45 protein-coding genes (2 of these 45 only partly in view) are annotated in these 57,671 nt (G+C 72.1%); 15 read left to right on the top strand and 30 right to left on the bottom strand.

Annotated features, from left to right (window positions below):
- From ACWFR4_RS05385 to ACWFR4_RS05370, 4 genes are all read left to right on the top strand, one after another.
- A protein-coding gene (locus ACWFR4_RS05385; protein ID WP_453650949.1) for a Zn-ribbon domain-containing OB-fold protein crosses the window boundary here: on the top strand, nucleotides 1–5 show its 3' end. 397 nt of this gene lie to the left of the window's left edge; the window shows 5 of its 402 coding nt (coding positions 398–402); its start codon lies off the left edge, out of view; it ends in the stop codon at nucleotides 3–5.
- A complete protein-coding gene (locus ACWFR4_RS05380) occupies nucleotides 2–1,159 on the top strand; it encodes a thiolase (protein WP_453462546.1) in 1,158 nt (385 codons plus the stop codon). Before ACWFR4_RS05385 ends, ACWFR4_RS05380 begins: the two co-directional genes overlap by 4 nt.
- 25 nt (nucleotides 1,160–1,184) lie before the next feature.
- Complete coding sequence (gene fabG, locus ACWFR4_RS05375; RefSeq protein WP_453650947.1) at nucleotides 1,185–1,922, top strand: 3-oxoacyl-ACP reductase FabG; 738 nt, start codon at nucleotides 1,185–1,187, stop codon at nucleotides 1,920–1,922.
- A gap of 65 nt (nucleotides 1,923–1,987) precedes the next feature.
- Nucleotides 1,988–2,251, top strand: a complete 264-nt coding sequence (locus tag ACWFR4_RS05370; RefSeq protein ID WP_453650945.1) for a hypothetical protein — start codon at nucleotides 1,988–1,990, stop codon at nucleotides 2,249–2,251.
- 62 nt (nucleotides 2,252–2,313) lie between these two features.
- On the opposite strand, the gene ACWFR4_RS05365 is transcribed toward ACWFR4_RS05370, so the two are convergent.
- The 8 genes from ACWFR4_RS05365 to ACWFR4_RS05330 form a co-directional block, all read right to left on the bottom strand.
- Nucleotides 2,314–4,245, bottom strand: a complete 1,932-nt coding sequence (locus ACWFR4_RS05365; RefSeq protein WP_453650943.1) for a hypothetical protein — start codon at nucleotides 4,243–4,245, stop codon at nucleotides 2,314–2,316.
- An 11-nt stretch (nucleotides 4,246–4,256) separates the two neighbouring features.
- Complete coding sequence (locus ACWFR4_RS05360; RefSeq protein WP_453650941.1) at nucleotides 4,257–5,597, bottom strand: EsaB/YukD family protein; 1,341 nt, start codon at nucleotides 5,595–5,597, stop codon at nucleotides 4,257–4,259.
- 13 nt (nucleotides 5,598–5,610) lie between these two features.
- Entirely contained in the window at nucleotides 5,611–6,336 is a 726-nt protein-coding gene (locus tag ACWFR4_RS05355) for a pentapeptide repeat-containing protein (RefSeq protein ID WP_453650939.1), read from the bottom strand.
- Nucleotides 6,337–6,612: 276 nt separating this feature from the next.
- Nucleotides 6,613–9,237 (bottom strand): TIM-barrel domain-containing protein, encoded by a 2,625-nt coding sequence (locus ACWFR4_RS05350; protein ID WP_453651407.1) that lies wholly within the window; start codon nucleotides 9,235–9,237, stop codon nucleotides 6,613–6,615.
- 266 nt (nucleotides 9,238–9,503) lie between these two features.
- A complete protein-coding gene (locus ACWFR4_RS05345; RefSeq protein WP_453650937.1) occupies nucleotides 9,504–12,389 on the bottom strand; it encodes an NHLP bacteriocin export ABC transporter permease/ATPase subunit in 2,886 nt (961 codons plus the stop codon).
- Nucleotides 12,364–14,619: an NHLP family bacteriocin export ABC transporter peptidase/permease/ATPase subunit gene (locus ACWFR4_RS05340; protein ID WP_266675435.1), complete on the bottom strand. Its 2,256-nt coding sequence runs from the start codon at nucleotides 14,617–14,619 to the stop codon at nucleotides 12,364–12,366. The genes ACWFR4_RS05345 and ACWFR4_RS05340 overlap by 26 nt, the downstream gene beginning before the upstream one ends.
- Nucleotides 14,604–15,407, bottom strand: a complete 804-nt coding sequence (locus ACWFR4_RS05335; protein ID WP_453650935.1) for an HlyD family efflux transporter periplasmic adaptor subunit — start codon at nucleotides 15,405–15,407, stop codon at nucleotides 14,604–14,606. Before ACWFR4_RS05335 ends, ACWFR4_RS05340 begins: the two co-directional genes overlap by 16 nt.
- 101 nt (nucleotides 15,408–15,508) lie before the next feature.
- Nucleotides 15,509–15,736, bottom strand: a complete 228-nt coding sequence (locus tag ACWFR4_RS05330) for a type A2 lantipeptide (protein WP_453465100.1) — start codon at nucleotides 15,734–15,736, stop codon at nucleotides 15,509–15,511.
- Nucleotides 15,737–16,133: 397 nt separating this feature from the next.
- Between ACWFR4_RS05330 and ACWFR4_RS05325 the strand changes: the two genes are divergently transcribed.
- Nucleotides 16,134–16,748, top strand: a complete 615-nt coding sequence (locus ACWFR4_RS05325; protein WP_453650933.1) for a hypothetical protein — start codon at nucleotides 16,134–16,136, stop codon at nucleotides 16,746–16,748.
- Here the strand turns inward: ACWFR4_RS05325 and ACWFR4_RS05320 are convergent.
- From ACWFR4_RS05320 to ACWFR4_RS05305, 4 genes are all read right to left on the bottom strand, one after another.
- Nucleotides 16,738–16,875 carry a hypothetical protein gene (locus tag ACWFR4_RS05320; RefSeq protein WP_453465094.1) on the bottom strand — a complete coding sequence of 46 codons (138 nt, stop codon included), beginning with the start codon at nucleotides 16,873–16,875 and terminating at the stop codon, nucleotides 16,738–16,740. The two genes, ACWFR4_RS05325 and ACWFR4_RS05320, sit on opposite strands and share 11 nt — an antisense overlap.
- Before the next feature lie 248 nt (nucleotides 16,876–17,123).
- Nucleotides 17,124–18,263, bottom strand: coding sequence for a lactonase family protein (locus tag ACWFR4_RS05315; RefSeq protein WP_453465091.1), 1,140 nt, complete (start codon nucleotides 18,261–18,263; stop codon nucleotides 17,124–17,126).
- A 101-nt stretch (nucleotides 18,264–18,364) separates the two neighbouring features.
- Nucleotides 18,365–19,708, bottom strand: a complete 1,344-nt coding sequence (locus ACWFR4_RS05310) for an MFS transporter (RefSeq protein WP_453650931.1) — start codon at nucleotides 19,706–19,708, stop codon at nucleotides 18,365–18,367.
- A gap of 98 nt (nucleotides 19,709–19,806) precedes the next feature.
- Entirely contained in the window at nucleotides 19,807–20,646 is an 840-nt protein-coding gene (locus tag ACWFR4_RS05305) for a hypothetical protein (protein ID WP_453650929.1), read from the bottom strand.
- 56 nt (nucleotides 20,647–20,702) lie between these two features.
- Between ACWFR4_RS05305 and ACWFR4_RS05300 the strand changes: the two genes are divergently transcribed.
- The 4 genes from ACWFR4_RS05300 (at nucleotide 20,703) to ACWFR4_RS05285 (ending at nucleotide 28,578) form a co-directional block, all read left to right on the top strand.
- Complete coding sequence (locus ACWFR4_RS05300) at nucleotides 20,703–22,031, top strand: 6-phospho-beta-glucosidase (RefSeq protein ID WP_405476835.1); 1,329 nt, start codon at nucleotides 20,703–20,705, stop codon at nucleotides 22,029–22,031.
- Nucleotides 22,032–22,134: 103 nt separating this feature from the next.
- Complete coding sequence (locus ACWFR4_RS05295) at nucleotides 22,135–25,224, top strand: alpha-mannosidase (protein WP_453650927.1); 3,090 nt, start codon at nucleotides 22,135–22,137, stop codon at nucleotides 25,222–25,224.
- A 191-nt stretch (nucleotides 25,225–25,415) separates the two neighbouring features.
- Nucleotides 25,416–27,473: a phosphocholine-specific phospholipase C gene (locus ACWFR4_RS05290; protein WP_453650925.1), complete on the top strand. Its 2,058-nt coding sequence runs from the start codon at nucleotides 25,416–25,418 to the stop codon at nucleotides 27,471–27,473.
- A gap of 133 nt (nucleotides 27,474–27,606) precedes the next feature.
- Entirely contained in the window at nucleotides 27,607–28,578 is a 972-nt protein-coding gene (locus ACWFR4_RS05285; RefSeq protein ID WP_453650923.1) for a phospholipid scramblase-related protein, read from the top strand.
- Nucleotides 28,579–28,605: 27 nt separating this feature from the next.
- Here the strand turns inward: ACWFR4_RS05285 and ACWFR4_RS05280 are convergent, their stop codons facing one another.
- Nucleotides 28,606–30,075, bottom strand: coding sequence for an MFS transporter (locus ACWFR4_RS05280; RefSeq protein WP_453650921.1), 1,470 nt, complete (start codon nucleotides 30,073–30,075; stop codon nucleotides 28,606–28,608).
- A gap of 333 nt (nucleotides 30,076–30,408) precedes the next feature.
- Between ACWFR4_RS05280 and ACWFR4_RS05275 the strand changes: the two genes are divergently transcribed.
- The gene (locus ACWFR4_RS05275) at nucleotides 30,409–30,999 is read left to right on the top strand and encodes a TetR/AcrR family transcriptional regulator (protein ID WP_453650919.1); all 591 of its coding nucleotides are present in this window, start codon (nucleotides 30,409–30,411) and stop codon (nucleotides 30,997–30,999) included.
- 52 nt (nucleotides 31,000–31,051) lie between these two features.
- Here the strand turns inward: ACWFR4_RS05275 and ACWFR4_RS05270 are convergent, their stop codons facing one another.
- Complete coding sequence (locus ACWFR4_RS05270; protein WP_453465067.1) at nucleotides 31,052–32,092, bottom strand: hypothetical protein; 1,041 nt, start codon at nucleotides 32,090–32,092, stop codon at nucleotides 31,052–31,054.
- Nucleotides 32,089–33,141, bottom strand: a complete 1,053-nt coding sequence (locus tag ACWFR4_RS05265) for a phosphatase PAP2 family protein (protein WP_453650917.1) — start codon at nucleotides 33,139–33,141, stop codon at nucleotides 32,089–32,091. Before ACWFR4_RS05265 ends, ACWFR4_RS05270 begins: the two co-directional genes overlap by 4 nt.
- Before the next feature lie 149 nt (nucleotides 33,142–33,290).
- On the opposite strand from ACWFR4_RS05265, the gene ACWFR4_RS05260 reads away from it, so the two are divergent.
- The gene (locus tag ACWFR4_RS05260; RefSeq protein ID WP_453465061.1) at nucleotides 33,291–33,911 is read left to right on the top strand and encodes a TetR/AcrR family transcriptional regulator; all 621 of its coding nucleotides are present in this window, start codon (nucleotides 33,291–33,293) and stop codon (nucleotides 33,909–33,911) included.
- 171 nt (nucleotides 33,912–34,082) lie between these two features.
- Here ACWFR4_RS05260 and ACWFR4_RS05255 read toward each other — a convergent pair whose 3' ends face one another.
- The gene (locus ACWFR4_RS05255; protein WP_453468766.1) at nucleotides 34,083–35,150 is read right to left on the bottom strand and encodes a DUF2510 domain-containing protein; all 1,068 of its coding nucleotides are present in this window, start codon (nucleotides 35,148–35,150) and stop codon (nucleotides 34,083–34,085) included.
- 174 nt (nucleotides 35,151–35,324) lie between these two features.
- On the opposite strand from ACWFR4_RS05255, the gene ACWFR4_RS05250 reads away from it, so the two are divergent.
- A complete protein-coding gene (locus ACWFR4_RS05250) occupies nucleotides 35,325–37,997 on the top strand; it encodes an ATP-binding protein (RefSeq protein WP_453650916.1) in 2,673 nt (890 codons plus the stop codon).
- A 19-nt stretch (nucleotides 37,998–38,016) separates the two neighbouring features.
- On the opposite strand, the gene pcaDC is transcribed toward ACWFR4_RS05250, so the two are convergent.
- From pcaDC to ACWFR4_RS05215, 7 genes are read right to left on the bottom strand one after another with little or no spacing between them, the layout of a single operon-like run.
- On the bottom strand, nucleotides 38,017–39,180 hold the full coding sequence (gene pcaDC / locus ACWFR4_RS05245; protein ID WP_453650914.1) for a bifunctional 3-oxoadipate enol-lactonase/4-carboxymuconolactone decarboxylase PcaDC: 1,164 nt from the start codon (nucleotides 39,178–39,180) through the stop codon (nucleotides 38,017–38,019).
- Nucleotides 39,177–40,523, bottom strand: coding sequence for a 3-carboxy-cis,cis-muconate cycloisomerase (gene pcaB, locus ACWFR4_RS05240; RefSeq protein WP_453650912.1), 1,347 nt, complete (start codon nucleotides 40,521–40,523; stop codon nucleotides 39,177–39,179). Before pcaB ends, pcaDC begins: the two co-directional genes overlap by 4 nt.
- Complete coding sequence (pcaG, locus tag ACWFR4_RS05235; RefSeq protein WP_453467121.1) at nucleotides 40,520–41,098, bottom strand: protocatechuate 3,4-dioxygenase subunit alpha; 579 nt, start codon at nucleotides 41,096–41,098, stop codon at nucleotides 40,520–40,522. The genes pcaB and pcaG overlap by 4 nt, the downstream gene beginning before the upstream one ends.
- Nucleotides 41,095–41,865: a protocatechuate 3,4-dioxygenase subunit beta gene (pcaH, locus tag ACWFR4_RS05230; protein WP_453467119.1), complete on the bottom strand. Its 771-nt coding sequence runs from the start codon at nucleotides 41,863–41,865 to the stop codon at nucleotides 41,095–41,097. The genes pcaG and pcaH overlap by 4 nt, the downstream gene beginning before the upstream one ends.
- Nucleotides 41,866–41,883: 18 nt before the next feature.
- Nucleotides 41,884–43,086 (bottom strand): thiolase family protein, encoded by a 1,203-nt coding sequence (locus ACWFR4_RS05225; RefSeq protein WP_453467117.1) that lies wholly within the window; start codon nucleotides 43,084–43,086, stop codon nucleotides 41,884–41,886.
- Complete coding sequence (locus ACWFR4_RS05220; RefSeq protein ID WP_453467115.1) at nucleotides 43,083–43,727, bottom strand: CoA transferase subunit B; 645 nt, start codon at nucleotides 43,725–43,727, stop codon at nucleotides 43,083–43,085. Before ACWFR4_RS05220 ends, ACWFR4_RS05225 begins: the two co-directional genes overlap by 4 nt.
- Nucleotides 43,727–44,509 carry a CoA transferase subunit A gene (locus ACWFR4_RS05215; protein ID WP_453467113.1) on the bottom strand — a complete coding sequence of 261 codons (783 nt, stop codon included), beginning with the start codon at nucleotides 44,507–44,509 and terminating at the stop codon, nucleotides 43,727–43,729. The genes ACWFR4_RS05220 and ACWFR4_RS05215 overlap by 1 nt, the downstream gene beginning before the upstream one ends.
- Nucleotides 44,510–44,790: 281 nt before the next feature.
- Here ACWFR4_RS05215 and ACWFR4_RS05210 point away from each other — a divergent pair, with 281 nt between their 5' ends.
- Nucleotides 44,791–45,252 carry a MarR family winged helix-turn-helix transcriptional regulator gene (locus ACWFR4_RS05210; protein WP_453467111.1) on the top strand — a complete coding sequence of 154 codons (462 nt, stop codon included), beginning with the start codon at nucleotides 44,791–44,793 and terminating at the stop codon, nucleotides 45,250–45,252.
- A gap of 29 nt (nucleotides 45,253–45,281) precedes the next feature.
- Here the strand turns inward: ACWFR4_RS05210 and ACWFR4_RS05205 are convergent, their stop codons facing one another.
- The 6 genes from ACWFR4_RS05205 to ACWFR4_RS05180 all read right to left on the bottom strand — a co-directional run bounded on the left by ACWFR4_RS05205 (nucleotide 45,282) and on the right by ACWFR4_RS05180 (nucleotide 53,685).
- Nucleotides 45,282–46,238, bottom strand: a complete 957-nt coding sequence (locus ACWFR4_RS05205; RefSeq protein ID WP_453651406.1) for a DUF3048 domain-containing protein — start codon at nucleotides 46,236–46,238, stop codon at nucleotides 45,282–45,284.
- A 70-nt stretch (nucleotides 46,239–46,308) separates the two neighbouring features.
- Nucleotides 46,309–46,995, bottom strand: coding sequence for a GntR family transcriptional regulator (locus ACWFR4_RS05200; RefSeq protein WP_453467109.1), 687 nt, complete (start codon nucleotides 46,993–46,995; stop codon nucleotides 46,309–46,311).
- Between the two features lie 129 nt (nucleotides 46,996–47,124).
- Nucleotides 47,125–49,074 carry an ATP-binding protein gene (locus tag ACWFR4_RS05195; RefSeq protein WP_453650910.1) on the bottom strand — a complete coding sequence of 650 codons (1,950 nt, stop codon included), beginning with the start codon at nucleotides 49,072–49,074 and terminating at the stop codon, nucleotides 47,125–47,127.
- Nucleotides 49,075–49,126: 52 nt separating this feature from the next.
- On the bottom strand, nucleotides 49,127–50,737 hold the full coding sequence (locus tag ACWFR4_RS05190; RefSeq protein ID WP_453467106.1) for an acyl-CoA carboxylase subunit beta: 1,611 nt from the start codon (nucleotides 50,735–50,737) through the stop codon (nucleotides 49,127–49,129).
- Nucleotides 50,734–51,879 (bottom strand): acyl-CoA dehydrogenase family protein, encoded by a 1,146-nt coding sequence (locus ACWFR4_RS05185; RefSeq protein ID WP_453650908.1) that lies wholly within the window; start codon nucleotides 51,877–51,879, stop codon nucleotides 50,734–50,736. The genes ACWFR4_RS05190 and ACWFR4_RS05185 overlap by 4 nt, the downstream gene beginning before the upstream one ends.
- A 24-nt stretch (nucleotides 51,880–51,903) precedes the next feature.
- Nucleotides 51,904–53,685 (bottom strand): acyclic terpene utilization AtuA family protein, encoded by a 1,782-nt coding sequence (locus ACWFR4_RS05180; protein ID WP_453650906.1) that lies wholly within the window; start codon nucleotides 53,683–53,685, stop codon nucleotides 51,904–51,906.
- 158 nt (nucleotides 53,686–53,843) lie between these two features.
- Between ACWFR4_RS05180 and ACWFR4_RS05175 the strand changes: the two genes are divergently transcribed.
- Together ACWFR4_RS05175 and ACWFR4_RS05170 are read left to right on the top strand one after the other, a co-directional pair.
- Complete coding sequence (locus ACWFR4_RS05175; protein WP_453650904.1) at nucleotides 53,844–54,638, top strand: enoyl-CoA hydratase-related protein; 795 nt, start codon at nucleotides 53,844–53,846, stop codon at nucleotides 54,636–54,638.
- Between the two features lie 2 nt (nucleotides 54,639–54,640).
- Nucleotides 54,641–56,713 (top strand): acetate--CoA ligase family protein, encoded by a 2,073-nt coding sequence (locus ACWFR4_RS05170; protein WP_453650902.1) that lies wholly within the window; start codon nucleotides 54,641–54,643, stop codon nucleotides 56,711–56,713.
- A 30-nt stretch (nucleotides 56,714–56,743) separates the two neighbouring features.
- On the opposite strand, the gene ACWFR4_RS05165 is transcribed toward ACWFR4_RS05170, so the two are convergent.
- Nucleotides 56,744–57,671 carry the 3' portion of an ATP-dependent DNA ligase gene (locus ACWFR4_RS05165; protein ID WP_453463060.1) on the bottom strand. 134 nt of this gene lie beyond the right edge of the window, so the window shows 928 of its 1,062 coding nt (coding positions 135–1,062); the start codon falls outside the window, past its right edge; it ends in the stop codon at nucleotides 56,744–56,746.

Here is a 57,671-nt window from a genome sequence, read left to right as displayed (position 1 = left end):
GATGACACCGTCGCTGCGCGGCAGGGCCGCCGTCGTCGGCGTGGCCGAGTCCGACCTCGGCGAGGTCGCTCCCGGCCTCACCCACCTCGACCTCGTCGGCCAGGCCACCGCCCGCGCCCTCGAGGACGCCGGCATCGCCAAGTCGGAGGTCGACGGCCTGTTCACCGCCTCGTCGTACCTGCCGATGGCCGCCATGGACACCGCCGAGTACCTCGGCATCCGCCCCCGCCACCTCGACGGCACCAACATCGGCGGCAGCTCCTTCGTCTCCCACCTCCTGCACGCGGCCGCCGCGATCGAGCAGGGCCTGTGCACCACCGCGCTGATCGTGTACGGCAGCACGCAGCGCTCCGACGGCGGCCGCCTCGTCTCCCCGACCAGGCCGGACCCGTACGAGGAGCCGTACGGCCCCCGCTACCCGCTGAGCATGTACGCGCTCGCGACCTCGCGGCACATGTACGAGTACGGGACCACGCGGGAACAGCTGGCCGATGTGGCGGTCGCGGCGCGGGCGTGGGCGCAGCTCAACCCGGCCGCATTCGAACGCAAGCCGCTCACCCGCGAGGACGTCCTCGGCTCCCGCATGATCAGCGACCCGCTGACCGTGCGGGACTGCTGCCTCGTCACCGACGGCGGCGGCGCCCTCGTCGTCACCTCGGCCGAGCGGGCCCGCGACCTGGCCGCCGCGCCCGCCTATCTGCTCGGCGGGGGCGAGGCCACCTGGCACCGCAACATCTCGCGGATGCCCGACCTCACCGTGACGGCGGCGACCGAGTCCGGACGCCGCGCCTTCGACATGGCGGGGCTCACCCCGGGCGACGTGGACGTCGTCGAGCTGTACGACGCGTTCACCATCAACCCCGTCCTGTTCCTGGAGGACCTCGGGTTCTGCGCCAAGGGAGAGGGCGGTCCCTTCGTCGCCGACGGCGGCATCGCGCCCGGCGGCAGGCTCCCCGTCAACACCAACGGCGGCGGCCTCTCGTACGGCCACCCCGGCATGTACGGCATCTTCACCGTCATCGAGGCTGTACGCCAACTGCGCGGCGACTGCGACGAACGCCAGGTCGACGGGGCCCGCGTCGCCCTCGCCCACGGCAATGGAGGCGTGCTCTCCAGCCAGGTCACCGCGCTGCTCGGCACCGCCGAAACCCTCAACTGACGTATCCGACAAGGAGATTCGACCCATGCTGCACGGCAGGAGCGCCCTGGTCACCGGGGCGGCCAAGGGGATCGGCCTCGCCATCGCCACGGCCTTCCACAAGAACGGCGCGCGCGTCGTCATCGCCGACATCGACGGGCCCGCGGCCGAGGCGAGCGCCCGCGCCCTCGACTCCACCGGCACCCAGGTGGCCGCCGTCACCTGTGACGTCACCGACGCCGACGCGGTGAAGGCCGCCGTACGCGGCTGTGTCGAGCAGTTCGGTTCCCTCGATGTGATGGTCAACAACGCGGGCATCACACGGGATGCCACCCTGCGCAAGATGTCCGAGGCCGACTTCGACGCGGTGGTCGACGTCCACCTCAAGGGGGCCTGGCTGGGCACCCGAGCGGCCGCCGAGGTCATGCGCGAGCAGGGGAGCGGCTCGATCGTCAACATCTCGTCGATCTCCGGCAAGGTCGGCATGGTCGGCCAGACCAACTACAGCGCGGCCAAGGCCGGTCTCGTCGGCCTCACCAAGGCCGCCGCGAAGGAACTCGCCCACCGGGGCGTACGCGTCAACGCCGTCCAGCCCGGCCTGATCCGCACCGAGATGACGGAGTCGCTGCGCGAGGACATCTGGAACGCCAAGCTCGCCGAGGTACCGATGCGCCGCGCCGGCGAACCCGAGGAGGTCGCGCGCACGGTCCTGTTCCTCGCCTCCGACCTGTCGTCGTACACGACGGGCTGCGTCCTGGAGGTGGCGGGCGGCCGGTTCATCTGACGGCCGCCGGGCGTGCGGTCAGTCCGTGGCGCTCTCCGGCGAGACGGACCGCGCCACGGGTTCGGGTGATTTCCGAAAGCGCGGGCGGTGACGTCTGCGGCGAGTGCGATGTGATGGACTGCGGCATCGGCCGGGCAGTACGGGACGCCCGATCGAAGGGACACATCATGGGCCTCGGCATCATCGTCGTGCCGCTGTTCCTCTATCTCGCCCTGGTGACGCCGCTGTGTGTCAAGGTCGGCGAAAAGACGTCGGAGAGGACGGGCTGGTTGATGGCCGCAGGCCTCGTCGTCCCTCCGGTCGCCCTGTTCATCGCCCTGCTCACCTAGCGCCTCTCGTTCGAGGTGTGCCGGGCTCGCGAGGTCCGGCACACCCAACTGCCGCGCCGCCGCTACCTCGCCGCCCGCTGCACCGCCTCGGCCGCCAGACCCGTGGCCGCGCGGCGCGTCGCCTCCGACAGGAGTGCCGTCCGGATGGGGCCTCCCGCCGCCAGATGACGGTCGTACGGCAGGTGCACCACCGCGACCCCCGTCTCGCGCAGATGGGCGGTCGCCGCCTTCAGGTCCAGCGTCATGTCGGGCGCGCTCGACGTGAGCGCGACGACGGTACCGGCCAGAGCCGCCTTCGGCAGCTGCGCCAGCCAGTCGAGCACCACGCGCGTGCCGCCCACACCCTCCACCGTCATCGGGGCGACGACCACCCGCGCGTGCGCCGTGTCCATCGCCGTACGCGCCACCTCGCCCGGCAGCGTCTCGCAGTCCACGACCGTCATGGCGAAGTAGCGCCGCAGCGCGAGCGACACGGTCCGGTACGTGCGCACGTCCAGCGGGGCGCCGACGCGGCCCTGGCTCGCCGGCAGCAGCCAGCCGCCGTCGGTGACCGGCACGAGATAGCCGGTGACGTCGGTGAGTTGCATCGACGGTTTGAGGATCTGCGCGAGGTCCGGGCACGACCAGCGCACCGACTCGGCACCGAGCCGCACCGGCAGCGTGCCGAGAGCGGCGTCCGCCTCCAGCGCGAGCACCGGGTCGTGGCGGTAGTGGTTGAGGGTGCGGGCGAGGAGGGCGGACACGGTGGTCTTGCCCACCCCACCGCGGATGGACGTCACGGCGACCACCCGGCCGTTGGACACCGGCTGCTGCAACTCCCGTGCGAGACGCGTCTCTTCGGACACCTCCTGCGCGGCGGACGAGGCGAGCCTGCGCAGTGAACGTCCGGTACGCCGGGCCACGGTGTCCCCGTGCTGAGGCCGCCCGAGCGAGCCCGCGAGCCGCGGGTCGACGGTGGGGACGGATTCGGGGGTGATGCCGGGGAGACGGGAGTTCCGCGAGCGGGAGTGGGGGGCGACGGCGGGCGGGTGCGGCTGGGGGGTCGGCGCGGGCGCGGGTGTGTAGGGGGCGGGGAGTCCTGAGGGGGCCGGAGCGGGCGGGAGCGGTGAGGCCGGGGTGTACGGGGGCGGGGTGGGCGCCGGGGTGTGGGCGGCGTTGGAGGTGGGCGGGGCGTCCACGATGTCGGCTCGGGGTGTGGGGGTGGGTGCGTATGGGGCCGGGGTGTGGGTGGCTGCCACCGGGACGGGCGGCGGGGCGTTCGTGATGTCGGCCCGGGGTGTGGGGGTGGGCGCATCCGGGGCCGGGGTGTGGGTGGCTGCCACCGGGTCGGGCGGCGGGGCGTCCGTGATCTCGGCCGGGGGTACGGGTGTTGGTGTGGCCTTCGTCTGGATCTCGATGGACACGTTCGGTATCGGAGAGGAGCCCGTGCTGATGTGTCGGGGCTCTGGCGCCGAGGGCTCTGCGGCCGCCGGTGCGTCGGCGGGGGCGTCGGTCGATGCCTCCGGGACCGGTGCCGCGTCCGTGACGTCGGCTTTGAGCAGAGACGTCGGCGCGCCCGGCGCCGGGGCATGCGAGGGTGCGGGCACATCAGAGGTGGCGTCCGCGTCCGTCGGCGGCGTCGGCCGTTCCGCTCGGCCCGCCGCCAGGCGCGCCGCCAGTGACGCCGTCCGGCGCGCGGCCGGGGCAGCGGCACGGGGTTCCGGCACAGCCGCAGCGTCTTCGTCCGGGTCGAGCGGAGGTGAGGGCGAAGGGCCGGGGCCCGCGTCCGGTGACGGGGCCGTGTTGGGGCGCCGGCGCGGAAGCGGCGCACGACCGCGCGAGGGCGGTGGCACCACGGAGCTCTCCGCTTCCCCGTCCGGGAGCGTGCCCTGCCCCGCCACCCCGGAACCGGACACGTCAGGCGCCGCCATCTCGCCGCCCTCCCCGCCCAGTTGTGCCTGGGTCTGCCTGAGCAGGTCCCTCAGTACGTTGTTCTGCCAGTCGCTCTGCGTCATTCCCCGAGCCCTTACGCGAAGGTGCCGAGCAGACGCCCGTACACACCGAACACGCCGATCACCAACGGGAGCAGCGCGATCACACCGACCGATTCGAGTACGTCGCCGACGCGGCGCAGCCGGACCCGCACAGGTTCCGCGGGCCGCACGGCGAGCACCCCGAGCGACATCAGCGCGAGTACGACCAGCGCGGCGGGCGGCCCCGCCGCGCCCGAGCCGTCGTGCCACACCCACGCGAGCCGTACGGCCACCACCGCGCCGGCGGCGAACAGCGCGACCACTTCCCCGGTCAGGGGGAAGGCCCGCGCGCGCAACGCCAGTACGAGCGTGACCACCACCGCGAGCAGCACCGTCCACACCGTGGGCGCCCGCAGCGCGCACACCGCGGCGACGGCGGCCGAGACCGCCAGGACGGCAGAGGCGAGCGCGAGTTCGCGATGGGTGGCGGCCAGCGCCGTGGACACCTGGTAGCGGCTGACCGACGCCCCGCCGGAGCGGCGGTCGTCGAGACCCGACAGGCCGGAGGTCCTGAGTGCGAGACGCGGAAGCAGTCCGAGGGCGACCACGGAGAGGACCGCGACGAGCGCACCCGCGCGTGCGGATTCCGGTGCCGTGCCGCCGCCCGACTGGAGTGCGAGAGCGGCCTCCCAGCAGATCCCGCACCCGGCGACGGCCGCCGCGCCCACGACACCGCTCCGGCCCACCGGCGAGAACAGCCCGAGCAACAGCAGTGCCCCGGCCAACACCCCGCCGGCGCACGCCAGGCGTGCCGCACCCGGCCAGTCGTGTGCGTCGGCGAGCGTCCAGGCGCCGAGCACACCGACCGCACCGGCCGTCGTGATCAGCGTCGCCGCGAGGCCCTTGCGCCCGGCCCGCCCGAGGAGCGCCCCGGCGAGCGCCGCGAGGGCCGCCGCGGCGAGGAGCGTGCCGCCGACGGCGGACAGCCCGTCCGCCTGGTCCTGGCGTGCTAGGAGTCCGGCGAGAACGGCCCAGACGACGGTGGCCGCACCGGCCACCACCCTGCGGGCGGCGGGCCGCCAGCGCCAGGTGCGCAGGTCGATACAGATGCCGTCCGCTGACGTGGACGCCGATCCTTCGCTGCGTGCGAGGCGCAGCACCGCACCGTCGGACACACCCGCGGACTCCAGCGTGCTGTCGGGTTCGAGAGCCGACCCGTCGGCGGCGATGAGGCGGTCGTGCGGGGCGCTGCCGTCGTCGAGGAGTCGCAGGACTTCCGGCAGGAGCACGCCGAGCGGCTCGCGGGACGGCAGGACGAGTTCGACGCGTCTGCGCGCACCCACCAAGGTGACTCGGCTCAGCGCCGTACGGCTCAGTGGCCCCGTCGATATCACGCGTTTGAACCTATCATCGGGCCGAAGACGTGCTGGTCGGCGTGGTGGACGGGGTCCCGGCGGGAGGAAATGGCCGGTTGCGTGCGTTCCCCGCGGTCCCGCTGGTCCGGGAATTGAGGACCTGGACGGTCGCGCCGCGGCTGTTCAGCCACTCTTCGAGTGCGAGGCCGGACAGTGCGCGCGGCGGACCGTTTCCTTCGAGGCGTGCGGGACCGAAGACGGTGCCGGTGAGGCCCTCGACGCGGGTGCGGTCGTCGAGAACCGCCTTGAGGGACGTCTCGCGCACCGAGGCGCCGGCGAGGTCGGCGCCCTCCAGGCGCGCGTCGAGGAACGAGGCACCGTTGAGCCGCGCGCCGCGGAACGAGGCCGCCCGCGCGTCGACGCCGTAGAGCTCCGCGCTGCCGAGGTTCGCCCCCGAGAGATCGGTGCCCCGCAGGTCGGCCTCGTCGAGGATCGCCTTCGTCAGGCAGGCGTGGGAGAGATCGGCACCTTCCAGGACCGCCCCTTCCATGTGCGCGCGATACAGGTCCGTGCCGACGAGCCGGGCGCCGCGCAGCACGGTCCCGGTGAGCAGCCCCACGGCCAGGTCAAGGCCGGAGAGGTCGGCGTGGGACAGGTCGAGTTCCGCCACGTCGAGCAGGGAATCCCCTTGCTCCGCCCATGACGTGAGAACGGCGGCGGCCTCGGGGTTGGCGGGCGCAACGCGGACACGACGCCGCGAATCGGCCGTAGCGGACACCCTCACCCCTCCCTCCGTGCTCTCGCGCGGACGCACTTGCGGACATCGTACGAGCAGTCCGCGTCGCACAAGCAAACCGCCTGGTGCGGTGTGGGGGTGGGGTCGGTGCCGGGAAGCCGGCGCGTCCTCCTGGCCGGCGGGGGCAGGCGCTCCGGTGGGGAGAGTGTTCACCTTGGGGTCGTCGTCGAGTCGGCGGTCCCGGCCCGCGCATGCAGGCAATGGCCGAGGGCGGGCCCGCAGCAGCGGACCCGCCCTCGCCTCACTCCGTACCGCGGATCAGCGCCGCAGCGTCACCGTGAAGTCGCGGTCGAGGGACTGGCGCGCGGTCTTCACCGTCGTCACTCCCGTGTCCGCGTCGTAGTACCAGCCGGACCCGGCCGCGGCGAGCGCGTCCGCCGAGCCGACGCGGGGCAGCGCGCGCCCCTCCGCCGACACCCGGTGCGGCGCGCTCTCGCCGTGGACGGCGAACCGGTAGGCGCGGGCGTCGGGCTTGTTCTTGTAACTTCCCTTGCTCGCCCCGACGTTGATCTCGGTCGCGTGCTTGCCCTGGTCGACGGTGACGCGCTGCGTCGCCGACTTGCCCTGGGCGAAGTCGCGGGTCACCCCGTCGTCCTCGTACAGCGTGTAGGAGGAGCGGCCCTGCGGGTACACGTCCCAGTCCAGCTCGTGGACGTCACGGGACTTGTACGACGTCGTCCCCTTCGGCCACATCGGCACGACCGCACCGGACTTGACGAAGAGGGGGAGCGTGTCGATGGGCGCGTGGTAGCCGTCGATCGTGGTCGGACCGTGGTAGGTCTTGCCCGTCCAGTAGTCCGTCCACGTGCCCTTGGGCAGGTAGATGCCGTCGCGGGTGTCCGAGTCCTTGTAGACCGGGGCGACGAGGAAGTCGTCGCCCGCCAGGTACTCGTACTTGGCGTTCGCGCCCAGCGTGGCGGGGTCGTCCGGGTACTCCAGGTAGAGCGGGCGCACCCCGCCGACACCGGTCTTCGCCGCCTCGGCGGACAGCGTGTACAGGTACGGCAGCAGGCGCTCGCGCAGCTGGAGGTACTTGCGGTTGATGGACGTATAAGGCTCGCCGTCCACCCACGGCTGCTGGTTGATCTTCTTGCCGGTGGTCATGTCCCTGGCCCAGCCGTCCATCGTCATGATGGCCGGCAGGAACGTCTTCGCCTGGAGGTCCCGCGCGTACATCTTGGCGTCGTGGCTGTAAATGCTGCCCACGTCACCGGAGTTGTAGGCGATGCCCGACATCGTGGCGCCCGCGTACGTCGGGATCTGCCAGCGCACGAAGTCCCACGACAGCTTCTGGTCGCCGCTCCACAGCACGCCGCAGCGCTGCGCGCCCGCCCACGAGACGGGCATCCAGACGAAGCCGCGGGCGTCGCTGTTGTCCTCGATGCCGGCCTTCGCCTTGTCACAGGCGTCCAGGGACATGCCGTAGCCGTTGCCGATCCAGGCGACGTCGAGCTTGGCGACGCGCTGCCCGGCCTTCACCTGGTCGGCGAGCTTGTCGATGCCGTCCTGGGTCCACAGGCCCATCTCGGCGCCCCGCTCCTGGAGGCCCTTCGCGGTCTCGGCGAGGTTCTCGTAGCCGCAGCCGTAGCCGTCGTTGACCAGCATCCAGCCGAGCGGCATCTGGTTCTCGACGTACCCGTCGGCGACCTTCAGCGAGTCGAGGGTGTGGCGCTCGCCCTGATTGGCGTTGTGCAGATAGCAGTCGGCGTCACCGGGTTCGAGGCCGTACACCGGCGGCATGAACGGCTTGCCGACCAGCGACGTGTAGCCGCCGATCACCTTCTTCGCGTCACCGAGGAAGTAGTACGCGTCGAGGCGGCGCTCCTGCTGGCCCGTGTGGACGGAGGGGCCGAAGTCGTAGACGCCCGGGGCGAAGGTGTTGCGGTAGACCCCGTACCCCGCCGAAGAGAGGTAGAACGGCTGCGAGTTGTTGTAGCCGCCCTCGTTCCAGTTGGTGTTGTTCGCGACGTAGACCGTCTTGTCGCGGTGCGAGAACGAGCCGTTCTGCTCGCCGCCGCCGAAGAACTGCTCGTCCTTGCCGCGCTCCAGGCTCTGCCGCATGCCGCCGGTGGACCAGCGCAGGGGCTTGTCCTCCTGCCAGATCCGCGTCCTGTTGTCGGCCTTGTAGAGGCCGAAGCGCAGCGGCTTCTTGTAGACGCGCAGGACGGCGCCGGCGGAGCGGATGCCGTAGTACGCGCCCGCGTCGAAGGACGACGTGTGCTTGTCGAGGGCGGGCTGCTTGCGCACGATCTGCGAGCCGGCCGGATCGCTGAACGTGCCGGACGGGTCGGCCTGGAGTCGCAGTCGACCGCCCGTCAGGAAGTCGGCCCGCGCCGTCAGGTCGCCGGCCGCGATGGTGTAGCTGCCGTCCTTGCCCGTGAAGGAGGTCAGGTCGCCCGCGTCGGTCGTCTCGGGCAGATAGGCCTTGCCGACGAAGGAGTTGTCGTGCACGTCGTAGGGGACGACCACGACGTGGTACGTGCCGTTGGCCTTCGGGATCACCGTGGCCTCGGGGTCGGCCGTGCCCGCGCTGGCGGCGACCTGCTTGCCCGCGTCGTCGAACACGTACATGTCGAAGTCGTCGGTGGGCTGCTTCGCCCACTCGATCGAGATGGGCACGCCGCCCTCGGGGTTGTCGTCCCAATAGCCGTCAGGGACCGACACCTTGAGGTCGAAGCGGTCGCACACCTTGTTGTCGGGGTCGTTCGCGGCGGCCGGGCACTTGCCGGGATCGCCCACGGTCCCCGCGGCGTACACCGGGCTCTGCCACGTCACGCTCTTGTGGCCGTCGTCCAGGACGCCGCTGCCGGGGGTCGCCGCCTTCGCCTGCTGGGCGGGGGCCCCGAGCAGGGTCGCGCCGAGGAGTGCGGCCGTGCCGATCACCGCCAAGGTGCCCCCACGAGACGGTCGTTGCCGTCTCAGCCGCCGTTGCCGCAGTCTTCGCAATCCGTGCAAGGTGCATCTCCGCTCAACCCGAGTGACCCGTGGAGCCCGGCCGGTCGATGTTTGCCAGTGCTTGAACTATTGCTGTTTCGAGCAACTTCGAGCACGAAGGTTCACAGGGTTCAGGGGTTCTGTCAATGTCCTTGCGCGGGCTGCGTCCATGCGGCGGGCTGCGGCCCTTGCGCGAGCCGCGTTCCCTGCGCGGGCTACGCCATCTGACGCCGCACCAGCTCGTGCAGCCGTCCGTTCGTGTCCGCGAGCAGCTGGGCCGGCGGTCCCTGCTGGACGACGCGGCCGTCCGCCATGACGATCACGCGGTCCGCGTCCATCACCGTGGACAGGCGGTGCGCGATGACGATGCGCGTGGCGTTCAGGGCGCGGGTGCTGTCGATGACGGTGCGCTGTGTCTCGTTGTCGAGCGCGCTCGTGGCCTCGTCGAAGAACAGGATGCGCGGCCGGCGGATCAGCGCCTGCGCGATCATCAGGCGCTGGCGCTGGCCGCCGGAGATGGCACCGCCGCCGGCGATCATCGTGTGCAGGCCCATCGGCATCCGCTTGATGTCCTCGGCGAGCCCCGCCATCGCCGCCGCCTCCCACGCCTCCTCCTGCGTGAACACCTCGGCGCCGCAGATGCAGTCCAGGATCGACCCGGTCAGCGGCTGAGCGTTCTGGAGCACGACGCCGCACTGCCGGCGCACGGCGGCCTGGTCGAGCGCGCCGAGGTCCTGACCGTCGTACAGGACACCGCCGGAGACCGGCTTGTCGAAGCCGATGAGGAGGCGCAGGAGCGTGGACTTGCCGCAGCCGCTCGGCCCGACGACCGCGACGAACTCGCCCGGCCTGATGGACAGGTTCACGTCGTCGAGGACGAGCGGCCCGTCGTCCGTGTACCGGAAGGACACGCCGCGCGCCTCGATCTCGCCGGTCAGCTCGCCCGGCTGGGTGCTGGCGGCCCGCACCTCGGGCGCCTCGTCGAGGACGGGTTTGATCTGCTCGAACATCGGCAGGACGGCGGCCGCGGAGATGAGGGCGCCCGTGAGCTGCGTGACGGATGAGAGCAGCATCGTCACCGCGGTGCTGAACGTGAGGAAGTCGCCCGCGGAGAGGGTGCCCCGCGCGGGACCCGCGAGCAGCATGAACATCACGAGCGAACACAGCGGCAGATAGACGGCGTTGAGGACCGTCGTCAGGTTCTTGATGCGGCCCGCGCGCCGCTGGAGCTCGCGGCTGCGCGCGAACTCCCCGGCCCAGGAGGCGTACGCGAAGCTCTCCGCCCCCGCGACCCGAAGCTTCGGCAGGCCGCGCAGCGTCTGGAACGCCTGGTTGTTGAGCTTGTTGCCGAGGACGACGAGACGGCGCTGCCAGCGCAGCTCCCACAGCCCGAGCGTGAGGAACACGCCCGCGATCACCGCGAGCATGGCGAGCGCGGTCAGCGCCAGCGGGACGCTGTAGAGCAGGAGCAGGACGAGGTTCATCGCGCCGACCGTGCCGGACTGCACCACCACCGGGCCCACGCCGGACATGAGCCGGCGGATCGAGCTGATGCCCATGGCGGCGCTCGCCAGCTCACCCGTCGAACGCGACGCGAAGAACCGCGTCGGCAGCCTCAACAGGCGGTCCCACACGGCGGGTTGGAGCGCGCTCTCGATCCGGCCCTCCATGCGCAGGATCGTCAGGTTCTGCAGCAGCATGAACGCGGCCGACACGATGCTCGTCACCATGACCGCGAGGGATACCTGCACGATGAGGTCCGTCTGGGCGTTCGGCACGTACACGCCGAGGACCCGCCCGGTGGCGACCGGCACCAAGGCCCCGATCGCGACCGTCACGAGACCGGCGAGCAGCAGGTTGCGCACGTCGGCCCGGGTGCCGCGCGCGCTGAACCGCAGCAGCCGCAACGGACTCAGCGCCCGGTCGGGCAGCGGCCGGTACAGCATGACGGCCCGCGTTTCGAACTCCTCCGCGTTGTCCTCGTCCACCCGGGTCCGCCGCCCGCTCGACGGATGCACGGCCTCGTACCCGCCGCGCCGCCACAGCAGTGCGACCGGGGCGCCGGACGCCGCGCGGTGCCCCACCAGGGGACCCGCGTTCTCGCGCCACCAGCGCCCGTCGAGGCGGACCGCACGGCTGCGGATCCGTGAGGCGACGGCGACCTGTTCGACCGGGTCGACGCGGTCGCTGACGGCGCCGCTCCGCTCGGGCGCCGTCAGCGTGATCCCGGCCGCGCCCGCGACCAGCTTGCACGCGGCGTACGTCGCGTCGTCCCCGTTCCCGGAGGAGGAGCCGCGCCGCGAACCCCCCTTGCCCTGGCGGCCGATGGACGCGAGCAGCGTCCGGTCGGCCTCCTCGCGGACGGTCTCGCCCGCCTTGATCCCGGCCGCGGTCCGGGTCTCGTGCGCGCTCTCCAGGCGTTCGATCCACCGGTCGAGCGCCGACAGGAGACGGAACTGCTGGTTGACCATGCGCTGCCACATCGAGCCGTCGACGAGCAGCTCGCCCACGGTGTCCGCGCTGTACGACGCCCCGTACTGCACGCTGCCCGGCAGGATCGGCAGCCACAGGATGTCGTCGTCGCCCACGGAGTCGTCGCCGGCCGTCCGGCCGTCGAGCGGCGCCTCGAACAGGACGCGCTGGCTGCGCCCCACACCCAGGGCGAAGGCGTGCTCGAGGAGGCTGAGGGCCGCGTCCTGGGTGTCGTACTGGCTGAGGTACTGCTGGTCGTACGACCACGAGGCGTCGCCGTAGTCGGGGCGCTGGAGCTCGCGCAGGCCGATACGGCGCAGCAGGCAGCCCTGCAACGGGCGGCCCACCAACGTGTGCTGGGGTCCCTCGACCGGGCCGAGCAGCAGGGTGCCCGCCTCCAGGCGTCCCAGGAAGTGCCAGTGCCCCTGGGCGGCCGCGTCGACCGCGAACAGGTCGAGCGCACCCTGGACGACCAGCCACAAGACCTGCGGTCCTTCGAGGTTCAGGCTGCGCATGCCGGCGCAGTCCACCGGCATGCCCAGGGAGCCGAACGAGGCGGTCACCTGGTCGCCGGCGGCGTGCTCCTGGTGTGTGTACGTCACGTCAGTGCTCCTTGACCAGCTCGGCATACGGACCGCCGGCGGCGACGAGCGCCTCGTGCCGGCCCCGCTCGACGATCTGGCCGTGGTCGAGGACGACGATCTCGTCGCTGTCGCGCACGGTGCTGAGGCGGTGCGCGATCACGACGCAGGCGCAGCCGCGGCGCCGCAGATTGTCGATGATGAGCTGCTCCGTCTCGGCGTCGAGCGCGCTGGTCACCTCGTCGAGTACGAGGATGCTCGGCCGGCGAACCAGGGCCCGCGCGATCTCCAGGCGCTGGCGCTGACCGCCGGAGAAGTTCCGCCCGTCCTGCTCGACCCGGCCCTGGATCCCGCCGGGCCTGCGCGCGATGACGTCGTACAGTGCCGCGTCCTTGAGGGCGTCGACGACGGCCTCGTCCGGGATCGACGGATCCCACAGGGCGACGTTGTCACGGACCGTGCCCTCGAAGAGGAACACGTCCTGGTCGACGAAGGACACCGACGCCGACAGGGCGCCCCGCGGGATGTCCTCCAGGCGCTGCCCGTCGATCCGGATCGTGCCCTCCCACGGGCTGTAGAGCCCGGAGATCAGCCGGGACACCGTCGACTTGCCGCTGCCCGAGCCGCCGACGAGCGCCACCTGCTGACCGGGGCCGACCGCCAGCGAGAAGCCCGTGAGGAGCGGCTTGTCCAGCGGGCTGTAGCCGAACGTGATGTCGTCGAGCGTGACGTGCCCCTTCAGGCGGCGCGTGCTCGCCGCCGCGTCGGGCCGCGTGTACAGGGCGTCCGCCGGGAAGCTCTCCACGTCCTTGAGGCGCGCCACGTCGGCGGCGAAGTCCTGGATGCGTCCCGCGACACCGTTGAGGCGGGTGATCGGCGCGGTGAACCGCGTGACGAGCGCCTGGAAGGCCACGAGCAGACCCACCGACAGATGCCCCTCGACCGCGCGCAGGCCGCCGATCCACAGGATCAGGGCGCTGTTGAGCGTCGCCAGGGTCGGCGCCACGATGCCGAGCCACGCGCTCGGCACACCGAGCCGCTGCTGCTCCTCCAGCGTGGTCGCGTGCTGCCCCGCCCAGCGCCGGAAGTACCCGTTCTCGCCACCCGTCGCCTTCATCGTCTCGATGAGCTGAAGGCCGGTGTACGAGGTGTTGGTGAGCCGCGCCGTGTCCGCGCGCAGCTTCTGCGTACGGGTGGCTCGCAGCCGGATCACGATCCGCATCGCGACGACGTTCCCGAGCGCGATGCCCACGCCCACCAGTGTGAGCTGAGGGTCGTACGTCCACAGCAGCGCCGCGTACAGGAGCACCACGACACCGTCGACGCCCGCCGCGGTCAGGTCACGCGCGAGCGTCTCGGAGACCGCGTCGTTCGACTGGAGGCGCTGCACCAGATCGGCCGGACTGCGCTGCGCGAAGAACGTCACCGGCAGCCGCAGCAGATGACCGAAGAACCGGGCGCTGCTCAGCGTCGACGCGATGACGCGCCCGCGCAGCAGATTGGCCTGCTGGAGCCAGGTGAGCACGGCCGTGAGCGCCACCATCGCGCCCATCGACGCGAACAGCGCGCCGAGGAGCGAGGTCTGGTCGCCGATGAGGAACATGTCGATGTACGTGCGGCTCAGCGCGGGCAGCGCCGCGCCGACCGCGACGAGCAGGAGGCTGGCGAGGAGCGCCGCGAGCATCGTGCCCGTCGTGCCGCGAAGCCGTGCGGGCAGCGCCCGCAGGACGCCGGGCCTGCGCCCGCCCGGGCGGAAGCCGTCGCCGGGTTCGAGGACGAGGACGACGCCCGTGAAGCTGGTGTCGAAGTCCTCGGAGGGCACGAACCTGCGGCCCTTGTCGGGGTCGTTGATGTGCACGCCGCGCCGCCCGAAGCGGCGGCCCATGCCGTCGTAGACGACGTAGTGGTTGAACTCCCAGAAGAGGATGGCGGGCGCCTCGACCTCCGCGAGCGCGGCCGGCTCCATCTGCATGCCGCGCGCGGTCATCCCGTAACTGCGGGCCGCCTTGAGGAGGTTGCTGGCGCGCGACCCGTCGCGCGAGACGCCGCACGCGATGCGCAGCTCCTCCAGCGGGACATGGCGGCCGTGGTGCGCCAGGACCATCGCGAGGGACGCGGCGCCGCACTCGACGGCCTCCATCTGGAGGACGGTGGGCGTGCGGACGGTGCGGTGACGGCGCCGCGGCGGCTTCGGAGCCGGGCGCGCCCGGCGACGGCCGTGTCCGGCCGGGGGCAGCTGCTGCTGGACTGCGGGGGAGGGGCTCACGGGAGCAGCCAATCGATCGGGCGCTGCTCGGCGAGGTGCACGGCGCCGGAGGCGGGGGTCATCGAGTCGAGCGCGTACGGCGGTCCGCCCTTGGACGACCACGCGTAACCCGACTTGGTGGAGGGAGAGGCGATGAGCTTCACGAGGACCGCGATCGTGGGGCCGCCCTTCGTGAACTGCGTGGCCAGTTCCTTGTCGCCGAGGAACGCCTCGACCCGCTGACCGCTCTGCGCGCCGCGCCCGACCGCCTGCACGCGGCCGCGCAGCATGCCGTACTGCTGGGACGGTGCCGACTGGACGGTGAGGTCCACGTCCGCTCCGACGGGCACGGTGCCCGCGCGGTCCGCGGGGACGTACAGCATCGCGAGGAGGGGGTCCTTGGCGCCGGTCTTCTCGACGGTCGCCACGTCGGAACCGGTGGTGACGACCGCGCCGATCCGGGCGACGAGTGTGGTGACGCGTCCCGCGTCGACGGTCCGCACATACCGGTCGCCCTGCGGTGTACTGACCTTGAGGAGCGGGGAGTTCGCGGCGAGGCGCTGCCCCTCCTTGGCGAGCACGCCCGTGACCTGACCGGTGACGGGGCTCTGGAGGACGTAACTGCCCTGCGCGTGAGTGAGGACGCCGGGGACCCGCAGCGTCGAGGAGAGCGACCCGGTCACCGCCCACACGGACGCGGCCGCCATCACGACGAGGGTCACGGCCAGCGCGAGTACGCCCTGGGGCCTGGCGAGCCGCACGGGAAGGTCGAGTTCCTCGGGCGACTGCAGTTTGGACAGGGCCTGTTGGCGGAACTGCACGACGTACTTCCCTTACGTGTCTTCCGGTCCGGCGAGGTGCCGGGAGTGCCCAAGGGCCCCGGAACCGGGGGGAGGTTCCGGGGCCCTGGCAGAGCCGTGGCTCAGAGACCAGCGGTCAGGCCGGTGGCCAGGCCGGTGACGGCGGCGGTGTTGACGCCGGTCAGGCCCTCGACGGTGCCGGTCAGGCCGCCGACGACGCCGGAGATGGGGGCGATGGAGTCGGCCGTGCCGGTCAGGTTGGCGGCGAGACCGCCGACGAGGCCGCCCGACACGTTGTCGAGGTCGGCGTCGGAGATCTCGAGGGTCTCAACCTGGGGGGTGGAGTTCATGATGTGAGCTGCCCTTCTCATTGGTAATTCCAGAATGCGTGAATCACTTGCGTAACTCATGCAGTGCGGAGGATCAAAGCACGCCGACGCCTCGCACATCCAATCGGAAGGTCCCCGGTCAGAGGCTGTGTGGGCACGTAATTACCGCCGCGTGCAGGAGTGTTCACGTCCTGGGAGCAGACCCTTCACAGGATCCACAGGTCCGAATTCCCGAGCGGGCTCCATGAATTTCTGCAAAATGGACACTCCCGTATTTTTGGCCGGGGTCACATTTGAGGGTTGTGCGCATTCACAGCACAGCGTGATCGGACTGCGCATTCGGTGTGCAGGTTTGCTGGAGAGGTGCGCGGGGCCGCAGGGGGGTTGTCTCCCGGGCCCTGCCGTGAACAATGGGGCGATGTTGGAGTTGTCGCAGGACACAGGCGTGACGCTGCCCGGCGGTGCGGGGACGGTGCGGTTCGGGATGACGCCCGACGAGGTTCTCTCCCGCCTGGCCGAGGGCGCGATCACACGCAGGCGGCAGTGCATGACACTGACGCGCGAGCAGTACCCGGAGCTCCGGCACGCGCACGACGCCTGGCTCAACGGGCTTCTCCATGAACCGGACTGGGCCTTCGAGGCGGAGTTCGACGGGGTCACGCTCGGCTTCGGCGGCGGTGGCCCCGGCGCGGCGGACCGGCTGTCCCGGCTCGACGTCTTCACCACGGTCCCCGCCCCCGCGACGCCGGTCGCCTGGGACGACATAGACCTCTTCGGCTACCCCGCGGCCGAGGTCGCCGAAGCGCTGCCCGGGGTCACGCGGCTGCCGGACGGCCCGGCGGCGGGAGCAGGCCGCACCGCCACCGGCCTGGTCGTCGAGACCGCGGGACTGCGCCTGTCCCTGCTGACGCCCGCGGCGGCCGGCCAGCGCGTCGTGCTGCTCGGCCCCGACGCCCGGTCCTGGCAGGCGTGTTGCGACGGCGCGTGGGAGTGCGTGAAGGAAGGGGACGCGCTCACCGGGATCATGCGGTGATCTGACGGCCGGTCCACGGCCCCGGAATCCGCCCGCCCTCGAGATATGTCACCCGCTCGACGTCCAGGGCCTTTTGCACCGGGACCGCGCCGTCGTCGAGTTCGACGAAGCAGCCGTGGCGCGTCATCGTGCCGGCCGACCCCGCCCGGCGAGTGGAGCGTCCGCGCCCTGTGGCTCGGGCGGCCGGCACGAAGTCGGGCGGCCCCACGTGGGGCCTGCCACCCGGCCTCCCGGTCCTCGTCAGGGGAGCCGCCGTCGCGGGGCTCCTGGGGCTGGTGAGCCTCGTCGGCTGACCGCCGCGGAACGCCGAGCCCGAGCGCGGCCGGCCGCGAACGGGCCCCTCTCACGGCGTCCGTGCGACTACCGGACCGCGCGCTACAGCGGCAGTACGCAGACGGCGATCGGCGCGGCGAACGCGGGACCTTCCGCCGGGGTGAGCCCGCCGCCGCAGTGGTCGACGTGGAAGAGGGTCACGGACCCCGACTTCTGGTTTGCGGCGAACAGGAGTTGCTCGTCAGGCGAGAAGGCGATGTGGCGGGGGAAGTCGCCGCCGACGGGGACCGTGTCGAGCAGGCGCAGCCGCGCGCCGTCCGCCTCGATCGCGTACCGGGTCAGGCTGTTGTGCCCGCGGTTGGCGAGATAGGCGAAGCCGCCCTCGGCGGTGACCAGGATCTGCGCCGGATAGCTGGTGCCGGACCCGGTGCCGGTGGGCTGCGGTTCGCCGGGCGTGAGGCGTCCCGTCGGCGGGTCGTACGCGCAGACGACCACCGTGTTGTCCACCTCGTTGGCGAGGTACGCGAAGCGGCCGCCCGGGTGGAACGTGAGGTGGCGGGGGCCCGCGCCGGGACGCAGCGACGCGTACGACACCTGCGTGAGCGTCCCGGTCGCGGTGTCTAGGCGGTACGTGTAGACGGTGTCGTTGCCCAGGTCGACGGCGAGCACGTGCCGCCCGTCCGGGGACGTGATGATCTGGTGCGCGTGCGGGCCCTCCTGGCCGGGGCCGGGCGCGGGCTTCGAGTGGGTGACGAGCGCCGTGCGTTCACCGAGCGCGCCTGACTCGGCGATGGGATGTACGGCGACGCTGCCCGAGAGGTAGTTGGCGCTCAGCAGCCACCGGCCGCTCGGGTGCACCGACAGATGGCAGGGGCCCGCGCCTCCGGTGCTCTGCCGGCCGAGCACGCGCCGGTCCGCGAGCCGGACCGCCGTCACACCGCCGTCCTGCCCCTCGTCGACCGCGTACAGGGTGTGGCCGCGAGGGTGCACCGCCAGATACGAGGGGTCGGCCACCCCGTCGATCGTGCCGGTACCCGTGATCCGGCCCGTGCGCGCGTCGTACGTGGCGAGCCCGATGCCGCCGCCACCGCCGTCCTGCGAGGTGTACGTGCCGAGGAACAGGGGGCGTCCCGCGCGCAGCGCCCTGGCCTGCGCGGGACCTGCCGCCGCCGTGACGACACCGCCGGCCGCGACGGCCGCGATCCCGCCGAGGAAGCGGCGGCGGCCGGTGCTGCTGCTCATTCCTGGTACCTCCGGTGTCAGAGTGACGTGGCTCCTACCCTGGTGTGTGCCCAGTCAACTGGCAAGAGACGCAACCGTGGTTGCATCCCGTGCAACACGCCTCAGTGGTCGAGCTCCTTGTGCGCGCTCTCCGGCAGCCGCAGGTACACCACGGACGACACCAGGCAGAGCACGGCGACGTACCAGGGGAAGAGCCCGGCGTGCCCGGTCTCCTTGAACAGCGTGCCGACATAGGGGGCCGTCCCGCCGAAGACGGCGACGGTCAGCGAGTACGGGAAGCCGATGCCCGCCGCGCGCACCCGCGCGGGGAACACCTCGGCGTTGACCGCTGCCGAGATCGACGTGAATCCGGTGAGCAGCACCATCCCCGCGCACTGCACCAGGAGCAGCGAGGCGAACGAGCTGCCGAGCGAGCGCAGCAGCGGCACGCTGAGCAGCGCGAACCCCAGGCCGAAGAAGAGGAGCAGCGGCTTGCGCCCGAACCGGTCCGAGAGCATTCCGCCGACCGGCTGGAGCAGGGCGAAGAAGGCGAGTGCGACGGTGCCGGCGACCAGGGCGTCGGCCTTGTCGATGCCCGCGTTCAGCTCCGCGTACGTGGGCAGATAGGACGTCCACGTGTAGTAGGCGAGCGTGCCGCCCGCGGTGATGCCGCAGATCAGGAGCGACTCGCGCGGGTGATGGCGCAGCGCGTCGAAGAGTCCGGGCCGCTCGGCCGCGCGCTGCTCGGCGCTGCGCGTCTCGTACGCGCCGCGCCGGATCCAGAAGCCGACCAGGCTGAGGAGCGCGCCGAGCACGAACGGCACGCGCCAGCCCCAGCCGTCCATCTGCCCGTCGCCGAGCGTGCTCACCAGCGCCGCCGCGACTCCGGACGCTGCGAGCTGCCCGGCGGACGTCGACACGTACTGGAAGGACGAGAACAGGCCGCGCCGTCCCGGGCCCGCCGACTCCACGAGGAAGGTGGTCGAGGCCGCGAACTCGCCGCCGACGGAGAGGCCTTGGAGCAGTCGCGCGAGGACGAGCACGACGGGCGCGAGGACGCCCACGGCCGCGTATGTCGGGGTGAGCCCGACCAGCAGGCTGCTGCCGCCCATCAAGAGGATGGTCACGGTCAGCGCGGCCCGGCGGCCGTGCCGGTCGGCGACCGCTCCCATGAGGAGTCCGCCGACCGGCCGCATGAAGAACCCCACGGCGAACACCGCGAACGTGGAGAGCAGCGGCACGAGGGAGTTGCCCGAGCTCTTGGGGAAGACCTGGCCCGCGATGTACGTGGCCAGAAAGGTGTACGCGTACCAGTCATACCACTCTGCGGCGTTGCCGACCGAGGCGGCGAGGAGCTGGCGCAGCGGGCGGCGTGGGGGAGCGGTGGTCAGGGCCCCGGCCGCCGGTTCCGACGGGTCCGAGGGGCCGGACGGGGCCGACGGGGAGGGGGACGTGCGATCTGTCATGATCGCGACCATCCCCCGAACCCCGCCGTCCCACACCTCAGCCCTTGCCGTCCGAGGCCACTGTCGGTTCAGCCTTGCGGTACGGGATCACTGGCGGCTCAGCCCTTGTGGTACGAGATCACCGTCGTCGTCACCAGACACGGCGAGGGCGGCACCATCTCCACGCGCAGCGTGCCGCGTGCCGTGTCGTAGTCGACGCCCTCGGCCTCGAACGTGCCCGAGCAGATGCTGCGTTGCGGGATCGCGAACGCGCTCGTGACGTGCCCGGCGACCGGCGAGCCGTCCAGCGGGCGGTCGAGGGTGACCTCCAGGACCTCCTTCGTCGAGCCGTCGGACGAGCACACCAGATGCGTGGCGTCGGTGAAGTCGCAGCCCTGGATGTTGTCGACCGGCTTGTCGAGGCTGATCTGCCCGGCTTGCGGGAGGTTCGCGCCGGGCGCGGGCGCGGACGGGTTGAGCACGGGCGCCGGGAACACCTGCAGCCGGTTCATGGTGCCCCACTCGCCCGCCACCAGCCACTGCCCGTCGGGCGACACGGACGCGAACGAGTTGTTGAGCAACTCGCCCTGATCCAGGGCATGTTCGTACGTGGTGCGCTGCCCGCCCGGGGCCGTCACCGCGAACATCTTCTTCGACGCGCCGTCGCCACCCTGGTACGCGTCGAACGTGTAGCCCTGCGCCACGTCCGGGTCGCCTATGTGCGACCAGCCCGCCGTGCGCAGATCGAGCGGTACGGAAGCGAGGCCCCGGTACACCAGCGAGCCGTCGGCGTGGCTCGCCAGGCCCTGGCTGCCGGTGAGTGAACTCACCCGCGCGGTGCCGGTCTCGGTCCAGGTGGGCGCGGCCGTCGCCGTGCCCGCGCCGAGCGACAGGGCGCCCAGGGTCGCGGCCAGAGTGAGGAGTTGGCGTCTCGTCCGTCGTTGCGTGGGGGGTTTCATGCGGCCTCCGCCGGTCGAAGATCGGGTCGCGGACCAGGCTGCCCTACGATCGGCACATGAGGCTGACGATTCTCGGCGGTGGCGGATTTCGAGTGCCCTTGGTGTACGGAGCGCTGCTCGGCGACCACGCCGAAGGCCGGGTCACCGAGGTCACGCTGCACGACACCGACCCGGACCGGCTGCGGGCCGTCACCGGCGTACTGGCGGAACAAGCCACCGGCGTCCCCGACGCGCCCGCCGTGCACGCCACCACCGACCTCGACGAGGCGCTGCGCGGCGCGGACTTCGTCTTCTCCGCGATCCGCGTCGGCGGCCTCGCGGGCCGCGCGGCGGACGAGCGGGTCGCCCTCGCCGAAGGGGTGCTCGGCCAGGAGACGGTCGGCGCCGGCGGCATCGCGTACGGCCTGCGGACCGTGCCCGTCGCCGTCGACATCGCGCGCCGCGTCAGGCAACTCGCCCCCGACGCCTGGGTCATCAACTTCACCAACCCGGCAGGCCTGGTCACCGAGGCCATGTCGCGGCACCTCGGCGACCGCGTCATCGGCATCTGCGACTCGCCCGTCGGACTCGGCCGCCGCGTGGCGCGCGTCCTCGGCGCCGACCCGGGCGAGGCCTGGATCGACTATGTCGGCCTCAACCATCTCGGCTGGCTGCGCGGACTCAGGGTGAACGGCCGCGACGAGCTGCCCCGCCTGCTCGCCGACGAGAAGCTGCTCGGCTCCTTCGAGGAGGGCCGCCTCTTCGGCACGGACTGGCTCCGCTCGCTCGGCGCGATCCCCAACGAGTACCTGCACTACTACTACTTCAACCGCGAGACGGTGCACGCCTACCAGGAGGCCGAACGCACGCGCGGCGCGTTCCTGCTCGACCAGCAGGCCGCTTTCTACTCCGATCCGTCGTACGCCAGTTGGGACCGCACCCGGGCGGAGCGCGAGGCCACGTACATGGCGCACAACCGTGAGGCATCCGGCGCGGGCGAGCGGGACGCCGCCGACCTGGAGGAGTCGGGCGGCTACGAGAAGGTGGCGCTCGCCCTGATGCGCGCCATCGCCCGCGACGAGCGAGCGACGCTGATCCTCAACGTGCGCGGGCGCGGCGCCCTGCCGTCCCTCGACGACGACGCCGTCGTCGAGATCCCCTGCCTCGTCGACGCCAACGGCGCGCACCCCGTGAGCGTGGCGCCGCTGCCCGGCCATGCCACGGGCCTCGTCTCCTCCGTCAAGGCCGTCGAGCGCGAGGTTCTCGAAGCGGCCGAGGGCGGCTCGCGCGCCACCGCCGTCAAGGCGTTCGCCCTGCATCCCCTCGTCGACTCCGTGACCGTGGCCCGCCGCCTCCTGGAGGGATACACGGCGGCCCACCCCGGCCTCGCCTACCTGACCCGCTAGGGAGTGTCCGGCGGGTCAGGGTCGGGTAGGTCGCGGCGAGGTGCCGTGCCAGGCGTCGCGACCCCGGCCGTGATCCGCCGGTCCCCCTAGTAGAGGAGCAGGTATGCACGACGAACTCCGCCGCATCGAGCAGCGCGTCGCCCGCGTCCACGACCAGCGCGTCAAGCCCGCCGTCCACAGCGCCAGGGTCCCGCTCGCCCTCCAGGCCTGGCACGCGCCCGGCGAGCCAGTCCCCTTCGCCGAGGCGAAAGCGGCCGCGTACAAGCCGTTCGGCGTCGGCACCCCGTGGGGGCCGCCCTGGGGCACCACCTGGTTCACGGCGCACGGCACCGTCCCCGCCGAGTGGGCGGGCCGCCGCGTCGAGGCCGTCTTCGACCTCGGCTTCGTCAACGAATGGCCCGGCAACCAGGCGGAGGCCCTCGTCCACCTCCCCGACGGCCGCCCCCTCAAGGCCGTCAACCCGCAGAACCAGTACGTGCCCGTGGCCCGCCCCGCCCAGGGCGGCGAAGAGGTCGAGTACCTCATCGAGGCCGCCTCCAACCCGGACATCCTCGCCGACCGCTTCGCCCACCCGACCCCGCTCGGCGACCCGCGCACGGCGGGCGACGAGCCGCTCTACACCTTCAGGAGCGCCGACCTCGCGATCCTCGACGAGGACGTCTTCCACCTGTCGCTCGACCTGCAGGTCCTGCGCGAGCTGATGCTGGAACTGAGCGAACACGAGCCACGCCGCCACGAGATCGCGCACACTCTCGAAGAGGCGCTCGACACCCTTGACCTCGACGACGTCTCCGGCACGGCCGCCGCCGCCCGCGCCGTCCTCGCCCGCGCTCTCGCGAAGCCCGCGCATGCCGGCGCCCACACCCTGTCCGCCGTCGGCCACGCGCACATCGACTCGGCCTGGCTGTGGCCGATCCGCGAGACCAAACGCAAGACCTCCCGCACCTTCTCGAACGTGACGGCGCTCGCCGAGGAGTACGACGAGTTCGTCTTCGCCTGCTCGCAGGCCCAGCAGTACGAGTGGGTCAAGGACAACTACCCGCACGTGTGGGACCGCATCAAGGAGGCCGTCGCCAAGGGTCAGTGGGCGCCCGTCGGCGGGATGTGGGTCGAGTCCGACGGCAACCTGCCCGGAGGCGAGGCCATCGCCCGCCAGCTCGTCCACGGCAAGCGTTTCTTCATCGAGCACTTCGGAGTCGAGACCAAGGGCGTGTGGTTGCCGGACTCGTTCGGCTACAACGCGGCATACCCGCAGCTCGCCAGGCTCGCCGGAAACGAGTGGTTCCTCACGCAGAAGCTGTCCTGGAACCAGACCAACAAGCTGCCCCACCACTCCTTCTGGTGGGAGGGCATCGACGGCACACGGATCTTCACCCACTTCCCGCCGGTCGACACCTACAACGTCGAGTTCTCCGGCAAGGAGATGGCGCACGCCGTCCGCAACTACCAGGACAAGGGACGCGGCACCCGCTCGCTCGCGCCCTTCGGACACGGCGACGGCGGGGGCGGCCCCACCCGCGAGATGCTGGAGCGCGCCCGCCGGCTCGGGGACCTGGAGGGTTCCGCGAAGGTCAGGGTCGAGCACCCGGACGCCTTCTTCGCGCAGGCGAGCAAGGAGATCCCCGAGGACCAGGTCTGGTCGGGGGAGCTCTATCTGGAACTTCACCGCGCGACGTACACCTCGCAGGCCCGCACCAAGCAGGGCAACCGCCGCAGCGAACACCGCCTGCGCGAGGCCGAGTTGTGGGCGACGGCCGCGGCTCTGGGCGCGCCGGGGTACGCGTACCCGTACGAAGAGCTCGACCGGCTGTGGAAGACGGTGCTCCTGCACCAGTTCCACGACATCCTGCCCGGGTCGTCCATCGCCTGGGTGCACCGTGAGGCCGAGGCGGAGTACGCGCGCGTGGCGGGCGAACTCGAAGCGATCACCGCGGAAGCGGTCGCCGCGCTGGGCGAGGGCGCGCTCGGGGAGGGCGTGCCGCACGTCTTCAACACCAGCCCGTACGCCCGTACCGAAGTGATCCGCACCCCGGCCGGTGAGCTGGCCCGCACCCACGTGCCCGCAGGCGGGTCGGCGCCCCTCGCCCCCGCCGCCCCCGACCACCCCGTCACCGTCACGGACGGCCGCACCCTCGACAACGGGCTCGTGCGCGTCGTCATCGGCCCCGACGGGACGCTCGCCTCCGTGTACGACCTGACCGCGGAACGCGAGGTCCTCGCCGGCCCCGGCAACCTGCTCCGCCTCCACAGCGACCTGCCCAACTACTGGGACGCCTGGGACATCGACAAGCACTACAAGAACCACTACCGAGACCTCCTCGACACCGAGTCCGTGACGGTGACCGACGAGGGGCCGCTGCGCGTCGCCGTCCGGGTGGAGCGGGCCTTCGGCAAGGGCTCCCGCATCACACAGACCGTGACCTTGCGCGCGGGCAGCAAGCGCGTCGACGTCGAGACCGAGATCGACTGGCACGAGACCGAGAAGATCCTCAAGGCCGCGTTCCCCGTCGACGTCCGCGCCGATCACTCCAGCGCCGAGATCCAGTTCGGCCACGTCAAGCGCCCCACGCACACCAACACCAGCTGGGAGGCGGCCCGCTTCGAGGTGTACGGCCACCGCTGGGTCCACATCGGTGAACCCGGCTACGGCGTCGCGGTCCTCAACGACTCCACGTACGGCCACGACGTCTCGCGCACGACCCGCGACGACGGCGGCACGACCACCACGGTCCGCCTCTCCCTGGTGCGCGCCCCGCGCGTCCCCGACCCGGAGGCCGACCAGGGCACGCACCGTTTCACCTACTCCCTGCTGCCCGGCGCGACCATCGCCGACGCCGTGGCCGAGGGCTACGCGCTCAACCTGCCGCTGCGCGTGGCCGGTTCGGGTGGTGCGCCCGACCCGGTGGTGTCGGTGGACGGCGACGGTCTGACGGTGGAGGCGGTGAAGATGGCCGACGACGGCTCGGGCGATGTCGTCGTGCGGCTCTACGAGTCGCTCGGCGGCCGGGCGGCGGGCACTCTGCGCACGGGCTTCCCGCTCGCCGGCGTCCAGGTCACCGACCTCTTGGAGCGGCCGCTCACCGAACAGCCGGACCAGGTGCGGCGGCCGGCGGACGGCGGTGACGCGGTGCGGGTGGCGTTGCGGCCGTTCCAGATCGTGACGCTGCGGCTCGCGGTGGGTGACCGGGGCTGAAGTCGTCGGCGGGGAGGGCCGGTTGGAATCCGGCCGGTCCTCCCCGTCGATCGAGGCTCAGCGCATGGGTGATTGTTTCTGACGCATACGGCGAGTTTTCATGCAAGTGTCATCACCCCTTCCCCTCTGACCGGTCCTCTTGGAACACTCTGCTCGCTTCTGTCCCCACACACCCAAGAGGCCCTTCACTCATGCCTGAACTCAACCGGCGGCGTTTCCTGCAGATAGCGGGCGCGACCGCGGGCTTCACCGCCCTGTCGAACAGCATCGACCGCGCCGCGGCCATCCCGGCCGCCCGCGTCAAGGGAACCGTCCAGGACATCGAGCACATCGTCGTCCTGATGCAGGAGAACCGGTCCTTCGACCACTACTTCGGCACGATGAAGGGCGTCCGCGGCTTCGGCGACCCGCGACCGGTGACGCTCCCCAGCGGCAAGCCCGTGTGGAACCAGGCGAGCGGCGGCAAGGAGGTCCTGCCCTACCACCCCGACGCGGCGGACCTCGGCATGCAGTTCATCGCGGGCCTCGACCACGACTGGGCCGGCGGCCACAGTGCGTTCAACAACGGCAAGTACGACAACTGGATCGCCGCCAAGGGCACCGGCACGATGGCGTATCTGACGCGCCAGGACATCCCGTTCCACTACGCGCTCGCCGACAAGTTCACGGTGTGTGACGACTACCACTGCTCGTTCATGGGGGCCACCGACCCGAACCGCTACTACATGCTGTCGGGCCACGTCGGCAACGACGGCACCGGCGGCGGGCCCGTCCTCGGCAACCAGGAGGCCGGTTACGGCTGGACCACGTACGCCGAGCGCCTGGAGAAGGCCGGGGTCTCCTGGAAGGTCTACCAGGACATCGGCGACGGCCTCGACGCCGCCGGGAGCTGGGGCTGGATCGAAGACGCCTACCGTGGCAACTACGGCGACAACTCGCTTCTCTACTTCAACAACTACCGCAACGCCAAGCCGGGCGACCCCCTCTACGACAAGGCCCGCACCGGCACGAACGCCAAGGCGGGCGACGGCTACTTCGACGTCCTGAAGGCCGACGTCAAGGCGGGGAAGCTCCCGAAGATCTCCTGGATCGCCGCACCCGAGGCGTTCTCCGAGCACCCCAACTGGCCGGCGAACTACGGGGCTTGGTACATCTCGCAGGTTCTCGACGCGCTCACGTCCAACCCGGATGTGTGGAGCAGGACGGCTCTGTTCATCACGTACGACGAGAACGACGGCTACTTCGACCACGTCGTGCCGCCCTACGCCCCCGCCTCCGCGAACCAGGGCCTGTCCACCGCCGACACCACGCTCGACTACTTCAAGGGCAACGTGAGCTATGCGGCGGGCCCCTACGGCCTCGGCCAGCGCGTCCCCATGATGGTCGTCTCACCGTGGTCCACCGGCGGCTACGTCTGCTCCGAGACGCTCGACCACACCTCGATCCTGCGGTTCATGGAGAAGCGCTTCGGCGTCAAGGAGACCAGCATCTCGCCGTGGCGCCGCGCCATCTGCGGCGACCTCTCCTCCGCGTTCGACTTCTCCCTCACGAACACGGCCCCGGCGCAACTGCCCAGCACCGCCGGGTATGTGCCGCCGGACCACGACCGGCACTCCAGCTACGTGCCGAAGCCGCCGGCCACGCCCGTGCTGCCCAAGCAGGAGCCGGGCTCCCGGCCCGCGCGCCCGCTGCCGTACGCGCCGTACGTCGACGGGGTCTCCACGCCGTCGACCGGCAAGTTCCAGCTCACGTTCAGCGGCGGCCCCTCCGCGGGCGCGGCCTTCCAGGTCAGGTCGCTCAACCGGACCGACGGCCCCTGGACTTACTCCACCGAGGCCGGAAAGTCGATCTCGGACGCCTGGAACTCCACTTACTCCGCGGGGAAGTACGACCTCACGGTGCACGGCCCGAACGGATTCCTGCGCGCCTTCAAGGGCACCAACACCGTCGCCGAGCCCGGACTCAAGGCCCGCCACGACGCGAGCACGGGCAACCTCACGCTCACGCTGACGAACCCCACCGGCGCCGACGTCCACCTCACCGTCACCAACGCCTACGGCGGACAGCCGCAGACGTACACCGTGCGGGCCGGTGCCACCGTCACACAGACCGTCGACCTGCGCGCGACCAAGCGCTGGTACGACCTGAAGGTGACAGCCGACAGCGACAGCACGTACCTGCGTCGCCTCGCGGGCCATGTCGAGAACGGACAGGCCGGCGTGAGCGACCCCGGGATCCTCACGGTCTGACCCCCGTAGCGCTTCGATCCCGAAGGCGCTCGAAAATCGCGCCGCCGCCCGTTCCGTACTGGTTCGGGCGGCGGCGTACGTCACATCTGTCCGGACTGGATGCCGCCACAGGACGGCGCGATAGTGTGCCCGGGTGACGACGCAATCGAACACCCCTGCAGGCTGGTACCCGGACCCCCAGGGCGCGCCCCAGACCCTGCGGTGGTGGGACGGCGCGCAGTGGACCGAGCACACCAGCCCCGTGCAGCAGCCCGCCGGCCAGCAGGTCCCGCACCAGGCGCAGCAGCCTCAGCAGCAGCCCGTGCAGCAGGCGGCCCAGGGCCAGTTCGCCCAGCAGCAGCAGCAGCCGCCGCACCAGCAGCCTGTGCAGCACCAGCAGCCCCAGCAGCACGCCGCCGGTCCGTACGGGCAGCAGGCCCCGCAGCAGCAGAGTTACGTCGACCCCGCCAAGGTGCAGCGCCAGGTGCAGCATCAGGCCGGTGTCGCGCCCACCGCGCAGGGTGGCGGCAGCCTCTTCACCGAGCCGGTCCTGGTGGTGAACCAGAAGGCCAAGCTGATCGAGCTGACGAACGAGTACACCGTCATGGATCAGAACGGCGCCCAGATCGGCTCCGTCGTCCAGGTCGGCCAGAGCACGCTCAAGAAGGTCGCGCGCTTCGTCTCCAGCCTCGACCAGTTCATGACCCACAAGCTGGAGATCCGCGACGCGTACGGGCAGCCGCAGCTCGTCATGACGCGGCCCGCGAAGTTCATGAAGTCGCGTGTCGTCGTGGAGCGTCCGGACGGCTCGCCGGTCGGCGAGATCGTCCAGCAGAACATGATCGGCAAGATCAACTTCGGGATCAACGTGAACGGCCAGCAGATCGGCGCCATCAAGGCCGAGAACTGGCGGGCCTGGAACTTCTCGATCGTCGACCACGCCGACAACGAGGTCGCCCGCATCACGAAGACGTGGGAGGGACTCGCCAAGACGATGTTCACGACCGCGGACAACTACGTCCTCCAGATCCACTACCAGCTGCCCGAGCCGCTCCTGAGCCTCGTCGTGGCGACCGCCCTCACAGTGGACACCGCCCTCAAGCAGGACGCGCGCGGCTTCGGCTGACCGGGCCGGCGCCCGGCGGGTGCCGGTTCACCGCGACGTCGGCTGCTCCAGGCCCACCTGCTCGTCAGCCCCTGCCGTCGTCCCGTGCGCGGCCGGGACGCGCGGTCCGCCCGCGCGGCGCGCGGCCGGGACCAGCAGCGCCGCGAGCGCGGCGGCGAGACACAGCGCCGCGAGCAGCGTGAAGCCGTGGGTGTACCCGGACGCGTAGGGGAGTCCCGACGCCTGGAGGTGCCCCGTGACCAGGCTGCTCATCACGGCGGCGCCGATCGAGCCACCGATGGTGCGGATGTTGGCGTTCATGCCGGTGGCCGCGCCGGTCTGCGCCGCCGGGACGTTCTGCACGATCAGGTTCGCCATGGACGCGAACGCGAGCCCGATGCCGAGCCCGAACACGCCTGCAGCGAGGGCGACTTGCCACTGCTCGGTGTGCCAGGCGGCGAGCATCGCGCAGGAGACCGCGCCGAGCGTGGCGCCGGTGGTGAGCAGCGCCTTCGCCCCTACGACCGGTTCGAGCCGGCCGCTGAGCACTCCGGCGAGGAACATCGCCACGAGCATCGGCAGCATCAGGAGCCCCGCACCCGTCACGCTCGCCCCGAAGCCGTATCCGGCCGCCGAGGGTGTCTGGGCGAAGCCGGGCAGGAACGACCACACCGCGTACATCCCCGCGCCGAAGAGCAGCGCGGCCGTGTTCGTGGTCCACACGGCGGGCAGCCGCATGACACGCAGGTCGATCAGCGGGCTCGCGGAGCGGGCCTCGGACAGCACCCACGCGGCGAACAGGACCACGGCGGCGGCCAGCAGGCCGACGACCTCGACCGATGCCCAGCCCCAGGACGTGGCCTGACTGATGGGCAGCAGCAGGGCGACGAGCCAGCCGGAGAGCAGCACGGAACCGAGCCAGTTCACGCGTCCCGTGCCGCGCGTCGGTGACTCGGGCACGTAGCGGTAGGCGATCAGCGCCGTCACCGCGACGACGGCCGCGGGCAGCCAGAACAGCCAGCGGTAGTCGAGCGCGCCCACGATCGGCCCGGCCGCGACCATGCCCACGCCGCCGCCCGCCGCGATGACGGCGGACAGGTTGCTGATGCTGGGGCTGACCCGGTGGCCGGGGAACTCGTCGCGGATGATGCCGAACGACAGCGGGAAGAGCGCGCCGCCGATGCCCTGGACGACACGGGCGACGATGAGCACGGTGATGCTCGGGGCGAGGGCCGCGAGCAGACAGCCCACGGTCAGCGCGACGAGCGCGGCGACCATGGTGCGCTTCTTGCCGACGAGGTCGCCGACCCGGCCGAGTATGGGCGTGAAGATCGAGGCGGACAGCAGATAGGCGGTCATCACCCAGGTCGAGGTGGCCTGGGTGGTGTGCAGCGCGTGCTGGACGGTGGGCAGGGCCGGGGCGACGAGCGACTGCATCATCGAGAACACGCCGGCACCGGTTGCGAGGACCGTGAAGGTGAGGCGGTTGGAGCTTCTGGGCGCCGGGCTCGGCGTCATGGGGATCCCGGACGTGGGATTCCCGGGGAGAGGGTTCCTGGTCGTGCGACGAGAGGGCGTGCGATTCCGGTTCAAGGCGGTGTCTCTCTGAACGGAAGGTGGCCGGGCACACCGGCGTGACCTGCGGCAAGGGCCGTGGTCTGCGGGCGCGCACGAGCTGGGAGGATGTGGGATCGGCCGTTTCGGCCGGTCTGCCCGCAGCGCTGTGCGGCGGGGTGCGGGGTGCGTCGACTGTTAAAGTGGAGGCATCCCTCGACTTCGATAACGATAGCGGAGGGAAGCCTCCGGTACAACCTCGGCAGCCCGCGCTGCCTCACCCCGGGAGTGGCACGCATGACGGACAGGGAACTCGTCGGCGGGATCGTCGTGGCCCAGCGCCCGCGCCGCGCGGACGCCCGGCGCAACTTCGACGCGCTCCTCGCCGCGGCCCGCGACGCGTTCGCCGAGAAGGGCGCGGAAGCGTCGCTGGAGGACATCGCCCGCCAGGCCGGGGTCGGCATCGGCACCCTGTACCGCAACTTCCCCACGCGCAGGGTCCTCTTCGAGACCGTCTACGCGGACGAGGTCGACGCCCTGTGCCGGCTCGCCGACGAACTCGCGGACGCCCCGCCGTGGGACGGGCTCGCCACCTGGCTGCGCCGCTTCGTGGACTACACCGTCACGAAGCGCGCCATCAGGGACGCGCTCAGCGGGGAGTCCGACATCTTCATCGCCTGCCGCCGCGCCATGCTCGACGCCGGCGAACCCCTGCTGCTGCGCGCGCAGGCCGCCGGCGAGGTCCGCTCGGACATGTCGTTCGACGACCTGCTCCGCCTGATCTCGGGCGTCACCGGCGCGGCCTATGTGGACACCGAGCAGCGTGACCGGGTCTTCGGGATCACGCTCGACGGGATGAGGAAGCGTCCCGCGCCTGGCAAGCCGTGACGCGGAACCCGTAAGGCGGAACGCGTCATGCGGAACCCGTAAGGGATCGCGCTCAGGATGCCTGGAGCGCGCCCGGTGCCGATTCCGGCTGCGTCGGGATCGACGGCAGGACGACCACCATGCCGGGCAGTACGGGCATCGGGGGAAGGCCCTGAAGGTCCGGCAGGGTCGCGATCGGCCCCTTCTCCGTCACCCGGGACGGCAGCTCGGGCCGGCGTTCCGCCGCGATGAGCGACGGTTCCGGTCGGGTCTGCGGAGTCTCCTGCGTCTCCGGCGACGTACGCGTGAGGAGCAGGACACCCCGGGCCGCGAGCGTCGCCCCCGCCGCCGCGAGCAGGATCCCCGTGACCCCGCCCTGGAGCCGCTCGCCGAGCAGCGTGACGCCGATGATCGCCGCGGCCACCGGGTTGGAGAGGGTGACCATCGCGAGCGGGGCGCCGAGGCCACCGCGGTAGGCGATCTGGGACAGGAGCAGGCCGCCCGCGGCGAATGCCGCGATCAGCAGCGCCACGACGATCACCTTGACGCTGAGCAGCGGCCCGGTCCGGTCGGTGACCGCGACGGTCACGGTCTGGGCGAGCGCCGAGGCGATGCCCGAGGCGAGACCGGAGGCCGTCGCGTGCCGCAGTCCCGGCTTCGCGCCGCGCCGCGACAGGAGACCGATCAGCGCGGCCGTCGCACCGGCGACGGTGAGCGCCTCGCCGAGGCTGAGCGTGTCGTCGGGGGCCGGGCCCGAGGCCGTGAGCAGGAGCGCGCCGAGTCCGGCGAGCGTGAGCGCGGTGCCGCGCCATTCGACGGACAGGACGCGCCGCCCGGCCATGCGCGCCCCGAGCGGCACCGCCGCGACGAGCGTCAGCGCGCCCAGCGGCTGTACGAGGGTGAGGGGGCCGTACTTGAGTGCCGCCACATGCAGCAGCGCGGCGGACGCGTTGAGCAGGACCGACCCCCACCAGGCACCGGTGCCGAGCAGGCGCAGGACACCGGAGTCGGTCCCCGCGGTGCGTGACGCGAGGCGTTCCTGGGCGACGGCGGCAGCCGCGTAGGCGACCGACGAGACGAGGGAGAGTGCGACGGCGAGGAGGGTGGCGTTCACCGGTGTGCTCCCGTCGCCGTGAGGACCGTGCGACCCGTACCCACCGCTCCCGACGTGACCGGTGCGTCGACGGCGGACGCCGAGCCCGCGGTCACCGACACCGGGATGCGCGCGAGCACTTCGGACGCGGAGAGGGATCCGCCGCGCTGGTGCGCCGGGGTCAGGGTCGACGGTTCGGGTCGCGCCGCGCCCGTGGTCTCCGCCGTCGCCGTGAGCGAGGCGGCGGAACGCGGGGCGGGCAGCAGGCGCCGGCCGATGGACTGTCCGGGCTTCGCGGCCTGTGTGGTGCCGGGCAGCCGGATCACCGCGAGCGCGATACCCAGGAGAGCCGTCGCCACGATCGCGTCCAGCCAGTAGTGGTTCGCCGTCCCGACGACGACGAACAGGGTGAGCGCCGGGTGCAGCAGCCACAGCCAGCGCAGCCGGGAGCGGGTCGCGGCGATGAGGCCGACGGCGACCATCAGGGCCCAGCCGAAGTGCAGGGACGGCATCGCGGCGAACTGGTTCGCCATCGAGTCGGTCTGCGGCGTCGCGCCGTAGACGGTCGGCCCGTACACCTGCCCGGTGTCCACGAGGTGCGCCGCGGCCAGCATCCGGGGCGGTGCCAGCGGAAAGGTGAGATGCAGCACAAGGGCCGCGGCGGTGAGGGCGGCCAGTACCCGGCGCGTCCATATGTAGTGCCGGGGCCTGCGCAGATACAGCCAGACCAGAAAGGCGGCCGTCGCCGGGAAGTGCACCGTCGCGTAGTACGTGTTCGCGATGCGTACGAGGTCGTCGCTGTGCAGCAGCACGTGCTGCACCGCGCCCTCGCCCGGCAGATGGGCGGCGCGTTCGAGGTCCCACACGCGGTGCGCGTTGTGGAACGCCTCGTCGGTGTGGCCATTGGCCAGTTGCCTGCCGAACTTGTAGACGAGGAACAGTCCGACGACCAGCAGGAGCTCCCGGACCAGGGGCGGGCGGGCGACGACGTCCGGCTGATGGCCGACGGCGTCCGTCTCGCGGCCGGCTGTGTCCGGCTCCGGTTCGGCAGGCTCGGTAAGGGAATTCATCCCCCGGCCCCTTTTCATGACGACTGGGTGGTGCGGTGATGCGGAGGTGAGCACGGCGTGAACCGCGCTCATCGATACGCCAGTGTACCGAAACGCTGGCGTACCGGTACACTGGCGTATCGATAGCGAAGATCGCGAGGAGAAGAGCCATGACGTCCCAGGAGCAGGCAGGCACATCAGTGACCACTTCGCGCCGCTCCAAGATCACTCCAGAGCGCGAGCGGGAGTTCTACGACGCGGTCCTAGACCAGCTCCGTGAGAACGGCTACGAGGCGCTCACCATGGAGGGCGTCGCGGCCCAGGCGTGCTGCAGCAAGTCCACGCTCTACCGGCAGTGGAAGACGAAGCCGCAGCTCGTGGCCGCCGCGCTGCGGGCGGGGCGCTGCGTGAAGTTCGCCAGTGTCGACACGGGTACGCTCGCCGGGGACCTGCGCTCGGCCGCCCGCGCGGCGGCGCAGCAGGCAGGACGTGACACCCAGCTCGTCCAGGCCCTGGGCCATGCGGTCCTCAGCGACGAGGAACTCCAGGGGGCGCTGCGCGAGGCCCTGGTCGAGCCGGAGCTGGCCGCGCTCGGGGAGATGATCGACCGGGCCGTGGCGCGCGGCGAGATCGCCGCGGACCATCCGGCCGTCGAGTTCCTGGCCGCCCAGCTGCTCGGGGTGCAGCGCATCCGCCCGGTCCTCGAGGGCCGGTACGCGGACGCGGACTACCTCACCCGCTTCGTCGACGCCGTGGTGCTGCCCGCACTCGGCCTGAGCGAAGCCACCTGAACGGGAGACCGCCGTCTGTCGGGATGACCGGACGGCGGTCTGCCCGCGCCGCACCGTGGGGACGGGCGCGGCGCGCACCCCCGGGCCGGGCGGGTCCCTCCTTGAGCGGAGGGGGCCCCGCCCGGCCCCTGGGCTTTCTCCCCAGGGGCGCCGACGGGTTCGTTGCGGGTGCTACACGTCCTGCCCGTTGCCGCCGCCCTCGGCGATCGCGGACTTCTTGATGCCCTTGGTGATCTTGTCCATCGACGTCACGTCCGGCGCCTTGTCGTTCACGTCGATGCCGAAGCGGACGACGACGAGCGACTTGGGGTTGGCGGGCGCGGGGAAGACCAGCGACTCGACATAGCCGTCGTCGCCCTTGGCCGTGACGACCTGCCAGCGCACCAGGTAGCCCTTCTGGCCGGCCACGGTGACGGCCTCGGAGGCCAGTTCCTTGTGCGAGGTGATCTTTCCGTAGATCGCGCCGCCGTACGACTCCTGCGCGTTCTTGGAGATGTCCTCCTTGGCCGCGGCCTCCGCGCCCGTCGCCTTGAGCTTCAGCGCCTCGGCCGACGCCGAGAACGCGCCGCCGCGCACACACTGCTGCTTCGTGTCGCCGGGGCATGCGTACGGGCCGGTCGTCACCCCCGCGTTGCCGCCCTTCGTCGTGCCGCCGGTCCAGCCGTCGAGCACGGGCACCGACACCCCGTTGACGAGGTCGGCGGCGAAACCGTCGCCCGAACCCGGCGCCTGTGGAGCGCCGCTCTCCCCGCCGGAACCGCCGGTGCCACCGCTGCCCCCGCTCCCGCTCCCGCCAGGACCGTCACCCGGCGCCTGGGGAAGTCCCGGAGAAGCGGAGGGACTTGACGGCGAGCCGGCCCGGTCGCTCTTCCCGTCGCTGTCACCGGAGGTCAGCGCGTACACCCCGCCGACGATGCCGCCGAGCACCACCACGGCGACACCGGCGGCGATGGCTATCTTGAGGCCGCGTCTCGGCTTCGGCTCCGGGTACGCGGGGTAGCCCGGGTATCCGGGGTGGCCGAACTGTCCCGGCGGCTGTGAGGTCTGCGGATAGCCGTACGCCTGCGGATGCGCGCCGGGGGCCGCCGGCGCGTACGCGGGCGGGCCCGGCGCGGCGCCGCTCTCGGCGGCACGGGTCTGCTCCGTCCACACACTGCCGTCCCACCAGCGTTCGGTGCGGGGGCCTTCGGGCATCTGGCCGGGATCGGGGTACCAGCCGGGGGGAGTCACCTGGGTCATGAGCGCCACAGTATGAGGCGTGCGTGAAAGAGGGATGAGAGGGGGCGGGTCCCGTTCCGGAAGGGCACCTTCCCACTTATGGCGAAGACGTGCGCAGACCCCCACCCACAACCCCCCGGCTGCGGCTACTCTCAACATCTGTACGTCGATTGAGCGACTTCGGGAGGATGCGGGATGACGCAGAGTCGGCCTGACGGAGCCGCCTCGGCCGCCCTGTGGGAGCGGGACAAGGAGATCGAGGTCGTCGAGCGGGCGCTCGGTGAACTCTGCGGGGACGCGGCGTCGTCGGGCAGCCTCGTCGTGTTCAGGGGTGAAGCGGGCATCGGCAAGACCGCCCTCCTCGAAGAGGTGCGCCGCATTGCGGGGGGACGGGCCATGGTCTGGTCGGCCCGCGGCGGCGAGACCGTCACCTCCGTCCCCTTCAACGTCGTACGCCAGTTGCTGCAGCCCGCCCTCCTCGCGCTCTCGCAGGAGGAGGCCCGCGAGTACTTCGGCGACTGGTACGAGATCGCCGGCCCCGCCCTCGGCATAGCCGAACCGGGCGGCCGTCAGGCCGACCCGCAGGGTGTGCGCGACGGACTCGTCGCGGCGGTGTCCCGGCTCGCCCGGCTGCACTGGCCGCTCGTCCTGCTCGTCGACGACGCGCAGTGGGCCGACGAGGAGACCCTCCACTGGCTCGCCGCGTTCGCCGAACGACTCGACGACCTGCCCGTCCTCGTCGTGGTCGCCCACCGCGACGGCGAGGCCACCGCCGCCTCCACCGGCCACCTCGAAGCCGTCGGCGCCGCCGCCCGCCCCCTCACCACCCTGTACGCCCTCACCCCCGACGCCACCGCAGGCCTCACCCGTGCCACCCTCGGCGAGCACGCCGACGCCCCCTTCTGCCGTGAGGTGTGGGCCGTCACCGGCGGCAACCCGTACGAGACCGTAGAGCTCCTCGCCAAGGTCCAGGACAGCGAACTCGAACCCGCGGAGGGCTCGGCCGGCGAACTGCGCGCCCTGAACAAGTCGGCGCGCGGCCGCGGCCTGATCGACCGCCTCGAAGGCCTCGGCACCGACGCGACGCGCTTCGCCTGGGCCGCCGCCATCCTCGGCACCCGGATCGCCCACGACCTCGCGGCGCGCCTCGCCGGAATGACGCCGGGCGAGGCCGGCCGCTGCGCCGTGCGGCTGCGCGCCGCCCGCATCCTCACGGACGTGACGTACGAAGACGGCGCCGTGAGGCTGGAGTTCGTGCACCCGCTGATCGCCAGCGCCGTGTACCGCTCCATCCCGGCGGCCACCCGCACCGCCATGCACGGGCAGGCCGCCTGGGCCGTCACCGCCTCGGGCCACGGCGCCGCGGCAGCCTCCCGGCATCTGCTCCAGGTCCACCCGGACGACGACCCCGAACTCGTCGAGCAGCTGCGCACGGCGGCCGGTGAACACCTCGCGGTCGGCGCCCCGGAGGCCGCGCGCCGCTGTCTGGAGCGCGCGCTCCAGGAGCCCCCGCTGCCCGACGTACGGTCCGAACTGCTCTACGAGCTGGGCTGCGCCACCCTCCTCACCTCGCCCGCCGTCACCATCGGGCATCTGCGCCAGGCGCTCGACACCGAGCCGGGGCTCGACGGCGACGCGCGCGTGGACGCCGTGTGCAGGCTGTCCCAGGCCCTCGTCCACAACAACCAGCTGGAAGAGGCGCTGCGCGAGATCGACTCCGAGGCCGCGCGGCTCGACCCGGGCCCGTCCCGCCTTCGCCTCCAGGCCATGCGCTACATGTGGGAGGGCATCCACGCCGGCGAGGAGGACTCCCCGGGCCGCTCCCGCAGCCTCGCCGCGCTCGCGGGCTCCCTCACCGGCCGGGACAACCCCGAGCGGGTCCTGCTCGTCCTGCGCGCCTTCGACGCGATGACGCGCGGCGAGAACGCGGAGGTGGTGGTCGAACTCTGTGACCGCTCCCTCGTCAACGAACGCCTCGCGCCGGGCCTCGGCTGGACCGACCCCGAGTGGGGCTTCGAACTCCTCGCCATGCTCGGCAGCGCGTATCTCTTCTCCGACCGGCTCGACCGCGCGGAGAGCCTGTTCACGGAGGCCGTACGCGCCTACGAGACCGCCGGCTGGAGCGGCGGCCATCTGGCGCTCGCGCACGCCTTCGTCGGCTACGTCCACCGCAGGCGCGGCCGTCTCACCGACGCCGAGGCCGTCCTGCGCGAGAGCCTGCGCCTGGCCGACCGCGTCGGCCGCGGCCTGCCCATGCACTGGGACGCCGCGTGCATGCTCATCGACACGCTCGTGGCCCGCGGCCGGATCGGCGAGGCCATGGAGATCGCGGACCGCTACTCCTTCGGCCCGCCCTACCCCTCCACGATCGTCCTGCCCGACGCGCACTCCGTCCGCGGCCGCCTGCTGATCGCCGCGGGCCGCACGGAGGAGGGCGTCAACGAGCTGGAGGCGGCGGCCAAGGCGGCCACCGCCCGCGGCGGACACAACACGATCATGGCGCCCTGGGCCTGCGACCTGGCCCGCGCGCTCGCCACCGAGGACCCCGAGCGCGCCAGGGAACTCGCCGCCGACGCCCGGCTCCAGGCCGAGCGCTTCGGTACGGACACGGCGATCGGGGAGGCCCTGCGCTGCGAGGCAGCCCTGGAGACCGGCCAGCGCTCCCTGACCCTGTACGCCAAGTCGGTCACGTACCTCGAAGCGTCACCCTGCGCGTACGAACACGCGGCGGCCCGCGTCGAGTACGGCATCGCGGCCCGCTCGGTCGCGGAACTCACCCGCGGCCTCAACCTGGCCAAGTCGTGCGGCGCCGACGGTCTGGCGGCCCGCGCCCGCGAGGTACTCGACACGGGACGCGGCCTGCGCTGACCGTCGGCGTGTGCGGGGTTCAGCCCGCGGCCGGGTCCTCTCCGCTCTCCTCGGCGAGGACCCGCTGAGCCACCGCGAACGCCGAATTGGCCGCGGGGACACCGCAGTACACCGCGGTCTGCAGCAGTACGGCGCCGATCTCGTCGGGTGTCAGGCCGTTGCGCAGCGCGGCGCGCACATGCATGGCCAGCTCGTCGTAGTGGCCGTGGGCCACCAGCGCGGTCATCGTGATCATGGAGCGTTCGCGGCGCGCCAGCGTCGGGTCGGTCCAGATCTCGCCCCACGCGTAGCGCGAGATGAAGTCCTGGAAGCGGGCCGTGAAGGGGCTCTGCCGGGCCTGGGCGCGGTCGACGTGTGCGTCGCCGAGCACCTGCCTGCGCACCTCCATCCCGCGTTTGACGCCCGCGCCGAGCTGGGCGCGCAGCGCCGTGATCACGGGTTCGGGGCACTGGGCGGGGGCGAGGTGCGAGGCGCCCGCGATCTCGACGAGCGACGAGCCGGGCACCGCGTCGGCGATCTCCCGCAGATGCGCGGGCGGCGTCGCCGGGTCCTCGCGGCCCGCGATCAGCAGCGTGGGAGCCGTGATCAAGGAGAGGTCCTCGCGGATGTCGAACGCGGCGAGCGCGTCGCAACAGGCCGCGTACGCCTCGGAGTCGGCGGTGCGGTGGTCCTCCACGAGGGCCGGCACGGTGAACCCGGGGGTGAACCAGCGCCGGTCGGCGGTCTCGGCGACCGGGCCGAGCCCCTCGCGGCGTACCAGCGCGGCCCGTTCCTCCCAGGGCTTCGAGCCGCCGAAGTGCGCCGACGAGCAGATCACCGCGAGGCTCGTGATCCGGTCCGGGTGGTGGACCGCGAGGTGCAGGCCCACCGCGCCGCCCAGCGACACCCCCGCGTAGGCGAAGCGCTCGATGCCGAGGGAGTCGGCGAGGTCCAGGACGAGCCGGGCCAGATCGGCGACGGTCGCGCCGGGGCCGATCAGCGCGGCCGGGGACCTGCCGTGCCCCGGCAGGTCCCAGCGCACCACCCGGTGGGTGACGGACAGTTCGGGCGCGACCGCGTCCCACAGTGTGGTGGAGGTGCCGAGCGAGGGGCCCAGGAGGAGCGGGGGAGCGGTGGCGGGACCTTCGGCGCGGTGATGCAGCAGCTCGCCGTGCGGGCCGTGGTCGGGGGATGCAGTGCTCAACGTCGCTCCAGAGCGCGGTCGGTGAGGGCTCCGGCGGAGCCGGTGTAATGGATGGGGTCGGTGAGGTCGGTCAGGTCGACGCCCTTGAGGTCGGGCTCGTCGGCCAGGATCCCGGCCAGCGTCCTGCCCTCGGCGCGGGTGCGCCGCGCCGCCTCGGTGAGCAGGGACTTCGCGCGGGCACGCCCGAGAAGGGGCGTGAGCTCGGCGGCCAGGCGCTCCGAGACGATCAACCCATGGGTGACGAAGAGGTGTTCACGCATCACGTCCGCGTGGACCTGAAGCCCTTCGGCGAGCTCGGCCGCGTCGCGTGCCGCGCCGCCCACGAGCCGCAGGAGGTCGCGCAGCGGCTCCCACTCCGCGTGCCAGGCGCCGGCCGGGCGCTCGTCCTCGGCCGCCATCGACGCGTACAGCGTCGCGGCGAGCGCGGGGGCGCGGCGGGCGGCCGCCGCGACGAGCGTGGCTCTCACGGGGTTCGCCTTGTGCGGCATCGCGGAGGAGCCGCCGGCCGCACCCTCGCCCAGCTCGCCGATCTCCGTACGGGACAGCGTGAGCACGTCCGCCGCCGGCTTGCCGAGCGCGCCGGCCGTGAACGCGAGTGCGCCCGCGAGGTCGGCGACCGGGGTGCGCAGGGTGTGCCAGGGCAACGCGGGTGCGACCAGGCCGAGTTCGGCAGCGTATGCCTCGGTCAGCTCCCCGGCGTGCGTGGCACCGAACACGCCGAAGGCCGCCAACGTGCCTGCCGCGCCGCCCAGTTGGACGGGAAGCGAGGCCCGTACGGTGCGCAGCCGGTCGCGAGCGTCGAGCACGAGGGAACGCCAGCCCGCCGCCTTCAGGCCGAACGTCGTCGGCACGGCGTGCTGCGTGAGCGTACGGCCCGGCATGACGGTGTCCCGGTGCGTGGCGGCGAGCCGCCCGAGCGCACTTTCCGTGCGCGCCAGGTCGCCGAGCAGCCCGTCCAGCGTCCGGGCCGCGACCACCATGAGAGCCGTGTCCAGGATGTCCTGGCTGGTGGCGCCCCGGTGGACGTACGGGGCGTGCTCCCCGGCCACCGCGGCCGTCAGGTCGGCGACCAGCGGGATCACCGGGTTGCCCCCGGAGCGGGCGCGCAGCGCGAGGTCACGGGCGTCGAAGCGGCCGTCGTCAGCGGCGGCCCGCGTCACCGCGTCCGCCGCGGCCGCGGGCGCCAGGCCCAGGGCGGCCTGCGCCCGGGTGAGCCCGGCCTCCGCGTCGAGCAGGCCGCGCAGGACCGCCGCGTCCGAGGTGGCCGACTCGGCGGGGGAGCCCGCCCGGCCGGGGGAGAGCAGTCCTGCGTCGGGATCGGCGTCAGGATCGACGTGTGTCACTGGAACTCCAGGAAGACCGTTTCGCCTTCGCCCTGAAGGCGGATGTCGAAACGGTACGTGCGGTGCGCGTCTTCCTGCGGCTCCGCGAGCAGCGTCGCGCGCCGCTCCGCCGGCAGGGCGTCGAGCAGCGGGTCCGCGCCGTCGGCGAGGTAGGCGCGGGTGAACAGGTGGTGCAGGAGCCCGCGCGCGAACACGCACACGCTGACGTACGGCAGTCCCGCGTTGCCCGGCGGCAGTGTGAAGAGCGCGTAGTGCCCGTCGGCGTCCGTGGCGACCCGGCCGAACCCGGTGAAGTCCGTACCGTTGCGGCCGAGATAACCGCCGGTCGTGGTGTCGCGGCGCAGCGAGCCCGGCGCCCCGGCGAGCGAGCCGTCGGGGCCCGCCTGCCAGAACTCCAGAATGGCGTCCGGCACCGGGTCGCCCTGGCCGTCGAACACATGGCCGTGCAGGGCGATCGTGTCGGGGTGCCCCTTGGGCGCGACCTGCTCGCCCTCGGGGAACGGCAGGGCGTAGCCGTAGAACGGGCCGACGGTGTGCGACGGCGTGGGGAGCAGCTTCTCGGGCACGGAGGTCATCGGCCTTCCTCGATCCAGGTGGCGGAGGGACCGTCGAGGACGATGTCCCACTCGTATCCGAGGGAGAACTCGGGCTGCGACAGGTCGTGGTTGTACGCCGCGACCAGACGGTTGCGGGCTGACTCGTCCGTCACCGACCGCAGGATCGGGTCGTACCGGAACAGCGGGTCGTTCGGGAAGTACATCTGCGTCACGAGCCGCTGTGTGAACGCGTCGCCGAACAGGGAGAAGTGGATGTGCGCGGGGCGCCACGCGTTGGTGTGGTTGCGCCACGGGTACGCGCCCGGCTTGACGGTGGTGAAGGAGTACCGTCCCTGATCATCCGTCAGGGTTCGCCCCACACCGGTGAAGTTGGGGTCGAGCGGCGCCGGGTGCTGGTCGCGCAGATGCGCGTACCGGCCCGACGCGTTGGCCTGCCAGATCTCCACGAGCTGGCCGCGCACGGGGTGGCCGTCGCTGTCGAGCAGCCGTCCGGACACGGTGATGCGCTCGCCGAGCGGCTCGCCCGCGTGCTGACGCGTCAGGTCCTGGTCGATGTCGGTGATGTCCGTGGCGCCGAAGACGGGCCCGGACAGCTCGACGGTCTCCGGGTCGCCGCCGTTCACGGCGACGAGCGGCTGCTGCGGGTGGCGCAGCAGCGAGCTGCGGTACGGCGCGTAGTCACGCGCCGGGTGGTGCTGGGCGGGCGCGCCGCCCGCGCGTGTCTTGTCGTACGTGCTCTGGAGGTCCGCGACCTCGACGTCGATGTCCGACTGGGTGAGTGCCATGGTGGGTTCCTGAGTCCTTTAGCGTTCGAGGACGAGGGCGAGGCCCTGTCCGACGCCGATGCAGAGGGTGGCGACGCCGGTGCCGGAACCGGCGGCCTTGAGCTGGTGCGCGACGGATCCGGCGAGCCGTGCGCCGGACGCGCCGAGCGGGTGGCCGATCGCGATGGCGCCGCCGCGCGGGTTGAGGATCGCGGGGTCGAACTCGGGCCACTCGGCGACACAGCCGAGGACCTGAGCGGCGAACGCCTCGTTCAGTTCGAGCGTGCTCAGGTCGCCGAAGCCCTTGCCGGCCCTGGCGAGCGCGCGGTTGACCGCCTCGACGGGGCCGAGCCCGAAGTGGTGCGGGTCGATCGCGGCGACCCCGGAGGCCGTCACCCGGGCCAGCGGCTCGCGGCCGGTGGCCTTCAGGCCCTCCTCGTCGACGAGGAGCAGCGCGGCGGCGCCGTCGTTGAGCGGCGACGCGTTGCCCGCCGTCACCGTCCCGTTCTCGGTGCGGAACGATGGCTTGAGCTTGGCCATGGCTTCCAGCGACGCGCTCTCGCGCACGCACTCGTCGCGTGCGACGACGAGCGGGTCGCCCTTGCGCTGCGGGACGGCCACCGGCACGATCTCGGCGTCGAACACTCCGTTCTTCTGAGCGGCGGAAGCCTTCTGATGACTGCTCAGCGCGTACGCGTCCTGCTGCTCGCGCGTGATCGCGTGCTTGTCGGCGATCAGCTCGGCCGACTCGCCGAGCGGCACCGTCCACCGCGGCTCCATCCGCGGGTTGACCATGCGCCAGCCCAGTGTCGTCGAGTACAGCTCCGCGTTGCCCGCGGGGAACGGCCGGTCGCTCTTGGGCAGTACGTAAGGAGCGCGGGTCATCGACTCGACACCGCCGGCCAGGGCGATGGAGACGTCGCCCAGCGCGATGGCCCGCGCGGCCTGGATGACGGCTTCGAGGCCGGAGGCGCACAGCCGGTTCACGGTGACACCGGGCACGGAGGTGGGCAGCCCGGCGAGGAGCCCCGCCATACGGCCGACGTTGCGGTTCTCCTCGCCCGCGCCGTTCGCGTTGCCGAAGTACACGTCGCCGATCAGCGCCGGGTCCAACTCCGGTGTCCGGGCGAGCAGTTCACGAATGACGTGCGCGCCGAGGTCGTCCGGGCGGACCGAGGCGAGGGAGCCGTTGTACCTGCCGACCGGCGTGCGGACGGCATCGACGACGTAGACGTCCTTCATCGGGCCTCCTCCGGGATGTGGACCTTGGCTGCGGTCCTCGCGGTGACGTCGTCGGCGGTGACGCCGGGGGCCAGCTCGACGAGTTCGAGCCCGTCGGCGGTGACGTCGAGGACGCAGAGGTCGGTGATGACGCGGTTGACGCAGGACTTGCCGGTCAGGGGCAGCGTGCAGTCCTCGACGATCTTGGGCGTGCCGTCCTTGGCGGTGTGGGTCATGGCGACGATGACCGTCCGCGCGCCGTGGACGAGGTCCATGGCCCCGCCGATGCCGGTGATCATCTTGCCGGGGACGGCCCAGTTGGCGAGGTCGCCGCGGGCGGAGACCTGCATGGCGCCGAGCACGGCGACATCGATGTGGCCGCCGCGGATCATGCCGAAGGAGAGCGCCGAGTCGAAGTAGGAGGCGCCGGGCAGGACGGTGACGGTCTCCTTGCCGGCGTTGATGAGGTCGGGGTCGACCTCGTCGTCGGCCGGGTAGGGGCCGACACCCAGGATGCCGTTCTCGGACTCGAGGATCACCTCGACGCCGGGCGGCAGGTGGTTCGGGATGAGGGTCGGCAGGCCGATACCGAGGTTGACGTACTGGCCGTCGCGCAGCTCGCGTGCGGCGCGTGCGGCCATCTCTTCGCGGGTCCAGGCCATCAGCTGCTCACCGTTCCTCGTGCCGGAGGCGCGGAGACGGTGCGCCGTTCGATCTGCTTGTCGGTCGCCTGCCCCGGCGTCAGCGCGACGACGCGCTGGACGAAGATGCCGGGCAGGTGCACGGCGTCGGGGTCGATGTCGCCGGGTTCGACGAGTTCCTCCACCTCGGCGACGGTGATGCGTCCGGCCGTCGCGGCGAGGGGGTTGAAGTTGCGGGTGGACTTGTTGAACACGAGGTTCCCGTGGCGGTCGCCCTTGGCGGCGCGCACTAGGGCGTAGTCGGTGCGGATGCCGTGTTCGAGGACGTAGTCCGTGCCGTCGAAGGTGCGGACCTCCTTGGGCGGGGACGCCAGCGCCACGCCGCCCTGGCCGTCGTAGCGCCAGGGGAGTCCGCCCTCGGCGACCTGGGTGCCGACGCCGGCGGGCGTGTAGAAGGCGGGGATGCCGGCGCCGCCGGCCCGCAGGCGCTCGGCGAGCGTGCCCTGCGGGATCATCTCGACCTCGACCTCGCCGGACAGGTACTGGCGGGCGAACTCCTTGTTGGCGCCGATGTACGACCCGGTGACCCGGGCGATCCGTCCGGCCGCGAGCAGCACGGCCAGGCCCGAGTCCATCGCCCCGCAGTTGTTGGAGACCACGCTCAGGCCCGTGGTGCCGCGCTCGTGGAGCGCGGCGATGAGCACGTTCGGGACGCCGACGAGACCGAACCCGCCGACCGCGAGGGACGCCCCGTCCCCCACATCGGCGACCGCTTCCGCGGCCGTCGCCACCACCTTGTCCATCCGAGCCAGCCTCTCCACATCCGTCAACCGATCTCTCGCCACCCAATTACTCAGCGCACTGAGCATTTATGTGACTGGCGCTTACGGTGCCACCGCATGCCCGGACCGTCAATAGTTCAGAGTAGGGACGGTTGGCGGTGGGGAGTCGACTCGACACGGGCTGCTCTATGGTCGAGTATTGGTCAGTACACACCCGAAAAGCGGGCCATGGATCGGACGTCCTGCACGACGTGGAGGCGGCGCGACTCGGAAGCCCTGCCGACTCAGACCGGAGGTCCGCGATGGCCGCGGTGGATCTGACCACCCACCCGGGGCACCTGGCCCGGCGCCTCCAGCAGGCGCACTACCTGCTGTGGAACACGATGGTCTCCGAGGAGACCACCTCACCGCAGTTCGCCGTCCTGAACGCGCTCGTCGCCGAGCCCGGCCTCGACCAGCGCACCGTGGGCGAGCGCGTCGGCCTCGACCGCTCGACCATCGCCGAGGTCATCAGCCGCCTCGGCCGCCGCGGACTGATCGACAAGGTGCGCGACCCGCAGGACGGCCGCCGCTCCCTGCTGCGTCTCACCGACGAGGGGACGCGCGTCCACCGCAAACTGACCGTGCGCACGGCCCGGATGAACCAGATCTTCCTCGCCCCGTTGTCGGCCGACGAGCAGGCCGTCTTCTTCGACCTGATCCAGCGCGTCTCGGACGCCGCGGAAGGGCTCCGCAACCCGACGGAGCCGCTCGCGAAGGCCTGACGCCGGCGTCCCGGTGCGAGCCGGGGCTCTCACCGCTCGGCGAAGACGACCCACACCTGTCCGGGCGCGAACGTCATGCGCTTGCCGTCGGCCGCCGTCGTGAACTGTGTGCCGTCGGCCGCCGAACGCCGCTCCCACCGCACGTCGTAGGCCCGCCCGTCCCGCAGCACCGTCGCCTTGCCCGCGCCCACGGTGTCGGAGAACGGTGACGTGCTCCCGGACCGGTCGTGGAACCGCGAACCGCGGACATCCACGTACTGGACCACTACGGTCGAAGCGTTCAGCGCCCCGCCGTCCGTGGTGCGCGCCCGGGTGCCGTCCATCGACACCTGCCAACTGTCGCTCTGTGCCGACCAGTTGAAAGTGAAGCGGGCCGCCGGGAAGCGCACCGTGAGGGCGTTCTTCGCCTGCCCGCCCGCCGGAGGCGCCCCGAACGTGACCCCGGCCGCTGCCAGCGCGCCCGCCTTCGGCGTCACGCCCAGCTTGGCGGGGCGGAGGTAGAGGTTGTGCGGCGCCGGCCTGTCGCTGCCGCGGAAGTACGCCGCGGCCGGCGCCTTGCCGGGCGGGAACGCGGTGAGCGGGGCCTCGGCGATCAGCGGCAGGAGCTTCGACTGGGCGCCGGAAAAGGCGAGCGCGGGGCGGTCGAACTGCTGCAGCAGTTCGAGATCGGTCTCACGGGCGCTGCGCACGGGGCCGACCACGGGCGGCAGCCGGGTCGCGTACACGGCCATGAGCCGGCTCAGGCCGCTCTCCACCTGCTCGGCGTAGATGATGTCGGCCCGGCCGATGCCGGTCTGCGGGCGCGCCGGACCCACGTTGTCGATCTTCACCGCGAGGACGGGGCCGCGGGCTCCCTCGCCGGTGGGGCTCGCGGAGTGGCCGTCCGGCGGGTGCCCGTCGCCCACGGTGCATCCGGCGGCCGTGGCGGCCAGGACCACCGCGACGATCACGGCCCGCCGCACCCGCGTCACCCGCATCCGTCGCATTCGCACGTGTGGGTGATACCCGCCCAGGGGCGGATCGATCAGTTCAGGTCGAACATGTTCGAAACAGTGCTCAGCGCTGGGCCGTGAGGTGGTCCGCGATCAGGTCACCGGAGTGCTGGATGTGCGCGTGCATCAGGCGGCGGGCGGCCTCGGCGTCGCCGGCGGCCAGCGCGGCCAGGATGTCCTCGTGCTCGCGCACGGAGTGCGACACCCAGTCGGGCACCGCCGCGAAGAAGCGGCGGGGGGCGTAGGCGCCGGCCGTGCGCATGAACCAGCGCAACTTGGGTGACTGGGCCGCGTGGTTGATGAGCCGGTGGAAGGGGAAACTGGAGTCCTCCACCTCGCTGTGCCGCCCCTCGGCCAGCGCCGTGCGCATCCGCTCCTGCAGCTCGCGCAGCTCCGCGAGCTCCCCGTCCCCGATCCGCTCGGCGGCCCGCGCCGCAAGCTCGCCCGCGAGCTGCGCCTGCACCAGGAACGCGTCCAGCACGTCCTGGCGGGTGAGTGCCAGCACGACGAACCCGCGCCGCGGCTCCTGCTGCACGAACCCCTCGGCCCGCAGCTCCAGCAGCGCCTCGCGCACCGGCGTCACGCTGATGCCCAGTTCGTCGGCGAACCGCTCGGGCCGCAGGAACTCGCCCTCCTTGAGCCCGCCCGACATGATGAGCTCGCGCAGGTGATCGGCCGCTTCCTCGCTGAGCTGGCGCCGCCGGGGCCGCCCCGGGGCCGGACGGGGCTCGGGCACGGCGCTGGTCTCCACGATTTCCCCTCTGCGGCCCGCGGTACGCGGGGGGCCCGCACTGTGCGCGGGCAGTCTCATCACTTTACCGAGCCCTCGGTGGGCCCGGCTGTCCAGGTCCGGCGCCGCCGGTGGCCGCGGCCCCTGCCGTCAGTCCAGGACGAGTAGGGGGGCTCCCGCGTCCACCCCGTCGCCGACGCCGACCAGCAGCTCGGTGACCGTTCCGTCGCAGGGCGCCTCGATACGGTGTTCCATCTTCATCGCCTCCACCATGACGAGCAGATCACCGGCGGCGACCTTCGCGCCCTTCTCGGCGTGCACCGCCACGACGACGCCGGGCAGCGGAGCGGTGAGGCTGCCCGCCGCACGCGAGCGGCCGGCCCGGGGGAAGCGCTCGCACCGGACCAGATCGCACTGGCCCTCCGCGGTGTTCACCCACACCCGGTCCGCCCGCCGGTGCACGCCGAAGCGCCTGCGCAGGCCGTCCACCTCCAGGTCCACGCCCGTCGCGTCGACCCCGTGGACGCGCACCGGCAGCAGGGCCCCGTCCACCTCGGCCCGCACGTCCCCGCGCAGCGAAACGGACGTCTCCCCGTGCGGGCCCGCCCACCGGCCCGGCGCGACCTGGGCCGGCATGTTCCGGAAACCGGCCGTGACCGAGGGGAGCACCGCGTCGCGGGCGTGGCCGGTGTGGCGCTCCCACACGGCGGCGGCGACCGCGCACTCGCGCTGGTACGCCATGTCCGGGCGTGCCGCGGCCAGTTCGGGGGTGCGGTCCAGGAAGCCGGTGTCCACGCCCGATGCGAGCGTCGCGGGGTGGTCGAGGAGGGCGGCGAGCTGGTCGCGGTTGGTGGCCGGGCCGTGCAGCTCGAGCGCGCGCACGGCCCGGCCGAGCCGGGTGACGGCCTCGGTCCGGGTCGGCGCGTGCACGATCAGCTTCGCGATCAGCGAGTCGTACTCGCCGGGTACGAGGGTGTCGTCCTCGACGGCGCTCTCCACCCGCAGGCCGGGCGAGGGCGCCGTACGGAACCGGTGCACCGGGCCGGGGGAGGGCAGGTATCCGGAGGCAGGATCCTCCGCGCACAGCCGCACCTCCACCGCGTGCCCTTCGGGGCGCGCCGGCCAGGGCAGCTCGTCGAGCCGCTCTCCCGCTGCGATCCGCACCTGCAGCCGCACCAGATCGAGGCCCCAGACCTCCTCGGTGACGGGGTGTTCCACCTGGAGACGGGTGTTCATCTCCAGGAAGAAGAAGTCGTCGCCGTCGACCAGGAACTCAACGGTGCCGACACCCTCGTACGACACTGCGTGCGCCAGCGCCACCGACGCCTTCGCCATCCGCTCACGCATGCCCTGTCCGAGCCCGGGGGCGGGCGCCTCCTCCAGGACCTTCTGATTGCGCCGCTGCACCGAGCAGTCGCGGTCGCCGAGCGTGCGCACAGTGCCGTGCGCATCGGCGACCACCTGCACCTCGACATGGCGTGCGCCGCCCAGATACCGCTCCAGGAAGACCGTCCCGTCACCGAAGGCCGCGTCCGCCTCCCGGCGCGCCGAGTCGACCGCCTCGCTCAGCTCCCCGGCGCCCCCGACCAGCCGCATGCCACGCCCGCCGCCACCGGAAGCCGCCTTCACCAGGAGCGGGAACCCCACCCGCGCGGCCGCCTCATCCAGTGCCCGCGGGGATTCTGTGCCGTCGAGTTCGGCGCCCGGCGAGACGGGCACACCGGCCTGCTCCGCGATCCGCCGCGCCTCGGTCTTGACCGCCATGGCCGTCATGGCCGCCGCGGGCGGGCCGACGAAGACCAGCCCTTCACGGGCACACGCCGCGGCGAACCCGGCGTTCTCGGAGAGGAATCCGTAGCCGGGATGGACCGCGTCCGCCCCTGCCCGGCGGGCGGCGGCGAGGACGGCTTCCCCGTTCAGATACGTCTCGGCACCGGTACGGCCCGGCAGGGGTACGGCGACGTCGGCATCCCGGACGAACGCAGCCGCGGTATCCGGCTCCGAGTAGACCGCGACGGTACGCAGCCCCATGGCGCGGGCCGTGCGGATCACCCGGCGGGCGATCTCGCCCCGGTTGGCGACAAGCAGGGTGGAGATCAACGAACCGCTCCTTCGCGGTGAGTGTCCTGACGGTGCATCAATGACGTCGACATCAGTGACGGTGCGCGCCGTACGCCGCGGTGCCGCGCACCTCGGCCGCGTGCGTGGCGGACAGGGCGATGCCCAGGACATCCCGGGTGTGCCGGGGGTCGATGACGCCGTCGTCCCACACATGGCCGGTGGCGTACAGCGCGCTGGACTCGCGCTCGACCTTCGCCTCCAGTGCCGCCCGCCGTTCGGCGTCGGCGGCCTCGTCGAACGGCCGACCCCCGGCCGCCGAGGCGTTGCGGCGGACGATGGAGAGGACCCCGCTCAGCTGCTTCGGCCCCATCACCGCGATTCTGTGGTTGGGCCAGGTGAACAGGAACCGGGGACGGAAGGCCCGCCCCGACATCGCGTAGTTCCCCGCCCCGTAGCTGGCTCCGACCATCAATGTGAGGTGCGGTACGGCCGAGTTGGTGACCGCGTTGATCAGTGCCGCACCGTCCTTGATGATGCCGCCCTGCTCGTAACGGGTGCCGACCATGAAGCCGGTGATGTTCTGGAGGAACAGCAGCGGGGTGTCGGAGCGGTTGCAGGCGTGGATGAACTGGGCGCCCTTCTGCGCCTCTTCGGAGAACAGCACCCCGTTGTTGCCGATGATCCCGACCGGATAGCCGTGCAGAGCGGCCCAGCCCGTCACCAGCTTGGGCCCGTACTCGGGCTTGAACTCGGTGAAACCTGAACCGTCGGTGATACGGGCGATCACCTCACGCACATCCATCGGCGTGCGCAGATCGGCGGGCACGACACCGAGCAGCTCCTCGGCGCTGTGCTTCGGGGGCTCGGGGCTCGGCAGGGGCGTCGGCCCCATGCGCCGGACGCCCAGCTGGCCGACGACCCGGCGGGCCGTGGCGAGGGCGTCCGTCTCGTCGGCCGCGAGGAAGTCGGCGAGCCCGGAGAGCCGGGCGTGCATGGCGGCGCCGCCCAGCTCTTCCTCGTCGGCCTCCTCGCCGGTGGCCATCTTCACCAGCGGCGGCCCGCCCAGATACACCCGGGCGCGGTCCTCCACCAGGATCGTGTAGTCACTCATGCCGGGGACGTACGCGCCGCCCGCGGTGGACGGGCCGAAGACCACGGTGACGCTGGGGATGCCGGCCGCCGACATCCGGGTGAGGCGGGCGAACTGCTCGCCGCCCGGGACGAAGATCTCCGCCTGCCGGTCCAGGTCCGCGCCGCCGGACTCGGTGAGGTTGACCACCGGCAGCCGGTTGGACTCCGCGATGTCCAGTGCCCGCAGCATCCGCAGCATCGAGGAAGGGTTACGCGAACCGCCGCGCACCGTCGGGTCGTTGGCGAGGATCACGCACTGCACCCCGCTCACCGTGCCGATGCCGGTGACGAATCCCGAGCCCACCGGATCGGAGGTGCCCCAGCCCGCGAGAGGCGACAGCTCCAGGAAGGGCGAGTGCTCGTCGAGCAGCAGATCGATCCGTTCGCGCACCGGGAGCTTGCCGCGCTCCCGGTGCCGCGCGGTGTACTTCTCGCCGCCGCCGGCCAGCGCGACGGTCTGCTCGACGGCGATCGCGTCGAGCAGCGTGCTCATGTGCGCGCGGCTCGCCCGGTACGGCCCGGATGCGGTGTCCAGGGCGCTGGGCAGCACCGGGTGGGGGGCCTGGTTCATGCGTGGAACCCTTCCGCACGGGCCAGTACCTGCAGCATGATCTCCTCCGCGCCGCCGCCGATGGACCGCAGCCGGGCGTCACGGAAGTAGCGGGCGGTCCAGGTCTCCTCCATGTAGCCGACCCCGCCGTGGAACTGCATGCAGACGTCGGCCGTCCTGCGGGCGAGCTTGCCGGACGTGAGTTTGGCGATGGTGGCGTAGCGGCTGGTGTCCTCGCCCCGCAGGTACGCCTCCGCGCACGCGTAGTTGTAGTGGCGCAAGAGGTCCAGCTCGGCGGCCAGTTCGGCGAGCTTGAACTGGATCCACTGGTTCTCGATCAGCGGCTTGCCGAAGGTGGTGCGCTGCTTGAGGTAGTCCCGGGTGCGCTCCAGGGCGTGGCCGACCGAACCCACGGTCATATAGGCCGCGATCATCCGCTCGTGCTGGAACTGCTGCATCTGCTGCTGGAAGCCCCGGCCGACCTCACCGATGGTGTTCGACACCGGCACCCGGACGTCCTCGAAGACGAGCTCGGCGGTGTCCGACGAGCGGTTGCCGAGCTTGTCGAGCTTCCGCGAGACCGTGACGCCGGGGGTGTCCGTCGGCACGACGATCTGGGACATTCCCCGGTAGCCGCCCTCGCCCGAGGTGCGGGCCAGCAGGCACAGCCAGTCGGCCTGCACACCGTTGGTGATGTACAGCTTCGAGCCGTTGATCACCCAGTCGTCGCCGACGCGCTCGGCGCGGGTGCGCACGCGGGCCACGTCCGATCCCGTGTCCGGCTCGGTGATCGCGATGGAGGTGACGTACTCGCCGGCTATCGCGGGCGCCAGGTACTTCTCCTTGAGCTCGTGCGTGCCGAACCGGGCGAGCGCGGGAGTGGCCATGTTGGTCTGCACGCTGATGCCCATCGGCACACCGTTGCCGTTGATCCGGCCCAGTTCCTCACCGGCGATCACGGTGAAGGTGTGGTCGGCGCCCTCGCCGCCGTACGCCGGGTCGTACTCGAGACCGAGAAGACCGATCTTGGCGAGCTTGGGGAACAGCTCGTGGGCCGGGAACATCCCGGCGGCCTCCCACTCGTCCATGTGCGGCTGTATCTCGGCCTCGACGAAGTCGCGGACGGTGCGGCGGAAGGCGTGGTGTTCATCCGTGAACTGCATGGTGGTGCCTCTCGGGAAGGTACGTCAGGCCAGCAGGGCGGTGGGGATGTCGGCGAGGCGGGCGCGCAGTTGCTCGCCCAGGCTCTTGGCCTGCGGGTCGTGCCGGGTGTTGGCGGCGACACCGCGGCCCAGCAGTCCGTGGATCACGAAGTTGACGGCGAGCAGATTGGGCAGCCGGTACCGCTCGACGCGCAACGGGGCGGTTTCGGGCAGGAGTTCCTGCAGCCGCGCGGTGGTGAGGTGGTGGTCGAGCCACGCGTACGCATGCGAACTCCGCGCCCACAGGCCGAGGTTGGCGTTGCCGCCCTTGTCTCCGGAGCGGGCGCCGATGAGGGTGCCGAGGGGGAGCCGGACGGTGTGCTCACCGGCGAACGGGTTCGGCCCTTCGGGGTCGGGGGCCGGCAGCGGCGGGAGGCCGGCCGGTGCGTCGGGCGCACGGTGCGCGGCCGGGATCGCGGTGACGACACCGTCCAGCTCCACCTGATGGGTGAGGAGCCGGGCGGGGACGGAGGCCGGCCAGTAGATGCCGTACGAGCTCGCGCCGGACGGCCGGGTGACGGTGTGATAGCCGGGGAACGTGGCGAGCGCCGTCTCCACCACGGCGGCCGAGAAGGCCCGCCCCACCTTCTCCTTGTCCGGGTCGAGCACGGTGATCCGCAGCAGTGAGGGGGCGTGCTCGCCGGGGTCTCCGGGCAGCAGGTCGACCTCGGCGCGCTCGAAGGACGCGCGGCCGCCCGGGATGCGGGCCCACACCGCCTCCTCGGCGAGTTTCGCCTTGGCCGGGACGTCGAGACCGGCGATCGAGACGGTCATCGTGTTGCGGTAGCCGCCGTCGGCGTTCACGGCGACCTTGAGCCGCTCGGGGGCGGGTGTGCCGAGGCAGCCCTCGATCCGCACCCGGTCCTGGCTCTCCTGGATCAGCCGCAGGGTGTCGAAGCGGGCGCCGGCGTCCGGGTTGAGATAGTGCGGCGAGCCGATCTCGTACAGGAGCTGGGCAGTGACCGTGCCCACCGAGACCAGGCCGCCTGTACCGGGATGCTTGGTGATCACCGAACTGCCGTCCGCGTGGAGCTCGGTGAGCGGGAAGCCGCAGTTCGCGAGGTCGGGGACCTCCTGGAAGAAGGAGTAGTTGCCGCCGGTCGCCTGGCAGCCGCACTCGATGACGTGGCCCGCGGCCACCGCCCCGGCCAGCGCGTCAAGATCCTCGGCGCGCCCCGGGTCCCAGCCGAAGCGCCACATGCCGGGGCCCACCACTAGGGCGGCGTCCGTGACCCGGCCGGTGACCACCACATCGGCGCCGGAGTGCAGCGCGGCGGCGATCCCGGAGCCGCCCAGATAGGCGTTGGTGGTGATCGGCGGGCGGCCCAGGGCGGCGAGCGGCTCACCGGTGTCGATATTGGTCAACGGTTCGTCCGTGGCGGCCAGTTCACCGAGGCGCCCCGTGAGGTCGTCACCGGTGACGGTGGCGACGCGCAGCGGGATGCCGAGGCGGTCCGCGAGCGCGCGGACCGCCTCGGCCGCGCCCTGGGGGTTGAGCCCGCCGGCGTTGCTGACGATCCGGATGCCCCGCTCGGCGCAGGTGCCCAGCACCTCCTCCAGCTGCTGCACGAACGTGCGGGCGAAGCCGCCGCCGGGCCTGCGCAGGCGGTCCTTGTGCAGTACCAGCATGGTGAGTTCGGCCAGCCAGTCGCCGGTCAGTACGTCGATCGGGCCGCCCTCGACCATCTCGCGGGCGGCCGAGAGCCGGTCCCCGTAGAACCCGCTGCAGTTGGCGATGCGCAGGGGAGAGGGGTCGGACGGGGTCACATGGGCCTCCTGAGTAGCCGGGAAACTGCGCAACTGCCCTGTGCGTACGGGGGCGCAGAGGGCTTCCGCCCGCCTGCCGATCTATGTACCGTACAACTAATAGAATATTTTCTACATCCCCTGCGGGGCAATGCCCGTGCAGGAATGGCCGAGAGGGAGTGGACTCACTGATCACTTATGACGTCGGCGCCGACGGAGTCGCCACGGTGACCCTCGACTCCCCGCACAACCGCAACGCCCTCTCCCGGGCCCTGCTCGCACAGCTCCACGCGGCGCTCGCGGACGCGTGTGCCGATGCGCGGGTGCGCGCGATCGTGCTCACGGCGGCCGGCCCGGTCTTCTGCTCCGGCGCGGACCTCAAGGAGCGCGACCGGGACAGTCCGTCCACGCAAGGCGTCGGACTCGCCGATGTCCTGGGGCAGTTGACCGGATGCCCCAAACCCGTCGTCGCCCGCGTGGCGGGACGCGCCCGGGCCGGCGGACTCGGGCTGATCGCCGCCTGCGACCTCGCGGTCGCGGCCGACAGCGCCGACTTCGCGTTCAGCGAGGTCCGGATCGGCGTCGTGCCCGCCGTGATCAGCGCGGTGTGCCTGCCCCTGATGGACCGCCGCAACGCCCAGGAACTCCTGCTGACCGGGGCGGTCTTCGACGCGGCACGGGCCGCCCGCTGCGGACTGCTCACCGCTTCGGTACCGGACGAAGCGCTCGACGCGACGGTCACCTCCTTCACGGAGCAGCTCGTACGGGGCGGCCCCGCCGCCCTCGCCGGGACGAAGGCGCTCCTCGACGGACCCGCCGCGCACACCACCGCCGACGGCCGCGCCGCACTCATGGCGGAGTTGCAGGAGCTCTCCCGTACCTACTTCGCCTCCGCCGAGGCGAAGGAGGGGATCGCCGCCTTCCGCGAGCGGCGCTCCCCGGTCTGGCCCGCTACCACCACTGACCGGAGCTGAGAATGCAAGAGAAGTCGAAGGCCGCTTTCGACCAGCTGTTCTTCCCGCGCCGTATCGGGATCCTGGGGATGTCGAGCCGCCCCGCCACCTGGGGCCGGCTGACGGTCGAGCGCCTGCGGGCGGGCGGCTTCGACGGCGAGATCATCGCCGTCGGCCCCCGCTCGGAGGTAGAGATTCCGTCCGTCGCCGACTTCGGTGAACTCGACGCTCCACTGGACTTGTTGGTGGTCGCCGTACCGCCGAAGGCCGCCGTGGACGGTGTCGCACGTGCACGGGCCGCAGGCACCGGCGCGGTGATCGTCCTGTCGGCGGGGTTCGCGGAGACAGGACCCGAAGGGATCGAGCTCCAGGAGCAGCTCCGGGCCGCGGCCGGCGACATGCCGCTGGTCGGGCCCAACTGCGTGGGCCTGGTGAGCCGCCCGGGTTCCCTGCACGCCTCGCCCACGCACTACTTCGACCGCCCGGCCCCCGCACCGGGCCCGGTGGCGATCGTCACGCAGAGCGGCGGGATGGGCATCGTCCTCGCTGAACTCCTCGAGCAGCGCGGGGTCTCGTACAGCTACTACGTCAGCGCGGGCAACGAGGCCTGCGACGACGTCTCCAGTCTGGGCCGCTACCTCCTGGGCCGTCCCGACGTCCGGGTGCTGTGCCTGTACCTGGAAGCGGTGCGCGACCCGGCGGCCCTGGCCCAACTCGGCCGCGCCGCACGGGCGATGGGCAAGCAGGTCGTCGTGCTGAAGACGGGCGTGAGTGAGGCGGGCAAGCGGGCGGCGTTCTCGCACACCGCCGCCGTCGCGGGCGACGCGCTGCTCTTCGCCGCCCTGTGCCGGCAGGCCGGGATCCTGGTCGCGGAGGACGACGAGGACTTCGCGGAGACGGTGCTGGCCTGCGCGCAGGGCGAGGAGATACGCACGCGAAGCGCCGGGCGCACGGTCGTGGTGACCATGTCGGGCGGCGGCGGGGCGCTCCTCGCCGACCGTCTCAGCGTGGGCGGTGCCGATGTCTTCGAGCTGCCCGGCCACCTGTCCGAGCGGATCGGGGCCCTGGGCTTCCCGGGTCTCGCCGGTGCGGGGAACCCGGTGGACGTGGGTGCCCAGTGGAAGGACAGCGTGGAGGAGTTCACGGCACTGCTGCACCTGCTCGACAAGGAGGCGGACGCCGACCTGATCGTCGTCTACTTCGCCATCGCGGACTCGGCGGTGGATTCGGTGCGGCTCCTGGCCGACGAGATGACGCGACTGCGGACACCGGCCCGCATGGTGTGGGCGGCGGCTCCGCCCGGCGCGGCCGACGGCCTGCTGCCGGGAACGGTCTGGCCCAGCGTCGCCGCACTCACCCGGCACCTCGCCGCGGCCGGGACCGGACCCGTCCCCGAGGCGGCGCCCGCCGCCGGGGACGCGCCCGCCGCCGTGTCGGACGCGGGCGCCCTGCTGCGCGCGGGCGCCGTGGCCGGCGTGGTCACCGAGGCCGCCGGGCACCCGGCCCTGAGCCTGCTGGGCGTGCCGTACGCGCTGACGGCGGTCTGCTCGGACCCGGCGGACGATCTGGTGCTCCCGGATGCGCCGGACGGCCGCTATGTCGTCAAGGTGGACAGCCCCGACGCGGTGCACCGGGCGAAGCTCGGGCTGGTGCGCATCGGCGTACCGGCTGCCGACGTGCCGGACGTCGTCAGGGAACTGGCGGCGCTCGCAGAGCGGCAGGGCGTACGCACCGCGCGCCGTCTGGTGGTGCAGCCACTGGTCCCGCACAGCGGTCTGGTCGCCGTGGGCGCGGTGCGCGACGAGCTGTACGGACCTGCCCTGCTGGTCGGCGCAGGCGGTGACCGGGCCGAGGCCGCGGACGCGGCGCGCACGGCCGTACTGCTGCCGGCTGCCAGGGACGTACTGCGCGCGGCCGCCGCCCGGGTGGCGCACGAGGTCGGCCCGGTCGACGAGGAGGCGCTGACGAACGTGCTCGTCACCGTCGCGGAACTGGTCCTGCACACCCCGGACCTGCGCGAGCTGGACATCAATCCCCTGCTGGTGACGGACGGCGGCGCCCCGGTCGCCGTGGACTGCCTGGTCGGCCTGGCCTGACGGCACCCGGCGGCGCCTCGCGTACAGCCCTCAGCGCAGGACATCCGCCAGGTCGTACCGGACCGGCTCGTCCAGCTGTGCGTACGTGCAGCTCTCGGGCGTCCGGTCCGGGCGCCAGCGGCGGAAGCGGGCCGTGTGACGGAAGCGCGCGCCGTTCTCCATGTGCTCGTACGCCACCTCGGCGACGAGCCGCGGTTCGAGCGGCACCCACGAGAGGTCCTTCTTGCCGGTCCAGCGGCTCGTCGCCCCGGGCAGCCGGGCCTTCTCGTGCGCCGACTCCTCGGTCCACGCGGCCCACGGATGGTCCTGCGCCGACTCCAGCCGCAGCGGCTCCAGCTCCGCGATCAGTTCCGTACGCCGCTTCATCGTGAACGCCGCGCACACGCCCACGTGCTGGAGAACGCCCTCGTCGTCGTACAGGCCGAGCAGCAGGGAGCCGACCACCGGGCCGCTCTTGTGGAAGCGGTAGCCGGCCACGACGCAGTCCGCGGTGCGCTCGTGCTTGATCTTGAACATCAGGCGTTCGTTCTCGCGGTAGCGCAGGTCGAAGGGCTTGGCGATCACCCCGTCGAGGCCCGCGCCCTCGTACTGCTCGAACCACGTCTGCGCCAGCTCGGCGTCGGTCGTCGACGGGGCCAGGTGGACGGGAGGCGTCGCGCCCGACAGCGCCTCGGCCAGGCGGGCCCGGCGGTCCACCATGGGCGTGTCCATCAGTGACTCGTCGCCAAGGGCCAGTACGTCGAACGCCACGAACGACGCCGGGGTCCGCTCCGCAAGCGTCTTGACCCGGGACGCGGCCGGGTGGATGCGTTCGGTGAGCGCGTCGAAGTCGAGCCGGCCGTCCCGGGCGATCACGATCTCGCCGTCGAGGACACAGCGCTCGGGCAGCCGGTCGAGGAGGGCGGCGACCAGCTCGGGGAAGTAGCGGGTCAGGGGCTTGCCCGTGCGGCTGCCGATC

Source organism: Streptomyces sp. NPDC055140, from assembly GCF_053607285.1.
Note: the sequence above shows the minus strand (reverse complement) of the source record. Positions and strands in the feature narration are given on the sequence as shown.

Bases quoted from the DNA above. Each gene is read 5' to 3' on its own strand.
- ACWFR4_RS05305 (WP_453650929.1), bottom strand. From the start codon at position 20,646: ATGAAACCCCCCACGCAACGACGGACGAGACGCCAACTCCTCACTCTG.
- ACWFR4_RS05190 (WP_453467106.1), bottom strand. From the start codon at position 50,737: ATGAACCAGGCCCCCCACCCGGTGCTGCCCAGCGCCCTGGACACCGCA.
- ACWFR4_RS05265 (WP_453650917.1), bottom strand. From the start codon at position 33,141: ATGAATTCCCTTACCGAGCCTGCCGAACCGGAGCCGGACACAGCCGGC.
- ACWFR4_RS05220 (WP_453467115.1), bottom strand. From the start codon at position 43,727: ATGGCCTGGACCCGCGAAGAGATGGCCGCACGCGCCGCACGCGAGCTG.
- ACWFR4_RS05185 (WP_453650908.1), bottom strand. From the start codon at position 51,879: ATGCAGTTCACGGATGAACACCACGCCTTCCGCCGCACCGTCCGCGAC.
- ACWFR4_RS05260 (WP_453465061.1), top strand. From the start codon at position 33,291: ATGACGTCCCAGGAGCAGGCAGGCACATCAGTGACCACTTCGCGCCGC.
- ACWFR4_RS05320 (WP_453465094.1), bottom strand. From the start codon at position 16,875: ATGACGCGCCACGGCTGCTTCGTCGAACTCGACGACGGCGCGGTCCCG.
- ACWFR4_RS05290 (WP_453650925.1), top strand. From the start codon at position 25,416: ATGCCTGAACTCAACCGGCGGCGTTTCCTGCAGATAGCGGGCGCGACC.
- pcaG (WP_453467121.1), bottom strand. From the start codon at position 41,098: ATGACCTCCGTGCCCGAGAAGCTGCTCCCCACGCCGTCGCACACCGTC.
- ACWFR4_RS05170 (WP_453650902.1), top strand. From the start codon at position 54,641: ATGCAAGAGAAGTCGAAGGCCGCTTTCGACCAGCTGTTCTTCCCGCGC.
- ACWFR4_RS05275 (WP_453650919.1), top strand. From the start codon at position 30,409: ATGACGGACAGGGAACTCGTCGGCGGGATCGTCGTGGCCCAGCGCCCG.
- ACWFR4_RS05250 (WP_453650916.1), top strand. From the start codon at position 35,325: ATGACGCAGAGTCGGCCTGACGGAGCCGCCTCGGCCGCCCTGTGGGAG.
- ACWFR4_RS05380 (WP_453462546.1), top strand. From the start codon at position 2: ATGACACCGTCGCTGCGCGGCAGGGCCGCCGTCGTCGGCGTGGCCGAG.
- ACWFR4_RS05280 (WP_453650921.1), bottom strand. From the start codon at position 30,075: ATGACGCCGAGCCCGGCGCCCAGAAGCTCCAACCGCCTCACCTTCACG.
- ACWFR4_RS05225 (WP_453467117.1), bottom strand. From the start codon at position 43,086: ATGAAGGACGTCTACGTCGTCGATGCCGTCCGCACGCCGGTCGGCAGG.
- ACWFR4_RS05215 (WP_453467113.1), bottom strand. From the start codon at position 44,509: ATGGACAAGGTGGTGGCGACGGCCGCGGAAGCGGTCGCCGATGTGGGG.
- pcaH (WP_453467119.1), bottom strand. From the start codon at position 41,865: ATGGCACTCACCCAGTCGGACATCGACGTCGAGGTCGCGGACCTCCAG.
- ACWFR4_RS05210 (WP_453467111.1), top strand. From the start codon at position 44,791: ATGGCCGCGGTGGATCTGACCACCCACCCGGGGCACCTGGCCCGGCGC.
- ACWFR4_RS05295 (WP_453650927.1), top strand. From the start codon at position 22,135: ATGCACGACGAACTCCGCCGCATCGAGCAGCGCGTCGCCCGCGTCCAC.
- ACWFR4_RS05205 (WP_453651406.1), bottom strand. From the start codon at position 46,238: ATGCGACGGATGCGGGTGACGCGGGTGCGGCGGGCCGTGATCGTCGCG.
- ACWFR4_RS05325 (WP_453650933.1), top strand. From the start codon at position 16,134: ATGTTGGAGTTGTCGCAGGACACAGGCGTGACGCTGCCCGGCGGTGCG.
- fabG (WP_453650947.1), top strand. From the start codon at position 1,185: ATGCTGCACGGCAGGAGCGCCCTGGTCACCGGGGCGGCCAAGGGGATC.
- ACWFR4_RS05365 (WP_453650943.1), bottom strand. From the start codon at position 4,245: ATGACGCAGAGCGACTGGCAGAACAACGTACTGAGGGACCTGCTCAGG.
- ACWFR4_RS05345 (WP_453650937.1), bottom strand. From the start codon at position 12,389: ATGCCGAGCTGGTCAAGGAGCACTGACGTGACGTACACACACCAGGAG.
- ACWFR4_RS05330 (WP_453465100.1), bottom strand. From the start codon at position 15,736: ATGAACTCCACCCCCCAGGTTGAGACCCTCGAGATCTCCGACGCCGAC.
- ACWFR4_RS05310 (WP_453650931.1), bottom strand. From the start codon at position 19,708: ATGACAGATCGCACGTCCCCCTCCCCGTCGGCCCCGTCCGGCCCCTCG.
- ACWFR4_RS05315 (WP_453465091.1), bottom strand. From the start codon at position 18,263: ATGAGCAGCAGCACCGGCCGCCGCCGCTTCCTCGGCGGGATCGCGGCC.
- ACWFR4_RS05300 (WP_405476835.1), top strand. From the start codon at position 20,703: ATGAGGCTGACGATTCTCGGCGGTGGCGGATTTCGAGTGCCCTTGGTG.
- ACWFR4_RS05255 (WP_453468766.1), bottom strand. From the start codon at position 35,150: ATGACCCAGGTGACTCCCCCCGGCTGGTACCCCGATCCCGGCCAGATG.